Source organism: Pseudomonas sp. FSL W5-0299 (genome assembly GCF_005930655.1).
GTDB classification, from domain to species: Bacteria; Pseudomonadota; Gammaproteobacteria; order Pseudomonadales; family Pseudomonadaceae; genus Aquipseudomonas; species Aquipseudomonas mandelii.
The window spans coordinates 1-48690 of record NZ_RXHX01000042.1 but is presented as its reverse complement, the minus strand read 5'-3'; the positions used below and the strand labels follow the sequence as shown (position 1 = coordinate 48690).

Annotated in this window: 52 protein-coding genes; 34 read left to right on the top strand and 18 right to left on the bottom strand. The window is 59.5% G+C overall.

What is annotated here, in order from left to right; genetic code table 11:
• Positions 1-229 precede the first annotated feature (229 nt).
• Together FHL16_RS29790 and lldD are read left to right on the top strand one after the other, a co-directional pair.
• A complete protein-coding gene (locus tag FHL16_RS29790; protein ID WP_077750152.1) occupies positions 230-1852 on the top strand; it encodes an MFS transporter in 1623 nt (540 codons plus the stop codon).
• Between the two features lie 197 nt (positions 1853-2049).
• On the top strand, positions 2050-3192 hold the full coding sequence (gene lldD, locus FHL16_RS29785) for an FMN-dependent L-lactate dehydrogenase LldD (protein WP_077750151.1): 1143 nt from the start codon (positions 2050-2052) through the stop codon (positions 3190-3192).
• A gap of 238 nt (positions 3193-3430) precedes the next feature.
• On the opposite strand, the gene FHL16_RS29780 is transcribed toward lldD, so the two are convergent.
• Positions 3431-3799: a DUF427 domain-containing protein gene (locus FHL16_RS29780; protein WP_077750150.1), complete on the bottom strand. Its 369-nt coding sequence runs from the start codon at positions 3797-3799 to the stop codon at positions 3431-3433.
• Between the two features lie 282 nt (positions 3800-4081).
• On the opposite strand from FHL16_RS29780, the gene FHL16_RS29775 reads away from it, so the two are divergent.
• The 5 genes from FHL16_RS29775 (at position 4082) to FHL16_RS29755 (ending at position 8615) form a co-directional block, all read left to right on the top strand.
• Positions 4082-6031, top strand: a complete 1950-nt coding sequence (locus FHL16_RS29775) for a DNA topoisomerase III (protein ID WP_077750149.1) — start codon at positions 4082-4084, stop codon at positions 6029-6031.
• Between the two features lie 116 nt (positions 6032-6147).
• Positions 6148-6777: a glutathione S-transferase family protein gene (locus FHL16_RS29770; protein ID WP_010459566.1), complete on the top strand. Its 630-nt coding sequence runs from the start codon at positions 6148-6150 to the stop codon at positions 6775-6777.
• 50 nt (positions 6778-6827) lie between these two features.
• Entirely contained in the window at positions 6828-7331 is a 504-nt protein-coding gene (locus tag FHL16_RS29765; RefSeq protein ID WP_077750148.1) for a GNAT family N-acetyltransferase, read from the top strand.
• A 518-nt stretch (positions 7332-7849) separates the two neighbouring features.
• On the top strand, positions 7850-8179 hold the full coding sequence (locus tag FHL16_RS29760; RefSeq protein WP_077750147.1) for a hypothetical protein: 330 nt from the start codon (positions 7850-7852) through the stop codon (positions 8177-8179).
• Positions 8180-8312: 133 nt separating this feature from the next.
• A complete protein-coding gene (locus tag FHL16_RS29755) occupies positions 8313-8615 on the top strand; it encodes a hypothetical protein (protein WP_077750146.1) in 303 nt (100 codons plus the stop codon).
• Here FHL16_RS29755 and cynR read toward each other — a convergent pair.
• Positions 8601-9497, bottom strand: coding sequence for a transcriptional regulator CynR (cynR, locus tag FHL16_RS29750; protein ID WP_010459560.1), 897 nt, complete (start codon positions 9495-9497; stop codon positions 8601-8603). The genes FHL16_RS29755 and cynR overlap by 15 nt on opposite strands.
• A 122-nt stretch (positions 9498-9619) precedes the next feature.
• Here cynR and cynS point away from each other — a divergent pair, with 122 nt between their 5' ends.
• The 3 genes from cynS to FHL16_RS29735 all read left to right on the top strand — a co-directional run bounded on the left by cynS (position 9620) and on the right by FHL16_RS29735 (position 11103).
• Positions 9620-10087 (top strand): cyanase, encoded by a 468-nt coding sequence (gene cynS / locus FHL16_RS29745; protein WP_077750145.1) that lies wholly within the window; start codon positions 9620-9622, stop codon positions 10085-10087.
• An 85-nt stretch (positions 10088-10172) separates the two neighbouring features.
• The gene (locus FHL16_RS29740; RefSeq protein ID WP_077750144.1) at positions 10173-10409 is read left to right on the top strand and encodes a DUF2790 domain-containing protein; all 237 of its coding nucleotides are present in this window, start codon (positions 10173-10175) and stop codon (positions 10407-10409) included.
• Positions 10410-10443: 34 nt separating this feature from the next.
• Positions 10444-11103, top strand: coding sequence for a carbonic anhydrase (locus FHL16_RS29735; protein ID WP_077750143.1), 660 nt, complete (start codon positions 10444-10446; stop codon positions 11101-11103).
• 96 nt (positions 11104-11199) lie between these two features.
• Here FHL16_RS29735 and FHL16_RS29730 read toward each other — a convergent pair whose 3' ends face one another.
• From FHL16_RS29730 to glsB, 4 genes are all read right to left on the bottom strand, one after another.
• A complete protein-coding gene (locus tag FHL16_RS29730) occupies positions 11200-11823 on the bottom strand; it encodes a DJ-1/PfpI family protein (RefSeq protein ID WP_077750142.1) in 624 nt (207 codons plus the stop codon).
• A 152-nt stretch (positions 11824-11975) separates the two neighbouring features.
• Complete coding sequence (locus tag FHL16_RS29725; RefSeq protein WP_077750141.1) at positions 11976-12323, bottom strand: BON domain-containing protein; 348 nt, start codon at positions 12321-12323, stop codon at positions 11976-11978.
• 74 nt (positions 12324-12397) lie between these two features.
• A complete protein-coding gene (locus tag FHL16_RS29720) occupies positions 12398-13900 on the bottom strand; it encodes an aldehyde dehydrogenase family protein (protein WP_077750140.1) in 1503 nt (500 codons plus the stop codon).
• Positions 13901-13984: 84 nt separating this feature from the next.
• Positions 13985-14893 (bottom strand): glutaminase B, encoded by a 909-nt coding sequence (gene glsB, locus FHL16_RS29715; RefSeq protein WP_010459549.1) that lies wholly within the window; start codon positions 14891-14893, stop codon positions 13985-13987.
• A 392-nt stretch (positions 14894-15285) separates the two neighbouring features.
• Here glsB and FHL16_RS29710 point away from each other — a divergent pair, with 392 nt between their 5' ends.
• The 4 genes from FHL16_RS29710 to FHL16_RS29695 are packed head-to-tail and all read left to right on the top strand — an operon-like array spanning position 15286 to position 17475.
• A complete protein-coding gene (locus FHL16_RS29710) occupies positions 15286-15489 on the top strand; it encodes an HvfA family oxazolone/thioamide-modified RiPP metallophore (protein WP_077750139.1) in 204 nt (67 codons plus the stop codon).
• 57 nt (positions 15490-15546) lie between these two features.
• Positions 15547-16062, top strand: a complete 516-nt coding sequence (locus FHL16_RS29705; RefSeq protein ID WP_077750138.1) for an HvfX family Cu-binding RiPP maturation protein — start codon at positions 15547-15549, stop codon at positions 16060-16062.
• Between the two features lie 53 nt (positions 16063-16115).
• Positions 16116-16739 (top strand): glutathione S-transferase family protein, encoded by a 624-nt coding sequence (locus FHL16_RS29700; RefSeq protein ID WP_010459543.1) that lies wholly within the window; start codon positions 16116-16118, stop codon positions 16737-16739.
• Positions 16740-16776: 37 nt separating this feature from the next.
• Positions 16777-17475 (top strand): dienelactone hydrolase family protein, encoded by a 699-nt coding sequence (locus FHL16_RS29695; RefSeq protein ID WP_010459541.1) that lies wholly within the window; start codon positions 16777-16779, stop codon positions 17473-17475.
• 166 nt (positions 17476-17641) lie between these two features.
• Here the strand turns inward: FHL16_RS29695 and FHL16_RS29690 are convergent, their stop codons facing one another.
• The 3 genes from FHL16_RS29690 to FHL16_RS29680 all read right to left on the bottom strand — a co-directional run bounded on the left by FHL16_RS29690 (position 17642) and on the right by FHL16_RS29680 (position 20370).
• On the bottom strand, positions 17642-18616 hold the full coding sequence (locus FHL16_RS29690; protein WP_077750137.1) for a nitrilase-related carbon-nitrogen hydrolase: 975 nt from the start codon (positions 18614-18616) through the stop codon (positions 17642-17644).
• An 87-nt stretch (positions 18617-18703) separates the two neighbouring features.
• Positions 18704-19642 carry a GlxA family transcriptional regulator gene (locus FHL16_RS29685; protein WP_077750154.1) on the bottom strand — a complete coding sequence of 313 codons (939 nt, stop codon included), beginning with the start codon at positions 19640-19642 and terminating at the stop codon, positions 18704-18706.
• Positions 19643-19749: 107 nt separating this feature from the next.
• Positions 19750-20370 (bottom strand): cell wall hydrolase, encoded by a 621-nt coding sequence (locus FHL16_RS29680; RefSeq protein WP_077750136.1) that lies wholly within the window; start codon positions 20368-20370, stop codon positions 19750-19752.
• 166 nt (positions 20371-20536) lie between these two features.
• Between FHL16_RS29680 and FHL16_RS29675 the strand changes: the two genes are divergently transcribed.
• Complete coding sequence (locus FHL16_RS29675; RefSeq protein ID WP_010459535.1) at positions 20537-21388, top strand: CAP domain-containing protein; 852 nt, start codon at positions 20537-20539, stop codon at positions 21386-21388.
• A gap of 31 nt (positions 21389-21419) precedes the next feature.
• Here the strand turns inward: FHL16_RS29675 and FHL16_RS29670 are convergent, their stop codons facing one another.
• Positions 21420-21656 carry a hypothetical protein gene (locus tag FHL16_RS29670; protein WP_077750135.1) on the bottom strand — a complete coding sequence of 79 codons (237 nt, stop codon included), beginning with the start codon at positions 21654-21656 and terminating at the stop codon, positions 21420-21422.
• 242 nt (positions 21657-21898) lie between these two features.
• Between FHL16_RS29670 and FHL16_RS29665 the strand changes: the two genes are divergently transcribed.
• Positions 21899-23662: an L-lactate permease gene (locus tag FHL16_RS29665; protein ID WP_077750134.1), complete on the top strand. Its 1764-nt coding sequence runs from the start codon at positions 21899-21901 to the stop codon at positions 23660-23662.
• 59 nt (positions 23663-23721) lie between these two features.
• Here FHL16_RS29665 and FHL16_RS29660 read toward each other — a convergent pair whose 3' ends face one another.
• Complete coding sequence (locus tag FHL16_RS29660) at positions 23722-24600, bottom strand: LysR substrate-binding domain-containing protein (protein ID WP_077750133.1); 879 nt, start codon at positions 24598-24600, stop codon at positions 23722-23724.
• Positions 24601-24701: 101 nt separating this feature from the next.
• Here FHL16_RS29660 and FHL16_RS29655 point away from each other — a divergent pair, with 101 nt between their 5' ends.
• Together FHL16_RS29655 and FHL16_RS29650 are read left to right on the top strand one after the other, a co-directional pair.
• Positions 24702-25115, top strand: coding sequence for an ester cyclase (locus FHL16_RS29655; RefSeq protein ID WP_077750132.1), 414 nt, complete (start codon positions 24702-24704; stop codon positions 25113-25115).
• A gap of 175 nt (positions 25116-25290) precedes the next feature.
• Positions 25291-25554, top strand: coding sequence for a DUF2790 domain-containing protein (locus FHL16_RS29650; protein ID WP_010459529.1), 264 nt, complete (start codon positions 25291-25293; stop codon positions 25552-25554).
• 953 nt (positions 25555-26507) lie between these two features.
• Here the strand turns inward: FHL16_RS29650 and FHL16_RS29645 are convergent.
• Positions 26508-26867, bottom strand: a complete 360-nt coding sequence (locus FHL16_RS29645) for a DUF6124 family protein (RefSeq protein ID WP_010459527.1) — start codon at positions 26865-26867, stop codon at positions 26508-26510.
• Positions 26868-27345: 478 nt separating this feature from the next.
• Positions 27346-28293, bottom strand: a complete 948-nt coding sequence (locus FHL16_RS29640; protein WP_077750130.1) for a DMT family transporter — start codon at positions 28291-28293, stop codon at positions 27346-27348.
• Between the two features lie 143 nt (positions 28294-28436).
• On the opposite strand from FHL16_RS29640, the gene FHL16_RS29635 reads away from it, so the two are divergent.
• Complete coding sequence (locus FHL16_RS29635; protein ID WP_077750129.1) at positions 28437-29282, top strand: LysR family transcriptional regulator; 846 nt, start codon at positions 28437-28439, stop codon at positions 29280-29282.
• Between the two features lie 59 nt (positions 29283-29341).
• Positions 29342-30229 (top strand): YghX family hydrolase, encoded by an 888-nt coding sequence (yghX, locus tag FHL16_RS29630; RefSeq protein ID WP_010459524.1) that lies wholly within the window; start codon positions 29342-29344, stop codon positions 30227-30229.
• Between the two features lie 203 nt (positions 30230-30432).
• Here yghX and FHL16_RS29625 read toward each other — a convergent pair whose 3' ends face one another.
• Positions 30433-31221 (bottom strand): DeoR/GlpR family DNA-binding transcription regulator, encoded by a 789-nt coding sequence (locus tag FHL16_RS29625; RefSeq protein WP_010459523.1) that lies wholly within the window; start codon positions 31219-31221, stop codon positions 30433-30435.
• Between the two features lie 113 nt (positions 31222-31334).
• On the opposite strand from FHL16_RS29625, the gene FHL16_RS29620 reads away from it, so the two are divergent.
• The gene (locus tag FHL16_RS29620; RefSeq protein ID WP_077750128.1) at positions 31335-32216 is read left to right on the top strand and encodes a serine hydrolase domain-containing protein; all 882 of its coding nucleotides are present in this window, start codon (positions 31335-31337) and stop codon (positions 32214-32216) included.
• Positions 32217-32492: 276 nt separating this feature from the next.
• Here FHL16_RS29620 and FHL16_RS29615 read toward each other — a convergent pair whose 3' ends face one another.
• Entirely contained in the window at positions 32493-33161 is a 669-nt protein-coding gene (locus FHL16_RS29615) for an ATPase (protein ID WP_077750127.1), read from the bottom strand.
• A gap of 331 nt (positions 33162-33492) precedes the next feature.
• Here FHL16_RS29615 and FHL16_RS29610 point away from each other — a divergent pair, with 331 nt between their 5' ends.
• The 4 genes from FHL16_RS29610 to FHL16_RS29595 all read left to right on the top strand — a co-directional run bounded on the left by FHL16_RS29610 (position 33493) and on the right by FHL16_RS29595 (position 37204).
• Positions 33493-35169 carry an MFS transporter gene (locus tag FHL16_RS29610; RefSeq protein ID WP_077750126.1) on the top strand — a complete coding sequence of 559 codons (1677 nt, stop codon included), beginning with the start codon at positions 33493-33495 and terminating at the stop codon, positions 35167-35169.
• Between the two features lie 173 nt (positions 35170-35342).
• Positions 35343-35768, top strand: coding sequence for a hypothetical protein (locus FHL16_RS29605; RefSeq protein ID WP_077750125.1), 426 nt, complete (start codon positions 35343-35345; stop codon positions 35766-35768).
• A gap of 189 nt (positions 35769-35957) precedes the next feature.
• Positions 35958-36206: a hypothetical protein gene (locus tag FHL16_RS29600; protein ID WP_010459515.1), complete on the top strand. Its 249-nt coding sequence runs from the start codon at positions 35958-35960 to the stop codon at positions 36204-36206.
• Positions 36207-36460: 254 nt separating this feature from the next.
• Positions 36461-37204 (top strand): hypothetical protein, encoded by a 744-nt coding sequence (locus FHL16_RS29595; protein ID WP_077750124.1) that lies wholly within the window; start codon positions 36461-36463, stop codon positions 37202-37204.
• A gap of 39 nt (positions 37205-37243) precedes the next feature.
• On the opposite strand, the gene FHL16_RS29590 is transcribed toward FHL16_RS29595, so the two are convergent.
• Complete coding sequence (locus tag FHL16_RS29590) at positions 37244-38050, bottom strand: hypothetical protein (protein ID WP_077750123.1); 807 nt, start codon at positions 38048-38050, stop codon at positions 37244-37246.
• 191 nt (positions 38051-38241) lie between these two features.
• A complete protein-coding gene (locus FHL16_RS29585; protein ID WP_010459510.1) occupies positions 38242-38442 on the bottom strand; it encodes a YbdD/YjiX family protein in 201 nt (66 codons plus the stop codon).
• Positions 38443-38772: 330 nt separating this feature from the next.
• Between FHL16_RS29585 and FHL16_RS29580 the strand changes: the two genes are divergently transcribed.
• Positions 38773-39378: an SCO family protein gene (locus tag FHL16_RS29580; protein ID WP_010459508.1), complete on the top strand. Its 606-nt coding sequence runs from the start codon at positions 38773-38775 to the stop codon at positions 39376-39378.
• Entirely contained in the window at positions 39378-39866 is a 489-nt protein-coding gene (locus tag FHL16_RS29575; protein ID WP_010459506.1) for a copper chaperone PCu(A)C, read from the top strand. The genes FHL16_RS29580 and FHL16_RS29575 overlap by 1 nt, the downstream gene beginning before the upstream one ends.
• 29 nt (positions 39867-39895) lie before the next feature.
• Here FHL16_RS29575 and FHL16_RS29570 read toward each other — a convergent pair whose 3' ends face one another.
• Positions 39896-40879 (bottom strand): GlxA family transcriptional regulator, encoded by a 984-nt coding sequence (locus FHL16_RS29570; RefSeq protein ID WP_077750153.1) that lies wholly within the window; start codon positions 40877-40879, stop codon positions 39896-39898.
• A gap of 269 nt (positions 40880-41148) precedes the next feature.
• Here FHL16_RS29570 and FHL16_RS29565 point away from each other — a divergent pair, with 269 nt between their 5' ends.
• From FHL16_RS29565 to FHL16_RS29535, 7 genes are all read left to right on the top strand, one after another.
• Positions 41149-42459, top strand: a complete 1311-nt coding sequence (locus FHL16_RS29565) for a flavin-containing monooxygenase (protein WP_077750122.1) — start codon at positions 41149-41151, stop codon at positions 42457-42459.
• 24 nt (positions 42460-42483) lie between these two features.
• A complete protein-coding gene (locus FHL16_RS29560; protein ID WP_010459500.1) occupies positions 42484-42900 on the top strand; it encodes a RidA family protein in 417 nt (138 codons plus the stop codon).
• Positions 42901-43067: 167 nt separating this feature from the next.
• Positions 43068-43745, top strand: a complete 678-nt coding sequence (locus FHL16_RS29555; protein WP_010459498.1) for a DUF1028 domain-containing protein — start codon at positions 43068-43070, stop codon at positions 43743-43745.
• Positions 43742-44893 (top strand): acetylornithine deacetylase, encoded by a 1152-nt coding sequence (gene argE / locus FHL16_RS29550; protein WP_077750121.1) that lies wholly within the window; start codon positions 43742-43744, stop codon positions 44891-44893. Before FHL16_RS29555 ends, argE begins: the two co-directional genes overlap by 4 nt.
• A 286-nt stretch (positions 44894-45179) precedes the next feature.
• Complete coding sequence (locus FHL16_RS29545) at positions 45180-46595, top strand: purine-cytosine permease family protein (protein ID WP_010459493.1); 1416 nt, start codon at positions 45180-45182, stop codon at positions 46593-46595.
• Positions 46596-46770: 175 nt separating this feature from the next.
• A complete protein-coding gene (locus FHL16_RS29540; RefSeq protein WP_010459492.1) occupies positions 46771-46989 on the top strand; it encodes a PLD nuclease N-terminal domain-containing protein in 219 nt (72 codons plus the stop codon).
• A 188-nt stretch (positions 46990-47177) separates the two neighbouring features.
• Positions 47178-48194: an AbrB family transcriptional regulator gene (locus tag FHL16_RS29535; RefSeq protein ID WP_077750120.1), complete on the top strand. Its 1017-nt coding sequence runs from the start codon at positions 47178-47180 to the stop codon at positions 48192-48194.
• The last annotated feature ends 496 nt before the right edge of the window (positions 48195-48690 follow it).

Below are 48690 nucleotides of genomic sequence, written 5' to 3'. Positions count from 1 at the left end.
CTCCTACAAAGATCGACGTACACCCGGCTTTATGGAGCAACCCACTGTAGGAGCGAGGCTTGCCCGCGAAGAACGATGACGCGGTGTGTCAGGTCTGACGCCATCGCGAGCAAGCTTCGCTCCTACAAAGATCGACGTACACCCGGCTTTATGGATAAACGCGGCGCCCGCCCACAAGGCTGGCGCCGACAGTGGAACAACAAAAACAATCACTGTGAGGGATACCGATATGTCAGAACATGTTCAGCCCCTGGATGCCACGCTCAGCGTCGACACCAGCCCCGACACCCGCAAAGTCATCTTCGCGTCGTCACTCGGGACGGTGTTCGAGTGGTACGACTTTTTCCTCTACGGCGCCCTCGCGGCGGTGATCAGCAAGCAGTTTTTCGCCGGGGTCAACGACACCACGGCGTTTATCTTTGCGCTGATGGCCTTCGCCGCCGGTTTCATCGTGCGACCCTTCGGCGCGTTGGTGTTCGGACGGCTGGGGGACATGATCGGGCGTAAATACACGTTCCTCGCGACCATCGTCCTCATGGGCCTGGCGACCTTCTGTGTCGGGCTGTTGCCGACTTATGCGAGCATCGGCATCGCCGCACCAATCATCCTCGTGGTGTTGCGCATGCTTCAGGGCCTGGCCCTGGGCGGTGAGTACGGCGGCGCTGCCACTTACGTCGCCGAACACGCGCCGATGGGCAAGCGCGGTTTCCACACCAGCTGGATTCAGTCCACCGCCACCCTCGGCCTGTTGCTGTCGCTGCTGGTGGTGCTTGGCTGCCGTTATTTCACCGGCGACCAGTTTGAAGTCTGGGGCTGGCGTATTCCGTTTCTGTTTTCCATCGTGCTGCTGGGCATCTCGACCTGGATTCGCTTGAGTCTTCACGAGTCGCCGGCCTTCGTGAAAATGAAAGAGGAAGGCAAACTCTGCAAGTCGCCGCTGCGCGATTCCTTCGGTAAATGGGAAAACCTCAAAGTCGTACTGATCGCCCTGTTCAGCATCAACGCCGGGCAAGCGGTGACCTTCTACGCCGCACAGTTCTATGTGCTGTTTTTCCTCACGCAGTTCCTGAAGATGGACCCGGCGTTGGCCAACAGTCTGCTGATTGTCAGCGTGATTATCGGCGCGCCGTTCTTCATCTTTTTTGGCTGGCTGTCGGACAAGGTCGGGCGCAAACCGGTGCTGATGATCGGCCTGTTACTGGCGACTGCGTTGTACTTCCCGATCTTCAAGTCCATCGCCCACTACGCCAACCCGGCCATCGACCAGGCCAGCCGTCAGGCACCGATTACCGTACTGGCCGACCCGGCCACCTGCACCTTCCAGTTCGACCCGGTGGGCAAGGCGAAATTTGACAGCCCGTGCGACAAGGTCAAAACCTTCCTGGTGAAGCAGGGCCTGCCCTACACGAGCGAAGCCGCACCGGCCGGCAGCGACGTGCAGGTCAGCGTCGGTGACGTGAAACTGGATGGCTTCGACGAAGCAGCCCTGCGCGGTGCGGTGACCTTGGCGGGGTATCCGTCACAAGCCGATACGCAACAGGTCAACAAGCCCATGATCGTGGGACTGATGGTGGTGCTGATCATCATTTCCGCCATGTGTTACGGCCCGTTGGCAGCGCTGATGGTCGAACTGTTCCCGACCCGTATCCGCTACACCTCGATGTCCCTGCCGTACCACATTGGTAACGGCTGGTTTGGCGGCTTCCTGCCGACCGTGTCGTTTGCCTTGGTGGTGTATACCGGGGACATCTTCTACGGGCTGTGGTACCCGGTGGTGATTACCGCGGTGAGCCTGGTGGTGGGGATGATCTGTCTGCGTGAGACCAAAAACGTGGATCTGGACACTAACTGAGTCCACCACAATCCCCTGTGGCGAGGGAGCTTGCTCCCGCTGGCCTGCGTAGCAGGCCCAAACCAGCCGCCTCGGTGTGTCAGAACAATCGAGTCGGCTGGATTGGGTGGCTTCGCCACCCAGCGGGAGCAAGCTCTCTCGCCACAGGTTAAGCTCAACGATCTCTACAGCCCCGACACTCACCAGACCGAGGCCCCATGATCATTTCATCCGCATCCGACTACCGCGAGGCAGCACGTCGCAAACTCCCGCGTTTTCTGTTCGATTACATCGATGGCGGGGCGTATGCCGAGCATACGCTGCGGGCCAACAGCGCCGACCTGGCGGGCATCAGCCTGCGTCAGCGGATTCTGAAAAACGTCGAAACCCTGAGCCTGGAAACCACCCTCTTCGATCAGCCCCTATCAATGCCCGTCATATTGGCGCCGGTCGGCCTGACGGGCATGTTCGCCCGCCGGGGTGAGGTGCAGGCGGTCAGAGCGGCGGAGAAAAAAGGTATTCCGCTGTGCCTTTCAACCGTATCGGTGTGTTCGATCGAGGAAGTCGTGGCGCAGAGCCAGCAAGCCATCTGGTTTCAGCTGTACGTGCTCAAAGACCGGGGTTTCATGAAAAACGCCCTGGAGCGAGCGAAGGCCGCCGGGGTGAAAAACCTGGTGTTTACTGTCGACATGCCGACCCCGGGGGCCCGCTACCGGGATGCGCATTCGGGCATGTCCGGGCCTTTTGCGTCATCGCGACGCATGCTTCAGGCCATGACACGCCCCGACTGGGCGTTCAACGTTGGGGTCATGGGCCGCCCGCACGACCTGGGCAACATCTCGAAGTACCTGGGCAAAGCCGTCACGCTTGAAGACTACATGGGCTGGCTGGCCAATAACTTCGACCCGTCGATCAGCTGGAGTGATCTGGAGTGGATTCGTGATTTCTGGAAAGGCCCGATGATCATCAAAGGCATCCTCGACCCGCAGGATGCCAGGGATGCGGTCAGCTTCGGCGCGGATGGCATTGTGGTGTCGAACCATGGGGGGCGGCAGCTCGACGGCGTCCTTTCTACCGCCCAGGCATTGCCGCCGATCATGCAAGCGGTGGGCAATGACCTGACGGTGCTGGTCGACTCGGGTATTCGCTCGGGGCTGGATGTGGTGCGGATGCTGGCCATGGGCGCCAAAGGTGTATTGCTGGGGCGATCCATGGCTTATGCGCTGGCGGCCGATGGTCAACGCGGGGTGGAGAACATGCTGGATATTTTCGCCAAGGAAATGCGCGTGGCCATGACCCTGACCGGGGTCACTTCGATTGGTCAGATTGATGAATCGACGTTGGTGGGGGCTGTTCGCTGAAATGAAAACGCTCGGTTAATGTGGGCATTTGCTCACCTGATCACCTCTTCAGCCAATCAAAAACCTGTGGCGAGGGAGCTTGCTCCCGCTTGAGTGCGCAGCACTCACAAAAATCGGTAGCGTTGCCCTGTTTTTGGGGCCGCTACGCAGCCCAGCGGGAGCAAGCTCCCTCGCCACAAAAGCAGGTAGCCCTGAAAAATCGCGCGTGAGTGAGCAGCATTGCCGTCAATGCCGAACCTCACTCAACGTCTTTGAGCACCTCAAACGTAACCTGATCGGGATAGAACGCCACATACCCGCGAATCTGATCGACCGACACTTTGGGGTCTTCATAGCGCCACACCGCGTTGGCGCCCTCATGCCCCGGGATTTGCAGGCTGTAATACGTGGCGTCGCCCTTGTACGGGCAATAGGTCGTGTGGTCGGTGCGGGCGAAATACTGTTCGTCGATGTCCTCCCAGGGCACGTAGTACACCGGAGGATAATTGGCCTCCAGCAGCACCCGTGCGCGCGAGGAAGCGGCCACTTGAATACCGTGAAATTTCACCAACAGACAGCCCGGCTGCATGGCGATGGTGATGACAGGACTGGGACCGGTGCTTTTCATGGAATACGTGCCTCATGAAGGTGATGGACCTGTGGGAGCGTGCGGTACGGTGATCCGGCTTGCCCGCGATGGGTCGCGCAGCGGCCCCGAAACCTGAGACTGCGAATGTCAGGTATAACCCAAATTTCGTCAGCACGACGGCCCCGCAGCCGAACGGGCCGTTTTGACTGGCGCAAACAAACGCAACAGCTTTGCTGTACATCCATACAGATAATGATTGATCCCTTGCTCATCACCCGCCATTCTGTGCGCCTCTTGCACACTTGATGAACGATGGTGGTTATGCAGCTGTACCTCTGTGAAAAACCTTCCCAGGCCAAAGACATCGCGGCAGTGCTCGGCGCCAAGCGTCGGGGCGACGGTTGCTGGCTGGGAACGGACGTCACGGTGACCTGGTGCATCGGCCATCTGCTGGAAACCGCGCCGCCGGACGCCTACGACGCGCGCTACAAGCGTTGGGTGCTGGCGGATCTGCCGATCATTCCGGAAAAATGGAAGATGACGGTCAAACCGCGCACGGCCAGCCAGTACAAGGCCGTCAAACGCCTGCTCGGCGAGGCGGATGAACTGGTGATTGCCACTGACGCCGACCGTGAGGGCGAGATGATTGCCCGGGAACTGGTCGAGCATTGCCGCTATCGCGGGCCGATCCGGCGCCTGTGGCTGTCGGCACTGGACGATGCGTCGATACGCAAGGCGCTGGCGGCGCTCAAACCGGGAGCCGAAACTTTCAGCCTTTATCATTCGGCGCTGGGACGTTCCCGGGCCGACTGGTTGATCGGGATGAACATGAGCCGCTTGTTCACGTTGCTGGGGCGTCAGTCCGGTTATCAGGGCGTGTTGCCGGTGGGCCGGGTGCAGACACCGACCTTGCGGCTGGTGGTGGATCGTGACCGCAGCATTGCCGATTTCGTACCGGTGGCCTATTGGGCCATCGACGTGCAGCTGTTGCATGACGGCACGGCGTTCATCGCCCAGTGGCGCGCGGCATCCGACGTCTGTGACGATCAGGATCGTTGCCTGAATCAGCCGCTGGCCCAGCAAGCGGCTGCGGCCATCAGCAGCGCGGCGAGTGCCCGGGTGATCAAGTTGCGCACCGAGCGAATGCGTGAAGTCGCGCCGTTGCCGTTCGACCTGGGCACGTTGCAGGAAGTCTGTTCGAAGAAGCTCGGGCTCGGCGCCCAGGAAACCCTCGACATCGCCCAGGCGCTCTACGAAACCCACAAAGTCATCACCTACCCGCGCAGCGATTGCGGTTTCCTGCCGCTGAGCCAGCACAGTGAAGCCCCGGGCATTCTCGCCGCGCTCCGGCAGGCCGATCCGTCCCTGAACGCCTTGAACGATCACCTGGAGCCACAGCGCCGTTCACGGGCCTGGAACGACGCCAAGGTCACGGCTCACCACGGCATCATCCCGACGGCGGCGGCCAAGCATCTCGATCGACTGGTGGGCAAGCAACGGGCGGTCTACACCCTGATCCGCGCGCGCTATCTGGCGCAGTTCCTGCCCAACCATGAATACGACCGCACCCAGGCCGACTTCGACTGCGCCGGTGAGGCCTTGCGCGCCGTCGGCAAGCAGATCGTCGAGCCCGGCTGGAAACGCGCCCTGCCCGAGGCGCTCGCCCCGGCCAAGGGTCGCGAGGCACCTGCACCGCAAACACTCCCGGCATTGGCCGAAGGGCGTGACTGCGCGGTGGCCGACGTGAAGCTCAAGGACCTCTGGACGCAACCGCCCAAGCCATTCACCGAAGGCGACCTGATCAAAGCGATGAAGAACGTCGCCAAACTGGTGGAAGACCCGCTGCTCAAACAGAAGCTCAAGGACACCACCGGCATTGGCACCGAGGCGACACGCGCCTCGATCATCCAGGGCCTGCTCGACCGTGGTTACCTGATCAAGAACGGCAAGGCCCTGGCCGCGACCCCGGCGGCCTTCAGCCTGATCGATGCGGTGCCGCGCGCCATCGCCGACCCCGGCACCACGGCCATCTGGGAACAAGCGCTGGACATGGTGCAAAGCGGCGAGATGAGCCTGGAAGAATTCGTCACCAAACAGGCCGCGTGGATGAGCAAACAGGTCGCCCGTTGCGCCGGCCTGAGCCTGACCATCAGTGGGCCGGCGAGCCCGGCCGGTCGTGGCGCCACTCCGTGGAAAAACAAACGAAAGCCCGCCAAGCGCAAGCCGTCGACAGGCGCCAAACGCGCGGCGAAACCGGCCAGTAAAGCTTGAGGGCACTTCGAACGGACCGTAATGGTCTAGTGTTCTTCAAGCCCGGCGATGGCCCCATTTTCTGAAACGGCATCGCAGCCTCGTTTCAATCGACAGCTGCTACAGGAATCTTGTTTATGATTATCGTGCACCACCTCAACAACTCCCGCTCCCAGCGGATTCTCTGGTTGCTGGAAGAACTGGCCATTCCTTATGAGCTGAAACGCTATCAGCGCGACCCGAAAACCAATCTGGCACCGCCGGAACTGAAAGCGATCAACGCCCTGGGCAAATCGCCGGTCATCGAAGATGGCGCGCAGAAATTGATCGAGTCCTCTGCGATCATCGATTACCTGATCCGTCGTCATGGCCAGGGGCGCCTGCAACCCGATCCGTCTACCCCCGCCTATGACGAATACGTCCAGTGGCTGCACTTCGCCGAAGGCTCGGCCATGCTGCCGCTGATGTTGAACCTGTACGTCGGGCGCCTGGGTGAGGCCGGTGCGCCGCTGCATCCGCGTATCAACTCGGAAGTGGCCAACTACCTCGGCTACCTCGACACGGCCTTGAGCCAGTCCGATTATTTGCTGGGTGACGAATTCAGCGCCGCCGATATCCAGATGAGCTTTATCGGCGAGATTGCCCGCGCCCAAGGCAAGCTGGGCAACTACCCTCATGTAGCGGCCTGGGTTGATCGCTTCCAGGCACGTCCTGCTTACGCCGCGGCGTTGAAGACGGGTGGGACATACGACTTCGCTCCGCACTAAGTGATCCCGAAAGAGCCACGGACGGCCCTTCGATCTGGAGAAAACCCAGCATGCCCTCGATAGAACTGCATGCCGCACACCGCGACGAACTGGAAACGATTGAAAACCTGATGCAGTTCTACATGCATGACTTCAGCGAGTTTCTACCGCTGAAACTCGGCGAGCACGGTTTTTTCAATATCCAGCCGAAACCTGATTACTGGCGTAACCCAGCAACCCGGCCGTATCTGATCAAGGTGGACGGGGAACTGGCCGGGTTCGTGACCGTGGATGACGATGTCCATGTTGAGGGGGCTGAGTACAACATCGGCTACTTGTTCATCAGCCGACGCTTTCGTGGCCAAGGTGTCGCGAAGTTTGTCGTGTCCACCCTCTTGAGCCGGTTCCCCGGTCAATGGCAGATTTTCCACATCGACGCGAACGTGCCTGCACGGCACTTCTGGGCCAAGGTGATGCCCGAGATCGCAGGCGATGAGTTCACCCTGCATCAACGGTCGGTAGACGGTTATCCCTGCACCTTCTATCGCTTCCAACATCTGTTGCCATCGTCCTGACCCGGGCGTTGCGTCGCTGCTTTTTAATTCCAAAGCGCTTTGTCCGACAATATGTAGTGACTAAAAATAATCACTACATAACGGTTGACGCCTCCGATTTGCCCTTGCATGATGCAGACATCTCCCCGATCGGGAGTACAGCAACATGTTTGAGCAAGCTCGTCTGACCGCCGAGCTGTTTTTCCCGGATACACGCTGCCCACAAGGCAGATTGAAGAAGCTGACCTGGCCCGAACGTCCAGTACAAGGACGAGAAGCGCTGGCGATCAATCCTCATGAAGCTTGTGGCCGACCCTCAAAAGTCGGCGGTGGCCTCCAGGTTTTCGCTGCTTCTCTTCGTTGTGACGCTATTGCGTAGCAGTTATTCAACACGACTACATGCAACAGACGCGAGACCCCGTCAAATCGACGGCTGATCGCTGACGTCCTGGTTTCGGTGCCAGGGATCAACTAACCGATGGGCTACCTGTATTAGCGAATCAACTTTGAAAGATCACCAAATGGTCAAGGGGCATATTATGAATCTGAACAATCAACCTACTATCGATGAACTGGCTTGCATCTTCGCGGCGCAAAAAGACAGCCACGACAGCCACATTCTGTGGATCAGCAAATCGGGCCAGGTTCATATCGATTGCCTGTCGCCACACGCCCATGAAGCGGAGTTCGACCAGAACAACCAGAACCTGCTGGCCCGACTGAAGATGTACCGTCGCGGCCAAGGCTATGTCGGCAAGAAAGCCGCAGCCGACAAGGACTTCATCGGTAATGTTCTGCAAACGCTGAAACAGGCGTGGGCCTCGATGCAGAACCAGAATGAAGTTCGGGTGATTGACCGGTTCTACTGATATCCCCCCCGCTGCTCCTCTATAAAAAAGGCCCCGCTCGTATGATCGAGCGGGGCCTTTTTTTGTTTGTCTCGTGCGCGGCAAATACAGCTATCGTTAAGCGTACTCGCTGCTGTGCCCATGGAGACTTGCGATGAAAAATGCCCTGACAACCCTGCTGTTACTGACAATGGCAAATGTTGCCCACGCAGACAGCATCCCCAACCTTCCTTCATTTGATGTGATTTGCCCCGGCAATATTGCCGTCCATGCAGATCAGGAGGGTCCGGTAACAATCAATGACAAAGATGCCGTTACCAAAGCCATCAACGAGCGCAGTTTTGAAGCCAAGGGTTCGGGCGTCACGATCTTGATCATTCTCGCCGATGACGACTCGGTGACCGTGAGCTCCACGGGCAAAGCCCCCAATGGCATCTGCCAATCACTGGACGACTGACTCCGTCGCCACCGCGCCCAACACCAGATTCATGAACGCCACCGACGCCGCGCTGTGATAGTTGTTCTTGCGTCGAAGCAGCGCCGCCCCGCGTGTAGGCGCGTCCCCCAGCAACGGAATTTTGCGCAGTGCCCGGTCCTGGGTGGCAATCGGTTCGGGAAGAATGGTGGCGATAGCCGTGTGCCGAATCACCTCCAGCAAGGTGCTCACCGAATTCACCTCAATCACCACCTTCGGCGTGATCTGCTCCTGCGCAAAATAGTCATCGATGCGGGTGCGGGTGACGAAGTCCGGGGCCAGCAGCGCAAAATCCAACTGCGCCACCTCTTCAGCGGACAACGCGGCTCGCCGTTCATATAGCGGGTGATCCCGTCCCACCATCACCCCCAGGGTTTCGGTAAACGCCGGGATCGATTCGATGTCGGCGTTTCTCACCTGAGTAAACGCGATGGCGATGTCCAGCGAGTCATCCACCAGCCCCGCCTCGATGTCGTCCATCGACAACTCGAAAATCTGCAGATGGATGTTCGGATACCGCGCCACGTAATCGCGCACCAACGGCCCCACCAGATACGCCATGAACGTTGGCGTCATCGCCAGGCGCAAGGTGCCGCGCGACAAGTCCTTCACATCATGCAGCGCCCGTTTGCCGGCTTCCAGTTCCACCAATACCCGACGTGCACACTCGATGTAGGCCTGGCCCGCATCGGTCGGCTTGACCGTGCGCGACGTTCGGTCGAACAGGCTCACGCCCAGGGTTTCTTCAAGCTGGCGGATTTGCTGGGACAGGGTCGGTTGTGAAACGTGCAGCGCCTCGGCGGCGCGGGTGAAGCCGCCGTGGTCGGCAACCGCCAGCAGGTAACGCAGATGTCGCAGCAGCATGGGGCTCACCATCTATAGGCAGTACTTATGCAACGCATTGTATATCGGTCTTGGACGCTATGGATCAATCGGCAGAAGATTGCTTCACACCCAAGCAACACAACCCCGATAGGAGAAACACCATGCAACAGTCCCACGCTTACAACGACACCAGTCTCGAGCTGACCGCCAAAATCCTCGACGCCAAAGCGCGCAAAAACCTGTCCTTCGCAGACATGGCCGAGGGCACCGGCCTGAGCCTGGCCTACGTCACCGCCGCCCTGCTCGGCCAACACCCGCTGCCAGAAAAAGCGGCCAAAGTGGTTGGCGAAAAACTGAACCTGGACGCCGACGCCGTGGCCCGCCTGCAAATCATCCCGCTGCGCGGCAGCCTCTCAGGCGTTCCAACCGACCCGACCATCTACCGTTTCCACGAGATGATCCAGATCTACGGCACCACGTTGAAAGCCCTGGTTCACGAACAATTCGGCGACGGCATCATCAGCGCGATCAACTTCAAGCTGGACATGAAGAAAGTCGAAGACCCGGAAGGCGGCCACCGCGCAGTCATCACCCTCGACGGCAAGTTCCTGCCCCTGCGTCCTTTCTAAGTTGAACCGGCCCGCACTCCGGTGCGGGCCAGACCCAACACCCCAAACACTTTGTCAGCCATCACACTCGTCTGGAGGATGCCCCATGAAAAAAATGTTGCTGGCTTTTTCGTTGATCGCGGGCGTATCGGCCCAGGTTCAAGCCCAGGACGCAGTCGTTGCCTATCAATACGGCATGAGCCTGGACATCGCCCACGTCGTAGCAATCACCCCGACCGCCGATGTCTGCGGCGTGGTCCCGGTGGAAATGACGTACCAGGATTCCAAAGGCACCACTCACATTCTGCAATTCAGCGAATTCGGAACCGGTTGCTCGAGCTGAGTAGCCCCTGTTCATCACTTATGAGGACGTCACCATGAAAGCGCTCATCGAAGGTTTTTTGAAGTTCCAGAACGAAGCGTTCCCGCAACGCACCGACCTGTTCAAACACCTGGCCACCACCCAGCATCCCGGCACGTTATTCATCACCTGTTCCGACAGCCGCGTGGTCCCCGAACTGCTGACCCAGCAAGAACCCGGAGAACTGTTTGTGATCCGCAACGCCGGCAATATCGTGCCCTCCTACAGCCCACACCCGGGTGGTGTCTCGGCCACGGTCGAATATGCAGTCGCAGTGCTCGGCGTGACTGACATTGTGATCTGTGGCCACTCGGATTGCGGCGCCATGACCGCCATCGCCAAGTGCACATGCATGGATCACCTGCCCGCCGTCAGTGGCTGGTTGCAACACGCTGAATCCGCCAAGGTCATCAACGAATCCCGCCCTCACGCCGATGACGCGGCGAAGGTGAGTTCGATGGTCCGGGAGAACGTCATCGCGCAACTGGCCAACATCCAGACGCATCCGAGCGTGCGCCTGGCCCAGGAAAAAGGTCAGTTGAACCTGCATGGCTGGGTCTACGACATCGAGACCGGTTCGATCGATGCCCTGGAGGCCGGCAGTCGCCGCTTTGTGTCACTGGCCGAACACCCGACCACGTGCGCCGTGTATGGCAAAGCCGTCGAAGCTGCTTGATGGGATGGGTGGCAGAACCTGGAAGGTCGAGCGCGACGAATGCGCTCGACTAAAGCGGTTCCCTGGATGTACGAGGCAAATGAAGGGCGTGCCGGATCAAGGCACTTGCGGCGTTTCATACCACTGGCGAGACGGTGTTGGAAAACGCATTTTCTGCCGGATATCCGCCGCATTTGCAGCACTGGTCAGTTGTTCCAGCAGCACGAAGGCGACTTCCGTTGCCGTGCCGGGGCCGCTTGACGTGATGATGCGGCCATCCACCACCACAGGCCAGTCGACGAAACGGGCGCCGGTTTCAACCAGCTGGTTTTTGCGCTTGCCACCGACCTGGTGATAGGTCGTGGCATCTTTGTCTTTCAGCACCCCGGCAACGCCCAGGCACACCGACGACACGCAGACACTGGCGACGGTTTTACCGGCCGCGACAAAGTGCCGGATGACCGCCAGAAACGGCTCACTCAAGGCCTCTTCGTAGAAGCCCGAGGGTTCGAAACCACCGGGCAATGCCAAAGCGTCGAAGCTGTCGAGATCCACCTCGTTCAATAAATGAGCCGGATTGAACGATAACCCGAAGGTCGTCACGATATTCCGCCGGAGGCCGGCGTTGATCAATTCCACGGGTTGGTCGCCAAGCAGATTGGCCCAACCGAGCACATCGGTGAACGCCGCCATTTCCAGTGGCTCGACACCGTTGGCCAACAACATGAGGACACGTTTCATCGGGTACACCTCTCTGGGGAACGGCCAATCATCCGCCTTTGCTTCCCGCGAGAGAACACCCAAAAAACGCAATCCATTGTTGTTCGAGCTGAAATGCCCACACCAAGGCGCTCCCGGTTCACGGGAGCGCTGCACTCACAAGGTCGCCCTGATCAGTGATCGTCTTTTGCTGACGATGATGGCCGACGCTCGGCGGTTTCTTCGGCGTTGGGGGGAACTGGATTACTGCCTGGCGTGAACACGTGGGTCCGCAAATCCCTGGCATCGATTTCGACGACGCCCGGCACCGAACGGGCCAGAGCAACAGCCTGCTCACACTGTTTATGGGTGTTGACCCGACCGCTCAACGCCACCGTACCCGCAAGGGTTTTGACATGGATCTGCAGGCCGAGGCTGGGTTCGGCCAAAGCCAAGGCGGACTTCACCCGGCCGGTGATCCATGTGTCGTGCACGACCGTTTCCAGATCGTGGGAGTAATGCCGAAAAGAATGAAGTTTCATGACGCAGCCCTCACTCAAGACACAGACGCAAACACACCTTAATTATAGTGCGATCGTTGCCTGTGCCAGGAATGTCAGCGTTTGACCGACAGATCGGTCTGGGTCATGCGACTGCGAATGGTGAACACCCCGTCTCCCGAAAGAATCGCACTGCGGGCAAACAGCCGACCGCTCTCCCAGTTCGAAAGTCCCAGTTCCGGCTTGTTCAGCGCATATTGGCCGTCGACCCAACGGGTAATTCCGTTGCCCACAAACGGCGCGTTGACCGCGTTGTAGAAACGCTCATGCGCGGCCCCGTCTTCGCTGATCAGCGACACGGTGAACTGCGGGCTGTAACGATTGAACAAGGCGATGGCGCTGTCCAGGTCATCGACGATCTTCAGGCTGACTTCCGGCGTCTCTTCCCATTCCCACTCGCGGCCCAACTGCTCCTCGGGCAACGGTTCGGCCAGTGCCTCGGTCTGGTAGCCTTCGGCGCGATACACCTCAACGCTGCCGGTTTGCCATTCAGTCGGCAACCACGACTCGCTGCCTTCAACGATGTGCAGCTTGCAACCCTGGCCCCGGGCGGTGCCCGCCTGCTGGAGGGCGTCGAGAAACAACGGCACCAGCTCAGCGGCGCGGTCGCGCTGGATCAGGCAGACGTTCAAGGTGTTGCAGACTTTGCGGTCCAGTGAATTGCGTACCACGGCGGCAAAGCGCTGGGCATCGGCGTCTTTGTCAGCGATCAGCCAGGCGCCACCAGTGCCGTGCAGACTGACAGCGGTGCCGGCCTGTTGGGCGATGCTGCCCAGTTGGCTGACCGCCCGCCCCGAACCCCGGGCCACGGCCAGCGACAAACGACGGTCGGCGAACATCGCCCAACCGGCGGCGTGATTGACGCTTTCCACCAACGACACCGCGCCGTTCGGCAAACCGGCGTCGCTGAGTGCCGGGTTCAATGCGTGAGTGACGATGGCCTGAGCGGTGCCCAACGCATCGCTGCCAATGCGCAGCACGGCGGTGTTGCCGGTGCGCAACACACCGGCGGCGTCGGCGAACACATTCGGCCGGCCTTCGAACACAAACGCGACGATGCCCAGCGGCGACACCACTTGCTCGACCTTCCAGCCGTCGTGCTCGACGCAACTGATGACCTTGCCGCGAGTCGCCGACGCATCGCGCCAGGCCCGCAGGCCGGCGATCATGTCGCGGCGCATGCGTTCATCGGCGAGCAGTCGCGTGGTGGAACGCCCGCGGGCCTTGGCGCGCTCGATGTCGGCCAGGTTGGCGGCTTCGATCAAGGCCCAGCACTCGGGGGTTTCCAGGCGTTGGGCAAACAGATCGAAGAACGCACTGATCGCCTGATCCGGGACGCTGGACAGCGCACCGAACGCCGCTTCGGCGCGCTCGATGGCGACGGCGGCCGCTTGCTGGTCAACCACCGGGATCAGCAACAACTCGCCACTGACCTGCTCGACCAGTAAATGGTCCCCGGGCTGAAAGCGCGCGGCCAGTTCGGGGCTGACGACAGTGACACGATTACCGGCAAAAGGGATCGGCGTGCCAGCGACTAGACGTTCGAGCGCAAGAGACATGAAGCGGTTTCACCATGCTGTGGGCGGCTGGAAAATGTATAGGAAAATCCAGGGAGCGTCATTAATCGCTCAGGCCCGAATGCCTCAGAACACCGACCAGCCAATCCGCTGGCTCAACAATTCCAGCGCCGCCATGCCGGCCAGCGAGTTGCCGGCGGCATTCAGTTCCGGTGACCAGACGCACACCGTGAACTGCCCCGGCACCACCGCGACGATTCCCCCGCCCACACCGCTTTTGCCCGGCAAGCCGACGCGGTAGGCGAAGTTGCCGGCTTCGTCGTACAGCCCGCTGGTGGCCATGATCGAGTTGACCTGCTGGGTCTGGCGCGCGGTAAGGATCTGTTCGCCACTATGTTTGCAGAACCCGTCGTTGGCCAGGAAGCAGAACGCCCGGGCCAGGTCCACGCAATTCATGCGCACCGCGCAATGGCTGAAGTAGCTGCGCAACACGGCCTCGACGTCGTTGTGAAAATTGCCGAACGACTGCATCAGGTAGGCCATGGCCGCGTTGCGCGCGCGGTGCTGGTATTCGGATTCGGCGACCTTGCCGTCCACCATCACCTGCGGATTGCCGGACAAGCGACGGACGAAGTCGCGCATCGACAACGCTGGCGCGGCAAAGCGTGACTGGTTGATGTCGCAGATCACCAGTGCACCGGCATTGATAAAGGGATTGCGCGGGCGGCCGCGCTCGAATTCCAGCTGCACCAGCGAGTTGAACGGCTGCCCGGAAGGCTCGTGACCGAGGCGTTCCCAGATCGCCTCGCCGGAGTGATCGATGGCCTGCACCAGGCTGAACACCTTGGAAATACTCTGCACCGAAAACGGTGTATCGGCATCGCCCGCGCAATACAGCTCGCCATCGTTGCCATACACGGCAATGCCCAACTGATTGGCCGGCACCGTGCCGAGGGCGGGAATGTAGTCAGCCACCTTGCCCTGACCGATCAGCGGCCGGACGGCGTCAAGGATCTCGTTCAACAGCGCTTGCATGCCGGGTTCCGAAGTCTCGCCCCGTGGGATTGCGGGGACACGGAGGCTAGACGCTGTTTGTGAGCGCCGGATCACAGATGACCCGACCACAATCTCAACTTCACCCGTCCCCCTGTAGGAGCGAGCCTGCTCGCGATAGCTGCCTGTCAGTCGACATTGATGGTGTCTGACACACCGCTATCGCGAGCAGGCTCGCTCCCACAGGGGGTTTGCACAGGCTCAAGGTGTCGGGGCCGTGTATCGGAGTGTGTACAGACGCCCTTGCGACACACCCCATCCATAAAACCCCGCACCAAAGACACATCGCAGATACACCCGCTTGATGAACTGTGCGTGTCGATTGGCCAAGCCGATCAAAGCGCTCAACTCACTCAACGCTACGGAGTATCACCATGTTCAAGCTCTCGACTTCTTCCCTGACCCTCGGCCTGATCATCGCCGGTGGCCTGGCCCTGTCCAACGCGGCTTCGGCCTCCGAATCCGAAGCGTTCAGCATGAAACAACTGGCCCACGGCTACAGCCAAGCCCAGGCCGATACCGCGGAAAAACCGGCTGAAGGCAAATGTGGCGAAGGCAAGTGCGGCGCTGGCGAATAACCCTGTTTCGCGGGGCAACCGCTGCCCCGCCTTCCTGACTGAACGGAGATCACGCTCATGAACACCTCACTTTCATCGGCCGTGAAAGGCCTGCACCTAAACCTTGATCGTGCCGGCAGCTGGCTCGCGCCTTTGACGCTGCGGCTGTTCATTGCCTGGGAATTCTTCGAGTCGGGCCTGGAAAAATGGAACGGCGAGAACTGGTTCGCCGACATCCAGGACGCCTTCCCGTTTCCGTTCAACCACGTGCCGGCCACGCTGAACTGGGAACTGTCGATGTGGGCGGAGCTGATTTGCGCCCTGGCCATCCTGGTCGGCTTCGGAACGCGGGTGTCGGCCATCATTCTGATCGTCGTCACGATTGTCGCGACCGCTGCCGTTCACTGGCCGGCCGATTGGTCTACATTGAGTGAGCTTGCCCAGGGTTACGCCATCAGCAACAAGGGTCACGGCAACTTCAAGCTGCCGCTGATCTACCTCGCCGCCATGATGCCGTTGTTGCTCTCGGGTGCCGGCAAGCTCAGCCTGGATGCACTGTTGGCTCGATTCTTCTGGCGTCGCACTCAGCATTGACCGACCAGAGTCTCGGGCGCGTCCTCCACTCCCTTGAAAACGGAGCAATCGCCATGAGCCTCACTCTCTACGGTTTTGACGGCAGTACCTATGTGCGCACAGTGAAAATGCTGCTTGCGGAAAAAGACGCGGACTTCGACCAGGTGCAGGTCAATGTGATCAAAGGCGAGCCGCATCTGCCGGAACATTTGGTGCGGCACCCTTTTGGCAAGGTGCCCGTCATCGACCATGACGGCTTCCGGGTCATCGAAACCGGCGCGATCATCGCCTACCTGGACGAAGTCCTGCCCGGGCCGTCCATCACACCGGATAACGCCCACGACCGCGCTCGCACTCACATGGCCCAGGGCATCTACGATGCCTATGGCTATGGCAATCTGGTGCAAGTGTTCGGCTACCATCTTTTTCCTGACTTCATTGGCGGTCAGAATGAAGAGGCGCGCCGCAAAGGGATCGAACATTCGAAACGGGTGTTGCGCGAGCTGATGAAAATAAAAGGCACCGATCCATATATCGCCGGTCTTGAACCCAGTATCGGTGACTTTTACCTCGCACCGGGCTGCGCCTACATCGCGATGACGCCGGATGCGCCACAGGTGTTTTCGGTGGACGGTTTCGACGGATGGTGGAAACGTATGCAGTCTCTGCCAAGCTACAAGGCCACGCAGCCGAAATAAGCCTCAACCTCACTCACTTGCGTAGACAGGAGCCACCATGAGCGTAACCACCCAATGGATCGAGATCGACAGCGACGAAGGCACCTTCGGCGCTTACCTGGCGATTCCGCATACTCGCAAAGGTCCGGGGATCGTGCTGATCCAGGAGATCTTCGGCGTGAATGAACATATCCGCTCGGTCGCGGAGCAATACGCCGCCGATGGTTACCTGGTGATTGCGCCGGACCTGTTCTGGCGCAACGGCCACCGTATCGAACTGGGTTACGACGAAGCGGGCTGGAAACGCGCCGTCGAGCTGATGAACGCCACCGACATCGACAAGGCGCAGGACGACATCAAACTGGCCATCGAAGCGCTCGATGCGCAACCGGGCCTGGACGGAGGCATCGCTTCCATCGGTTATTGCTTCGGCGGCTTGCTGTCCTACCTCACCGCCACTAACGGCCTGGTGGATGTGGCCATCGCCTACTACGGTGGCGGCATCCAGAACCACCTGGACCGCGCCGATGAAATCGAGGTGCCGTTGCTGATGCACTTCGGTGAACAGGACAGCCACATTCCCCTGGAAGCGGTGGAGAAAATCGCCGAGCGTTTCGACAACAACGACAACGTGGAAATCGTCGTGTACCCGGAGGCCGAGCATGGCTTCAACTGCTCGCATCGCGACAGTTACAACCAGCGTGCAGCGGCTGAGGCGCATGGCAATACGTTGATCTTTCTGGGGCAGGAGTTGTAAAGACAAAATGTGAAAAAAAGGGACTTCCATTGCTTCGTGGAAGTCCCTTTTTTGTCTGCCACTGTGATGGCCTCTTCGCGGGCAAGCCTTGCTCCTACAGTTCATGCGCCCATTTTGATATGGCGCATGATCTGTACGCGAAGGGGGCGGAGCGGTCTCAAGCCAATCAGCGGTTGATCTCTTCCACAGCATCGATCACTGGCACCTGCGGATGAGCACCGCGCTCATGCATAGGGGTCGTCGACGTGCGGTCGATCAGCAGGCTGAGTAACTCCGGGCGGCTATAGTGGCCGCGCGAATCCATCATGCGTTTGCGCTTGTCGATAAGGCCCATGTCGAGGTCGACGATCACTTCTCCCTCGCCTTCCTGCAGCGAGCCCAACACCACACCATCCGGGCTGATGATTGCCGTGAAGCAACCACCGGAAATCGGACCGATAGGGCAACCGGTGTCGGCCATGATTTGTGCCTGTTGCTCAGGGTTGAGCCAGGCTGTGGAGTTCACCACAAAGCACGCCGATTCGAGGGCATGCTGGCGAATGTTGACTTCCATTTGCGAGGCAAACAGCGGACCGGCAAACGACCCCGGGTACATCGAGGCATGAATCTGTTCGCCATCGGCCATCAAGGCGTAACGGGCCAGCGGGTTGTAATGTTCCCAGCACGCCAGTTGGCCGATGCGCCCTACCACGCTGTCGACAGCGCGCAGCCCGGAGCCATCGCCCATGCCCCAGATCATCCGCTCGTGATAAGTCGGGGAAATCTTGCGCCGGTGCTGGATCAGCGTGCCATCGGCATCGAACAGCAACTGCGCGTTGTACAGCGTGCCGCCGTCACGTTCGTTGACGCCGATGGACACGACCATGCCGGCCTGTTTGGCAGCGGCGCCGATGGCATCGGTGGCGTCCGAAGGGACCGTAACGGCCTGATCCAGCAGCTTGAGGTGCTCGGCGCCCATTTCGAACGGCGCCTGCACGAAAGAAAAGTACGGATAGTACGGCACGATGGTTTCCGGGAACACGGCGAACTGAACGCCTTGGTCACCGAGTTCAAGAATCTTCTGCACGACTTTATTGACGGTGCCTTCACGGCTGTAGAGCACTGGGCTGATTTGTACGGCGGCAGCTTTGACGAGGGTCATGGTGGTGATCTCACTGAGGGAAACGGCTTCAACGAGATCTAGATTACGGCAGTCATATTTTGTCTTAAATGTCGAATACACCACCTTTCAGGACATGATCCGATTGGCGCGCTGGATCACTTGCGGCGGCTGCCCGAACGCCCGGATAAACGCCCGACGCATACGCTCGCGATCGCCAAAACCGGTGTCGCTGGCCACCACATCGATGGAGTGCCGACCGGTTTCCATCATCAGCCGGGCGGCTTCCACCCGCAGGTTTTCGATGGCTTTGGCCGGGGATTGACCGGTTTCGGCATGGAAAACCCTGCTGAACTGCCGTGGGCTGAGATTGGCTGCGCTGGCCAGCTCTTCGACCGACAGTGTTGATTTGAGGTTGTGTTTGGCATAGGTCAACGCGGCCTGGATGCGATCGGTCTTGGGCTCGAGTTCGAGCATCACCGAAAACTGCGACTGCCCTCCCGCACGACGGTGATAAACCACCAATTGCCGGGCCACCACACGTGCGACATGGGCGCCCAGATCCTTTTCCACCAGCGCCAGTGCCAGGTCCACGCAAGCGCTCATGCCCGCTGCGGTCCAGATATTGCCGTCATTGATGAAGATGCGGTCTTCTTCGACCTTCACTTTCGGGTACGCCTGCTGCAAGGCCGACGCATGACACCAGTGAGTCGTGGCCCGCCGACCATCCAGTAAACCCGCCTCCGCCAGCACAATCGCGCCGGTGCAGATCGAGCCCAGGCGTCGGGTGGTCAGGCTGGCGTTGCGCAAAAACTTAACCATGCCCGGTGATGTCGGCCGGATCAGGTTGTCCCCCATCACCAGCAGCGTATCGAAGGAACGCTCGTCAAACGCGCGGGTTTCCACGCCAAAACCGGCCGACGTCATTACAGAGCCGCCCTGCTCCGACAGCAGCGCAATGCTGTACACCGGCTCGTCGGCCGCCATATTGGCCAACTCGAAGGTAGCGCACATGGCCAGGCCCAGCACCTGGAAACCGGGGTAAACGATGAGTCCGATGTTGTGCATGGCGGCTGTCCGATTACGTGGCATGACGTGTTTCAAGCCATCGTAGTAGAACCCTGCCTCCTTCGAAATGGAACCAGTCGTTGGTCAAATAAGGATATGGCCTGGACCTACTTCGCCGAACCATCATGCGGTTTATAAAACCGGAACATCCCGATTTCAGCGGTTTTGATGTACTCCTTGGCCCAGTCCGGTTTCACCGTGCGGTCATGAAAATACATCGCGCCACCGGTGCGATCCGGGAGCTGCTTGTTCAGCGCCTTGCGCGCGATTTCCTTGGCCAGGGCATATTGCGTCTCTTCCTGGACCGTGTCCGGGCGCCCGTCGCACCACCACGAAAACTGGCAGCTCTTGGTCTCGGAGCCTTGCTTGACCACCGCACACACGGTGTCGGGGAAACCAGCGTGGCCGAGGCGGTTCATCACCACGTTGGCGACGGCGGCCATGTCGTCGGTGTCCTTGCCTTTGGCCTCCCAGTAGATGGAGCGGGCCATGCAGGTTATTGCATCGTCCAGCGGAGACTTGCCGGCGGGATCGACGGCCTGGACTTCGGATTGGGTGATCGCCTCGGATTTAGGCACCGGTACATCGGCGCTCTTGTCCGCGGCTTTTTGCTCAAGCACCTGAGCCTTGTCTTCAGCCACTTCTTTTTTTTGCTGCTGGTCGTCGGCAATAACCTGGCCTGCGACAAGGGTAACCACGAGAAACGCAACGGACCATTTGAAGGACATGATGGAGACACTCTGTTTGGCGTCAAGGGAAGCGCCCGTTTGGCGACTTGGCTTCAGTGTAGTAGCCAAATCATGTCAACCGCCGGACAACAAAGCGCAAAAAGGCATTGCGCGGCATGGGGTGGAATCGCGCATCATGGGCGCAGTCAATTCAAGGGAGATTTCCATGCGCGTCCTGTCATCCGCTCTGCGTTTTGCCGTGTTGCCACTGGGGTTGGTGTTCGCCGCCACTGCTGTGGCCAGCGAAGAAACGCAATTGGTCGAGTCGATCAACGTTTACCGCAGCCAGGTACAGCGTTGCGCCGGTCAGGCGTCATCGGTGTTGCCGCCGCTGACGAGCGATTCGCGCCTGAACCTGTCGCCCAGCGGAGCTGTCGACTTGCAGCAGGCCATGGCTCAAGCGTCGTACCCGATGACCAACGTGCAAGCGATTATGTTGTCCGGACCGCGTGATGCACAGTCCGCCATGACGGCGATCAAGGAGAGCTTCTGCCAGGTCGTGCTGAACCCGCAATTCATCGACGTCGGTGTCAGCCACCAGGGACGCGACTGGCGCATTGTGCTCGCGCGACCGCAATTGACCGCGCGCATGGGTGACGCCGCGGCTGAGGGCCAGAAGTTGCTGGGCTTGCTCAATACCGCCCGCGCCCAGCCGCGCCAGTGCGGCGGCCAACCGTTTGCCGCGACCACGCCGCTGGCCTGGAATGCGACGTTGGCGGCCGCGGCCGAAGCGCATACCCGGGCCATGGCGAATAACAATTTCTTCGACCACAAGGACCAGGACGGTCGCACACCGGGGGATCGCGCTGAACTGGCGGGATACACCTATCAGGAAATCGGCGAGAACATCGCTGCCGGGCAAGACACCCCGCGCAAGGTCGTCGATGGCTGGCTGGCCAGCCCCGGGCATTGCGCCAACCTGATGAACCCACAGTTCCGCGAACTGGGCGCGGCCTATGCGGTTGATCCAAAGAGTGACGCCGGGATTTACTGGACAGCCATGTTTGGTACGCAATAAAGGCGATGGTCAGAGCGGTGGTTCACCGCTCTTACAACGTGTGCTGGCGGTTACCGATGTCTTTGGCTTTTTCAACTGCCCAGGCCAAAGCGTCCTCCATGTCCAACAGATGCGGACGCGGGTCATTGTCCTCTTCTATGACCGAGCCATCCGGCCGGTAAACACCGATGAACATCTTCAGGGAGCCGTCCCTCAATATCTCGGCTTTCACGTCGATCCTGCATCCGTTGGATAGCGTTTCCTTGTGTTCCTCATGGCGTTCAGTCATCGCTGTCTCCCTCTCGTGGTGAATGGATCGGGCCAGAGCATTGGACGCGCAAGCCCTGGTTCGGGCTCGCGCTGTCATTCTTTCTGAGCGTAGTAGAAGATCGGCCGGGTCAGGACTGGACACTGATGCAAGGTATTAACGCCGACAAACCTCACAGGACAGCGGCGTAATGCCACCTATACTCCATGCCACCAACCCCGTCCGGGGCCTGCACTACCAACAATAAAAAGCAGAGGTGGAACATGGTCTGGCAGCAAATCTACGATCCCTTTGGTAACCCGGTGCTTTCAACCATCATGGCGGCGGTGCCGGTGGTGGTGATGCTGGCATCCCTGGCGTTTTTCCATATCAAGGCACATCTGGCAGCCTTGCTGGCCCTTGGCTCGGCGCTGTTGATTGCCATTTTTGCCTTCGGCATGCCCGCGGACATGGCCGGCTCGGCGGCACTCTACGGCGCCGCCAACGGCCTGCTGCCGATTGGCTGGATTGTCCTCAACATCATCTTCCTGCACCGGCTGACCACCGAAAACGGTTCGTTCAAAGTGCTTCAGGATTCCCTTGCGCGCATCACCGACGATCGACGCCTGCAACTGCTGCTGATCGCCTTCTGCTTCGGCGCCTTCTTTGAAGGGGCTGCCGGGTTCGGCACGCCGGTGGCGGTGACCGGGGCGATTCTGATCGGCTTGGGCTTCTCGCCGCTGGCCGCCTCAGGCCTGGCGCTGATCGCCAACACCGCGCCCGTGGCGTTTGGTGCACTGGGCACGCCCATCATCACCTTGGCCAAGGTCACCGGCCTGGATGAAATGGAGCTGTCGATGATGGTCGGCCGGCAGTTGCCGTTCTTCTCGGTGCTCGTGCCGTTCTGGTTGATCTGGGCCTTTGCCGGCTGGCGCAAAATGCTGGAAATCTGGCCGGCCATTCTGGTAGCCGGGGTCAGTTTCGCCGTGCCGCAGTTTCTGGTGTCCAACTACCACGGGCCGATGCTGGTGGACGTGATCGCCGCGCTGATCTCCATGGCGTGCCTGACCGGTTTCCTCAAGGTCTGGAAACCGGCCACGATCCACACCTCGGCGGCCCTGACTGGGCATGTCGACAACTCGAAGATCGACGAGGAGCATCAGCAAAAACCCGAGGCCAGCGGGACCTTCGCCAGCGATGCCAAACCGGCGGTGATGCGCGCCTGGATGCCGTGGATCATCCTCACCGTGTTTGTGTTCGCCTGGGGCACCCAGGGCTTCAAGAACATGTTCGATACCCGCCCGGCAATCGATCCGGCCACCAACTCGGCCAAGCTCGACCCTCAGGGCAAACCGATGCGCGAAGCCAACCCGATCTTCGCCCCGATCGTGACCTTCACCACCATTCACCAGCAAATCGAAAAGGTGCCGCCCGTGGTGCCCGCGGCAAAAACCGAGGAAGCGGTCTACAAATTCACCTGGTTCACCAGCACCGGCAGCGGCATCCTCCTGGCGGCCATCGTCGGCGGCCTGCTGATGGGTTATTCCATCCCGCAACTGGCCCGCCAATACCTGCGAACGCTGTGGGTGGTGCGTTACTCACTCATCACCATCGTGGCCATGCTTGCGCTCGGTTTCCTCACGCGCTACTCGGGCCTCGACGCCACCATGGGCCTGGCCTTCGCCGCGACCGGCATCTTCTACCCCATGTTCGGCACCCTCCTGGGCTGGCTCGGCGTGGCGTTGACCGGCTCCGACACCGCCTCCAACGTGCTGTTTGGCGGCTTGCAACGAGTGACCGCCGAGCAACTGGGCATCAGCCCGGTGCTGATGGCCGCAGCCAACAGTTCCGGTGGGGTCATGGGCAAAATGGTCGACGCCCAGTCGATCGTGGTCGCGTCCACGGCGACTCGCTGGTACGGGCATGAAGGGGAGATTCTGCGATATGTGTTCTTCCACTCGATTGTGCTGGCGATCTTGGTCGGTGGGTTGGTGACGTTGCAGGCTTATGTGGTGCCGTTCAGCAGTATGGTGGTGGGCGGACACTAGACGTCAAAATGTCCCAGACCCGGGCGAGTCGCCCGGGTCAGGGCTTGAAAACGCGCGGATCAAGTCAGACGGCCGCCCGACATCAACCCCTCGGTCAGCAACGACACCAACGGCTGCACCAGATGCTGAGTCCGAACATCATCACCAATCACCGCCACCTCGGTGCTGGGTAAAGTCGGCAACTTCTGCGACGGTTCCAGTATGCGCATCCCTTCCTGCAAAAATGACGTTCCCAATGCCGTAATCCCCAACCCGCCCGCAACCGCCGCCTGCACCCCCATCAAATTGCTGGCCAGGCACGCGGATGCCCATTCCCGCCCGACCGTGGCCAGGGCTTCGATCATAATGGCGCGGTACGCACAGGGCGGTCGCATCATCACCAACCGCACCGGTTTCGACGATTCGATTTGGTAATCCTTCGCGGCAATCCACACCAGCGGCTCACGCCAGATGACTCGGCCTCGCGTAGTGCCGGAGCTGAATTTTCGCTTGGAAATAACCACGTCCAGTAGCCCGGCTTCGTAGTCGGTGAGCAGGTCGTCGCTCAAGCCTGTGGTGAGTTCGAGTTGAATGTCTGGATACAACTGGGTGAAGCGCGACAGTAGCTTGGGCAGCTGGGTCGGCACGAGGTTTTCCGAGATCCCCAAGCGCAGCAGGGTGACGGTCGCCGGCGCCTTGATGTCCCGCATGAAGGTGTCGAAATGCACCATCATTCGGCGTGCGCCTGCCAGCAGTCGCTCGCCGTCCGGGGTCAGGGTCAGGGCGCGGCTGGTGCGTTCGAAGACACGAAAACCAAGCACCTCCTCCAGCCGGATGATCTTCTGGCTCACTGCCGATTGCGACCGCGCGATCACCTCGGCAGCAGCAGTGAAACTGCCGGTCTCCGCCACGGCGATAAACGCCCGAAGCAGGTCGATCTCAAGGTCGCTGGCGTGCATGATGGATTCGCCTTTCTACTGGATGCCATTAAATTTATGCGTTTGTGTTCTAGATAGCAATTGCCGAACATCGTACTCAATCCAATACGAGGCGTTCGAAAATGGCAGTCAATAAAGCAGTAGATATTGTTGAAAGTTTCTGGCGCGAAGTCTGGCAAGCCAAGAACCCGCAAGCCGCAGCGCGCTTTGTAGCCGAAGACTTTGTGATCACGTCTGGCGGGATGGATATCGTCGGCCGCGATGCCTTTATTCAATGGATCGGTGTCTTTCTGTCGAAGATCGAAGACTTCGAATTCAGCAGTATCGAGACGTTTCAGAACGCCGAAGGCACTCGCGTTGCTTCCCGCTGGAAACTGGCCGGAAAGAACCAGGGCTTTATTGGTGGCCGCACGTGTAACAGCCCCTTTGAAATGCTCGGCACTGCGGTCTGGGAAGTTCGACCGGACGGCCTGCTGGCGCACAACTGGGTCGAGCGTAATGCGCTGGAAGTTCATCGCGATTTGATCGGGCTCTGAGTAGCCAAGTTGAAGTGCAACATGAAACCCGCAACTTTTTTCATATTGCTTCTGCAGATCCTGACTCCCCCACACGGTGCGCGTCCACCTGAAATTGTGATGGATGTCAGAAGTCTTCTGCAAGGGTCGGCGTTGCAGTATCCGCCGACCTATATGAAGTAACCGGAGACACACCATGAATACTCGTACTTTGTTCGCCAGTGCTGCTGTTGCCCTGGTAGTACTCACCCATAACGCGTTTGCAGACACGCCCAATGTACCCGCCAAGCCTTATCGCTATGGCATGCCGATCCACGTGGCGAAAGTCATTTCCCTTGAGGAGCCTCGTTCCGCCGATTGCGAAGTGGTCAGCGCCAAACTCACTTATCTGGACACCTCCGGAAATGTCGAGGCCTTTACCTACTTCAAAATGGCCCAGGCCTGTGAAGAGCAGAACTGAATGGGGGGCTGTACAACAAAAGCCGGATTGAACGGAAAGCCAATTGACCCGCTGTTGCATTGCATCAGCGGATCTTTTTTTACGACGAATTAATGAAGATCAGGCGCCGGCCACCAACACCTGCAACAAGCCACCCGCACCACCGCCAGCTCTGGACTGGGTCAACAGCAACAAACAATACGCGGCGATGATGCAGCTTGGTGGTGATCAAATAGTCATATGAGTTATCGTACTAACAGGTCATGATCAGGTCGTGTCCATACGGTTCCATCCTCCCTAAAAAAGTCGTCCAATAGAATCCCGACATTAACTTGCTTAATCTCCCAATATTCAAACTCCCTCAGCTCTCCCTTCCAGTGCATAACCACTTTAGTAGCAGTAGCAGATTTAAAACTGCCCTTATGGCTAGTAGGTGTTTGAACATCGATAGGGGTGTCGACGGTAATATTAGTGAACGAATCTTGTGAGTATGGCATTTCAATAGCTCCATCTATTCATAGAGGCTTCATCCTAAATCGACAACTGTTCAATATCACCTGTAAGAAATGACAGTTGTTTATAACTTTTCGACGTAACACCATTGAAATTATATTAGAAGCAGTCGCGACGCACTCTTCTGAGAAACGAGTTAAGTATGCCTAGCTAATAGCTTGAACGCTTCAACTTCCCCCCCCAATCACCAACCACTCCATCGACTACCCATTCCTGGTTGGCAGCATAACCGCTTTCTCACAACGCGCCCCTGTAGGAGCAAAACTTACTTGCGAAGGACGATAACGCGGCGTCCAGACTAATCACATCACGTACAAGCCCAAACGCCAGACAGCTAGCAGAAACACCAAGCACCGAGAAACCTGTGGTGAGAGAGGTTGCTCCCGCTAGACCGCGCAACGGCCCCAAAAAGGCACCGCTGCACAGCCCAACGTCCGCTACTTACTCACAGAAGACAGCACCTACTTAGGCAGATCGATCTTATCCAACACCCGATTCGCCGTGATCTCCGCCACCATGATGCTGTTGGAAATGCCCAGCAAAGCGTAGCGCGATTCCCCCTCTAAATGATCCACCAACTGATGGACCATCACGTCAACCGACGCCAGTATCTCGACCAAATAAACCGCCAGGGTTTCGACCGTAGTCTCAGGGTCTACGGAAAACAGGGTGCTGCGTGTTCGCGGGGTGGCTTTGATGTCGGCGTTCGATGGAAAGTGGTAATCGAGAGCCCGCTCGGCGGCCTCATTGAGCTTCTTTGAATCGGGTTCGTATGGGGAGGCCGGATCGGTGTCAGGCGGATTTGGTGAAGGCTTTATCATTTGCTGAGTGTCCTAATGGTGTGCCATCCCTCCTGCTGCTAAACGAAGAGGGTGGCAACTGCACGCAGGTTAGCAGACCGGGACACTCAGCAATCCGGCGCGCCCAAGGGCGCCCTACGTACAGCTACCATTAAGTACAGGCAATGAAATACCTGCATAACAGATGCACGTTCAGCCGAGATATCCCGGGCTGCTAAACCCGATCACTGATGGGCAGTGACACGAATCAAGTTACCGAGTGACCCCAAGGCGCACAAGCCGGCGGATTCTGGCGCAGCCGTAGGCAACGGCGCAAGGTTTTGTAGCTTTCAGGACGTAACCTTTGGAGGTTTTAAACAAAAAATCTGCGGCGATGTTTATTGACGTGGCGCGTGCTTCCCACACCAGACGAAACCTCGATAATCGACGAAGCATTTGAGCTGCCGAGTTCGAAAAATCATGTAAGCCAAAACGCGATCTGTAGCAGCTGGCGGGGGGATCAGGCGGCCTTATCTGCCAGGCCAGTACGGACCTTCACCACCGAGGGTTGCGTCGTGCTGAACACCAACCCCGAAGCAAACACCACCCCAAGAATCACGCCGCCCGCCCCCAGCAACTGCCACACATTGGGCAGCACACCGAGTATCGAGGACACCAGCATGGTGAACACTGGCGCCAGGTTGAAGAAGATCGACGTGCGCGCCGCACCGATCGCATGAATGCCTTTGAACCACAGCAAGTAGGCAATCAACGAACCACAGACCGCCAAGTAGAAAACCGCTCCATGCACAGACAGCGAAGCCGTACTGATCGAGGCCATCGGGCTTTCATAGATGAAGCCCAACACGATCAGGCCAATGACACCGAACAGCATCGAAAACGTGGTGGTTTCCAGCGGTGTCGAGTCTTTGACGAAGCGTCGGGTGCCGACCATGTTGGCTGCCCAGGCGATGCTGCCGGCCAGAATGATCGCGTCGCCGGTCGCCACTTTCAGCCCGAGCAGCACCTGGATATCCCCGCGCGTGATCACCAGTCCCACGCCCAGCAATCCCAGCACCAGCCCGATGGCGCGGCCGCGATCAATGCGTTCGCCTTCCAGCAGCACCGCGAAGATCATGGTCCACAGCGGCGTGGTCGCCAGGATCAGCGCGCCGTTGATGGGCGTGGTGGTTTGCAGGCCGAAGAAGGTCGCGAGGTTGAACGCGGTAAAGCCCAGCAGGCCCAGACCAATAAACGCGGCAAGATTGTTTTTCACCGTGGTGAGGCGCAACTTGCCCGCCAGGCCGAAAATCAGCAACAGCAACAGGGTAGAAATGGCAAAGCGCTCAATGGACGCGCTGATCGGTGCCATGCTCTTGATGATATAGGCACCGGCATTGAAGTTGGTGCCCCAGAAAAACGTGGCGCCGACGATGCCGGCATACGCGAGAGGCGTTGATTTGGACATGGCTGTTTCCTCGTCAAGTCGTGCGATGAACACGCCGCACACGGCGCGCTTCAGACCTGCTTGTCAGGTGTAGAAGAATTCTTGCAGGCTTGGCGGTGGGGCAAAATTCCCCATTTATTCACCCTTCATGTGAGAAAACGCCCATGTTCGATTGGGAGGATCTTCGCTACTTCATCGTCTTCGCCCACGAGCAGTCGTTGTCGGCGGCGGCGCGCAAGCTCAAGGTCGACCACGCCACCGTGGCGCGGCGCATCAGCGCGCTGGAGAGTTCGCTGAACCTCAAGCTGGTGGACCGGCGCCCTCGTTCCTATGTCATCACCGAGGACGGCGAGCGAATTGCCCAGCTCGGGCAGCGCATGGAAAGCGAGTCCTTCGCGGTGCAACGCTCGGCGCTCGCCGGGCAGGAAAGCTTTACCGGCGAAGTCACCGTCAGTGCCCCGCCCGCCTTGGCCTGCGCGTTGATAGCGCCGCGGATCAAGGCGTTGCGCACCCTGCATCCGCAACTGTCTGTGCAGTTGATCGGCAGTCTGGACAGCGCTTCGTTGTCGCGGCGCGAAGCCGATATTGCCGTGCGCCTGAGCCGCCCCAAGGAGCCGGACCTGGTGGCGCGCAAGGTGGCGACGGTGCAGTTTCACCTGTACGGCTCGGCAGATTACTTGTCCAAGACCGTCCCGGAAGATCTGGCGTTCATCGCTTACGACCAGACCATGGAGCAAACCCCGCAACAGATCTGGCTCAAGCAACAAGCGGGGGATCGGCCGATCCTGCTGCGCAGCAATGATCTGAACATCCAGGCAACCATTGCCCAGGCAGGCGCCGGCGTTGCGGCACTGCCGTACTTCCTTGGCGAGCACTACGGATTGCAAGCGATGGAGACCGTGGGCGCGGGGCTGGCGCGTGAAGTGTGGCTGGTGGTCCACAGCGACATCCGGCACACCCCGTCGGTGCAGGCGGTGATGAGTTTTCTGGCGTCCTGTTTCGAAAACTGAGTCAGTGCGCCAAACGCTGCTTTACTGATTCAGATCCTGAACCAACGGGAAGTGCCCCCATGGAACGTCTCACCGCCAAAGACTTCGCCCCGGAACTGCTGGAGCTCTACGACTACTACGCCCACGGCAAGATCAACCGGCGCGAGTTTCTTGATCGAGCAGCGCTGTTCACCCTGGGCGGTTTGACAGCCAGCGCCCTCCTCGCCTCCCTGAGCCCGAACTACGCCCTCGCCGAGCAGGTTGAATTCACCGACCCGGACATCCTCCCCGAGTACATTTCCTATCCATCACCCAAGGGCCACGGCAATGTCCGCGGCTATCTGGTGCGCCCGGCCAAAGCCACCGGCAAGGTGCCGGCGGTGTTGGTCGTGCATGAAAACCGTGGGCTCAACCCTTACATCGAGGACGTCGCCCGGCGCGTTGCCAAAGCGGGGTTTATTGCCCTCGCACCCGATGGCCTGAGTTCGGTGGGCGGCTATCCGGGCAACGATGAAAAAGGCAAGGAGTTACAAGCGACTGTCGATCCGGAAAAGCTGATGAATGACTTTTTCGCCGCCATTGACTGGTTGATGAAAAATGACAAGACCACGGGGAAGGTCGGCATCACCGGGTTCTGCTATGGCGGTGGCGTCTCCAATGCGGCGGCGGTGGCCTACCCGGAACTGGCGGCGGCCGTGCCCTTTTATGGCCGTCAGCCAAAAGCTGAGGATGTGCCGAAAATCAAGGCGCCGCTGCTGTTGCATTACGGCGAACTGGACAAGGGCATCAATGAAGGATGGCCGGCGTATGAGAAAGCGTTGAAAGCGTCGGGCAAAACTTACGAGGCATTCATTTACGCAGGCTGCAATCACGGTTTTCATAACGATTCCACGCCTCGCTACGATGAAGCCGCCGCGAAGCTCGCGTGGGACAGGACCGTGGCCTGGTTCAACAAATACCTGGTTTAGGCTGCTGTTTGCAGGTGTGGGCTACACCGTTATCAATTGCTTCGATCTTTTAAATCATGAAGCCGAATTTCTTATTTTTAAGCGGCGAGTTCAGGATGGCGCCACTTCTGATTATTCGGGCGAAAGCTTCATGAACATCAATTTTGCGTTTGCGTGCTTGATCGTGGTGTCGTTTGCGATTGCCCTGGGGCATGGCTGATCGCTCAGGCGTGCGCTTGCACCACTTCGATTCCCAGCTTGCGATAGTCGTCGATGTCGCCTGACGCCACGTGACGCTCGGTAATCAGGGTGTGCAAACGTGAGCACGGCACGACGATGTACGGTTCCACCGCACCCAATTTGTCCGCCGTGGTGACGGCGATCACTTGAGAGGCACTGTCAAACAGCGCCTGCTTCACTGGCACCTCATCAAAATGCAGCGAGCTGATGCCGACCTCCGGATGAATCGCACAAACCCCGGTAAACAGCACGTCAGCCTTGATGCCTTGCAACAAGCGCACGGTCTCGTGACCGCTGACCGACATCGTCGCCAGGTTAAGTTGCCCACCCGCCAGAATCACCTTGATGCCTGGGTATTCCGCGAGGGTAATCGCGGTTAACGGCGATGTGGTGATGGCCGTGATGGAAATAGTCGAAGGCAAGGACCGGGCGATCTGCAGCGTGGTACTCCCCGAATCGAACATCACGATCTGACCATCCCGGACGTGTCGCGCGGCAAGTTGCGCGAGGTGCACTTTCACCTCGTCGGTTTCACCTACCCGAGTGAGGAAATCCTTGCCCGTATCCTTGGGCCGAGGCAGCGCGCCACCGTGCACGCGTTGCACCAGGCCGGCGCTGTGCAGCTCCGACAGGTCGCGGCGAATGGTGTCTTCCGAAACGGCGAAATGCTGGCTCAATTCCGAGGCCATGACCTTGCCGTCGCGCTCAAGGATCAGGAGGATTTTTTGCCGGCGCACGGAAGGAAGCTCGGTGGCCGAATGCTGATCTTGCATGTTTATGCCTGAGTTTGCGTGTTTGTGCGAGATTAGCCAAACCGTTGCGTAAACACAATCGCGGTTTTGTTTTCTGGCAAACTCCCCGGCGTCTCCCCCAGAGCAGTCAGCCCATGCCCTTAGCCCTTGTCTCAAACGGTTCGCTCCTCACGCCTGAGCAGCCCGACGTAACCGTGCCCTGGTGGAGTTTCACCAAGACGGTTCTCGCCGCCGCAGCGTTGTCGCTGGTGCGTGATGGATTGATCGGTCTGGATGAGGGAGTGCCTGAAGGCCCGTTCACGTTGCGTCAACTGCTGCGGCATGAAGCCGGATTGGCGGATTACAGTGAACTCGCCGATTACCACACCGCCGTCGCGCGCCATGAGACACCGTGGTCAGCCGCTGAAATGCTGCAGCGTCTTGATGCGACCAGGTTACGTTATGCACCCGGAGACGGCTGGCGATACTCGAACGTCGGCTACTTGTTCATCGCCAGGCTCATTGCGCGCGTCACCGGGCTGAGACTTGAAGAAGCGCTGACGCAACGCGTGTTTGCCCCGCTCGGTTTATCGCGCATCCGCCTCGCCACGACCCGCGCCGATCTGGCGTACGTCAACATGGGAGCGGCTTCGACTTATGACCCGGGCTGGGTTTATCACGGTTTGCTGGTCGGCCCGCTTGTTGAAGCGGCCCTGTGTCTGGATCGTCTATTGGACGGGCATCTGTTGCCGCAATCACTGCTGCGGGAGATGCAAACGGTACGCACGCTGGGCGGACCGATCGCTGGGCGTCCCTGGGTTGCTCCGGGATACGGCCTCGGTCTGATGCAGGGCATGGTGGAAAGTGGCCTGACCTTGAGTGGTCACACGGGAGTCGGACCGGGCAGCATCATTGCGGTTTACCGCTGCATTGATGGAAACAGCACGGCGAGTTGCGCGGTTTTTGATGAAAGCGGCAACGAAGGGGCTGTGGAGGCCGAGGTCGTGCGCCACCTGATATGCGCGGCACTTGAATAAACCTGAAAATCACCTGACCGCCCATCCTCAAAAAAGGAGCGTTGAGACCTCGATGCGTCGAACTCACCAATATCCTGTGGCGAGAGAGCTTCCTCCCGCTGGGGTGCGGAGCGGCCCCAAAATCCGCAACCCGGATCATTCAGATAAACCGCGTGCACTGGATTTACGACGGCTGCGCAGCCGAACGGGAGCAAGCTCCCTCGCCACAGGTACAGAAGCGGTCACACCTCAATGTGTGGAATTCACAAGTAAGTTATTGATCACGTTGAATGTGCATCAGTAACTGGCGACTTGCGCCCCATTACCAGACATCACCAACGCCTTCAACGACGCATCAAACTGCTTCAACGCATTCACCTGCACCACATTTTGCTGGTCAATCTGCGCGGCAATCTCCGGGGCAGCTTTGCCATGCACCCACACCGAAGGCATCTGCTGCTCACGTGAGCCTTCAGCCTTGCCGATGTATTGCAGGTTCGAGTCGTAGAACTTGGCGAGGAATCGCGCTTCGACCTGGTTGTTGCGCTTGGACACCAGACGGTTGTAGGTGTCGAGCATCACCACCACATCGGGATGGGCTTGCACCAGGGCGTCGAGATTGTCGTAGACGGTCACCGAAGCAAATTGTTTTTGCAGCGACCCCATCAGCCAGTTGATCGCCCGCTTCGGATCGGAGCTGTTGACGAAGGCGCTGCTGATGCGCGAATCCAGCGCCGGGTTCTTCGCCCCATTCAGCGCGACCGAATGGTACTGCTCAAGGTATTCGATCGTGTTGAGGGTGTTTTCGCTGTAGAGCACGCCCACCGATTGAGTGTGCTGCAAGCTCGCCGGGCTGTCGCCCATCGGCAGGAAATGGCAGGACGGGTCGGCCGCGTAGGCCGGCACGGTGGCGGCAACACTGCCGGTCAATACGGCGACAAGGGCCAGCAAGGTAGAGATTCTCATCGCGCAGGTTCCTTCAGAGGCGACTTTGGTATGACGCTATCCTCCTCTCATGACAAAAAAACAGAACTTGCATTCCTTGATGGTGATTATTGATTAAACGAATGGTTGCGTACCGAGGCGTCAGGCGTGACTCCGTGGGGTGAGAAGTGACGTCGAGTGGATATCTGCGTGAAGCCGATTATGCTTCAAGAACCTTGCAGCGATGCGAGGCGGTCAACCTGTGTGCATGCTTCGTGCAATCCGTAATCCGACGACATCAGCCCAAGGGCCTGGGTGCGGCAAAGAGGTAACAAGGTACTCCGGCCTATAACAAGAACGACGGAGAAGACTCATGGCCGCAATCGACAACACCTCCACGGGCAGCGCGCCCCAACGCGGTATAACCAAGGAGGAGCGCAAGGTCATCTTTGCCTCGTCACTGGGCACCGTGTTCGAGTGGTACGACTTCTACCTTTACGGCTCCCTGGCCGCGATCATCGCCAAGCATTTCTTTGCCGGGGTCAATGAGACAACGTCCTTCATCTTCGCGCTGCTCGCGTTCGCTGCGGGTTTCGCGGTGCGTCCCTTCGGCGCCATCGTGTTCGGGCGCCTGGGTGACATGATCGGGCGCAAGCACACGTTCCTCATCACCATTGTGATCATGGGTGTCTCCACCGCCGTCGTCGGTTTTCTGCCCGGCTACGCGACCATTGGCGTGGCGGCGCCGATCATCCTGATCACCTTGCGCCTGTTGCAAGGCCTGGCGCTGGGCGGTGAGTACGGTGGCGCGGCGACCTACGTCGCGGAGCATGCGCCGAAAGGCAAACGCGGTTATTTCACCTCATGGATTCAAACCACCGCGACCCTGGGCCTGTTCCTTTCGCTGCTGGTGATCCTTGCTTGCCGGACGATCCTGGGCAACGAAGCTTTCGAGGCCTGGGGCTGGCGGATTCCGTTCCTGCTGTCGATCCTGCTGCTGATTGTGTCGGTGTACATCCGCTTGCAGCTCAGCGAATCACCGGTATTCGTGAAAATGAAGGCAGAGGGCAAGTCTTCCAAGGCGCCGCTGACCGAATCCTTCGCCCGCTGGGATAACCTGAAAATCGTGATCATGGCCCTGCTCGGCGGTACGGCCGGCCAAGCCGTCGTCTGGTACACCGGGCAGTTTTACGCGCTGTTCTTCCTGCTGCAGACACTGAAGATCGAGCCGCAGACCGCCAACCTGCTGATTGCTGGCTCGCTGCTGATCGGCACGCCGTTCTTCGTCATTTTCGGCAGCCTGTCCGATCGCATCGGCCGCAAGGGCATCATCATGGCCGGCTGCATTCTCGCGGCGCTGACCTACTTCCCGATCTTTAACGCGTTGACCCAATACGGTAACCCCGACGTGTTCGTCGCGCAGGAGAAGAACCCGGTCACGGTGATCGCCGATCCCGACCAGTGCTCATTCCAGTTCGACCCGGTGGGCAAGGCCAAATTCACCAGTTCCTGCGACCTCGCCAAGACCGTGCTGGCGAAACGGGCCATTCCCTACAAGAACGAAAAGGCTGAACCGGGCACGGTCGCGCAGGTGCGCATCGGCGACAAAGTGCTTCAGAGTTTCGAGGGCACCGGTATGCCGGCCGCCGACTTCAAGGCCAAGAACGACGCGTTCACCGCCACTCTCGGCACCGCCCTCAAAGAAGCCGGTTACCCCGAGAAAGCCGACCCGGCCAAGACCAACTACCCGATGGTGCTGTTGCTTCTGACCATCCTCGTGATCTACGTGACCATGGTCTACGGCCCGATTGCCGCCTGGCTGGTGGAACTGTTCCCGGCGCGCATCCGCTACACCTCGATGTCGCTGCCCTACCACATCGGCAACGGCTGGTTCGGCGGCTTCCTGCCGACGGTGGCGTTCGCCATGGTCGCGGCCACGGGTGATATCTACTACGGCCTCTGGTACCCGATTGTCATCGCCTTGATGACCGCCGTCCTGGGCATATTCTTCATGCCGGAAACCAAGGATCGGGAGATTCATCACACATAAAAACGGACACCTGCCCTCTCGTGAGCGAGAGGGCAGCCCTTTTAACTGCGCGCTGATGGATTAAATGCCGTCGCGGCTCAAAAACGAATTGAACCCCACGCCTCATCGTGTTTTCGAAACTCCATAAGCGCCGATCTTTGATCACGAGCAGCGCCATTGGAGAGGAATTCCCGATGAACCGTAGACTGCTGTTTCTGCTCGCCAGCCTGAGCCCCACGCTGGTATTCGCTGAAGGCTGTGACGTCCTGACCCGATCCCAAAGCCCATCCGTTCCGGTGGTCGAGTCCCATAGTTGCTATGAGTACGAAGGCATGCCGGTAAATGCCATCGATTGGTCATGCAGCAACGAGAGCAAGGACATGCTCACCAGCACCAAGAAAAAAGTCGACCAGTGCGACGACCATTATCAGGCCTCCTGCATCGCGACCCTGACCCAGGAATCCCTGGCCAACCCTCACTCCACCAGCAAGGACAAGAACAGCAAGTCGCTGAACATCCCCGACAACGCCCAGGTCACCACGTATTACTACGGTGCGGAACACTTGGCCCAATCGAAGACTGATTGCGAATCGGGCGGTGGACACTGGAAAGCGAAATGATGCCACTGGCTGATACGTCGCCGTTACATCGCGCGATTCGCTGTATCCGCGGTGTTACCTTACCGACCGTGTTGTCACTTCTGCGGTGCCCGGCGGGCCAATAGAGTATTGGCTTCGGTGTGTTGGCCGGGTCGAGAACGTCTTGACCCGACTGTCCGCCGATCCCCCCATCACGGAAGAGGTGACACCATGAGTTTCGTAACCGTTGAAAAAAACCAGAGCAGCGCCCCGTCGGAAGCCGATATGAAAAAGGCCATGACTGAATCTGGCGGCAAACCCGGGGAAGTCACCGGGACCAACGCGGCCCGGAAGCTGACTTACACCGGCACGGTCAATCACACCGTATATGAGAACAAGCTGATCGAGATTGCCAAGGGCAAACGAACCAGCTGGAACTTCGTCTGGGCCGACGCGAAGGTGAGTAGCCCGACGGCATGAAGCTACGGTGGGGCGGTCGCACGGCCGCTCCGCTGTTTCAACTCACAGATTCCCTTGATACAACCCGGTTACGCAGGCTGTTACCTTGCTGGTTTAACCGCCCTCCCCGCTGTAACGCCAAGACACTTCGCCGCCCTGAATCCTGCGCCTACTGTGAAGCCGTCAATGTGTTTAGAGGGTGCTGCCCGATCACTTGTCGGATTCGCTGCCCGCTGCCCATTGATTGCCCAACACAACCAAGGAAGAGGAAAGCCATGAGTAAGTCGAGCGCTGTAAGCAAGCAAGCTCTGCAACTTCACAATGATGTGCAAGAGGCCCTCAAGTCGTTCCAGAGCATTGCCCCCACGGCTCTGAAAACGTCGGACTACTGCAAGGTGTTGACGTCAACCCTGGCAGCCACGCAAAAGTCCGTCACGATCGAGATCGCAGCCGATGACCTGACCCTTCTCAAGCAGTCAGGCTACAAGCTGTGCTTCGCCAAGAAAGTCGGCAACGAAGCCTATAACGTTGTCTGGCAGTCCTATGACAAGTACCTGAGCAACAACGGCTTCAGCTGGACCCCGCAATACCAACTGTTCGGGTCCAATACTTTTCAGGCTGACGTGACGGTGAAGGTGTCGACCAACATCGTCACGATCGGCCTGGGGCAACAATCGATACTTAGCCCGGAAGGCTTGCTGGGCCAGGCGGTAACCGGCGGCCCAGACATATCCATTACCCTGGATAACGAATACGGCCCGATCCACCCCGGCATCAACCAGTTGTCAGTCGGCATCGACGGCACGCAGGTCAGCACGCCGATCTACGTCGCCACCAAGCAGGTGGTCACCGGCAATATCGTTTTGACCCCTGTCGAGGCCATTCTCGTGTGGTTCGAACAGAACGTGCAGACCAGCACCATGTTCAGCACGTCGCGGTCCAAGGCCATCGAAATCGACCTGACTGTCGTTAACGATGCAACCCGTCGCTACGAAGACGGTGCATGGAAAACCGTGTAATCGTCGCACCGGGGGCAACCTCGCGGTTGCCCCTTCCTCTCAAGAAACATCACCGCTTCCCCGGGCGAAATAGCCCGTCAACGACCGACAGATGGACTCCGCCAGATCTTCCTGGGTCGCGATGCCGTAAGGTTGATTGCGATCGAACTGCTCGGACCAGCGGATCCGCCCCTGTGCGACATCAATCAGGCGCACCGATGCCCGGACTCGGCTCGGTTCCACCCGCACGCTGCCCTCAAGGGAATAGTTACCGCGCCCGGCACGCACAACGTCCAGTGCCTTGACACTGGAGCGTGACACTTTCATCAGCACGTGGTTGCCATGGCTTTGCGTCTGCTCGAACGACTCGAAAAGCCGGCAGCTCAATTCTTCAGACAAGCCCTTGGTGAAGTCATCGCCGTCACGGGTGATGCAGGTAAACGGCTGAATCTGCAAAACAGGATGACGCATCGAGATGGTTTTGGGTCTGATCCGCTGGTAAGCCAGCCGATAACAACCGGCCGGAATGCTCAGGCGTACCGGGTCTTGCTGCCCGAGGGTGGCGTAATGGATCGCGAGTTTGCGCCGCAACCGGCCCACCTGCACGCGCACCACCGGATCGTCTCCGGTGCAGTAAACAGCCGGGTCACGGCGAAACACGGCGATGCCGATGGCATGCTCGGTGAGTGGGATAGTGGAAAACTGAAGATCGTGATCGACCAGGAAACGCAGCAAACTGCCCATGCGCCTGGACTTGGCAAACACCGGACTGGCCAGCAACAGCGCCAGCACCCGCTCTATCTCTTCGTGATCGAGTGGCTCGGGAACGCCCTCGGCACTTGAATGGCCTACGTGCTTGATTACCATTGCCTGCCTCCGTGCAGGTTACCGACAATCGCTCGCCACCCCTGTAGAAGTGGATATTGATACTGAAGTCGTACTCCATGGCCACGCTCAACGCCCGATCCCGTAAAGGCTCGGACGCTGCAACGTCGAAGCTTAGCAGTGGTTACGCAATGGCGAAGATATTGTGCTGATCACGGCGTTTGCCCGGGTAATCAGCAGCAACGCGTGGTGCATTGCTTGCCGCCGTAGCGGGCTTCCTGACGCTCGCGAAGAAACGCCGAATGGCTCATCACCGGTTCTTCGGGGTGTTTGAGCGCCATCTGGGCGACATAGTTGTCGTAATCAGGGACGCCGACCATCAAACGCGCGCTCTGGCTGAGGAAGCGGGCGGCTTGCTGCAGTTTACGGATCATGGCAACGCTCTCATTGTGAGGGGGGACAAGGCCATGAAAGCGCACTTTTGTATCTGGAATGTGTCGACGCTCGACCGGACGTAAATCAGTACCTGTAGGAGCCAGGCTTGCCGGCGAAGGCGCTCTCAAGTACGCCTTCGCCGGCAAGCCTGGCTCCTACAGGTTCCGGCTCTGATCCGTAGTCTTGTGCCGCTTCTGCCCCTGTACCAAAACCACCCCTCGTCCAACAATGAGCGAAACACGGCCACAGTTTGTTAATATCCACGCGCTTTTTTCGTCTGACTCATCAGGCGCTACAGATTTCCCGTCGCAACACAGGAATGCTTTTCCATGAGTACGTTGTTTACCCGCCGCACGGTCCTGCGCGGTATGGGCTTGTTGAGTCTTGGCCTGCTCGCCGGCTGCGATGACAGCTCCAGGCTGTCGTTCAAGTACGGCAAGGACCTCAGCGACAAGATCATGGGGCGTACCTTCAAGCTCAAAGACGCCCAGGGCGAAACGAAGATGCTCACCAGTTATCGCGGCCTGATGCCGATGGTGTTCTTCGGTTTCACCCAATGCCCGGCGGTCTGCCCCACGACCCTGGCCCGTGCGGCACAGGCCAAGAAACTGATGGGCCGAGACGGCGAGAAGCTGCAGGTGATCTTCATCACCCTCGACCCGGAACGCGACACGCCGCAAATGCTCGACGCCTACGTCAAGACGTTCGACCCGAGCTTCGAGGCGCTGCACGGCACGCTGGAAGAAACCGCCGCCACCGCCAAGGAGTTCGGCGTGTTCTTCGAAAAGATCCCGAGCGGTTCGACCTACACCCTTTCCCACACCGCGACCAGCTACGTCTTCGACTCCCGGGGCAACTTGCGCCTGGGGCTGTCCGCGTCCCTTACGGCTCAAGAGTGCGCAGAAGACCTGCTCACCGTCATGGAAGTCTGCTGATGAATTCGATCCACGCCAACACCGCTTTCTCGCGACGCGTCAAACAACTGGTCCTGGGGTGCGCCCTGATCGGCATGGCCTGGCAGGTATCGGCGCAAACCAGAGTGGACGATGCCTGGGTCCGCGCGACCGTTGCCGGCCAGCCATCGACCGGCGCCTTCATGACCCTGCAAGCCGACAGCGACAGCAAGCTGCTCAGCGTGCAATCGCCTGTCGCCAAAACCGTACAGATTCACCAATCCAGCATGAAAGATGATGTGATGAGCATGCGTCAGGTCGAGTCTGTCGAGCTGCCGGCCGGCAAGCCGGTGAGCTTTGATCCCCACGGCTATCACGTGATGCTGATGGACCTGACGGCGCAGGTGAAGGAAGGCGATAAAGTCCCGCTGATCCTGACCGTGGAAAACGCCAAGGGCGAGAAAGAGACGATTAAGGTGGAAGCCGAGGCCCGGGCACTCGGCATGGCTGATCACAGCAAGATGCATTAACGGTCGGGGTTTCTCGGGGCGAGCGGCTCTTATTTGACGAGTCGCTTCTCCTTGGAAGGCCGGTAGCCGAAATACGAGCTGTAGCACTTGCTGAAATGGCTCGGCGACACAAAGCCACACGCCACCAGCACGTCCACCTGGGACAGCTCCGTATGCTGGAGCAGCCGCCGCGCTTCGGTAATTCGCAGTTCCATGTAATACCGTTGCGGTGTCGTGCCCAGTTGCTCCTTGAACAACCGTTCGAGCTGTCGACGAGAACGACCCGCGTAAACCGCCAATTGCTCCAACTCCAACGGCTCTTCGAGGTTGGCGTCCATCAGCTTCACCACCTCGCGCAATGGCGCGCTCACACAGACATTTTCCGTAGGCTTGATGCGCCGGTAGCGCGACTCCTCGAACGCCAGGATGTCCTCGATCCCCTCGACAAGCGCTTTGCCGTAAAGGCCTTTGATCCAGTCCAGCGCCATGTGGAAAGCCCCGGACGGGCTCGAAGCCGTCAGCCGGTCTCGATCAATGATGTAGGGCTCGCTGCTGACCTGCGTGGCCTTGCAGAAATCCGCCAGCGCCGGGCGATGCTCCGGGTGAATCGCGCAACGGTAACCGTCCAGCAGACCGGCCTTCCCCAAAAACCATGCACCATTCCACAGCCCGGCCAGGCTGACGCCCTGGTCCGACGCCGTGCGCAACAGACTGATCAAGCCTTCGCTGGCCTTGAGTTCTGTCCGGTAGCCACCGCAGATCACCAGCAGGTCCAGCGCTTTGACCGCTGCGCAATCGATACGGGCATCGGGCCGAATGACCAGGCCCAGATCGCTGACGACTTCGCCATCGTTCAAACCAAAGGTGCGAGAAGAGAACGAGTCGGGTCGTAGTAGATTGGCCGTGACCACCGTATCCAGCGCCTGGGTAAACGCCGGCAGCGAGAAATGTTCGAGCAGCAGAAAGCCTGCGCGGACCGTTTGCCGGGTCCCATCAGGGTGTTCATTGAGATAGCGAAGGTTTTTGCCCTTCATGCCTCCGCTGAATTGGCGTCGTTCGATCAATGCTCGATCCACTCCATTACATTACCCAACCGGTTGTATGGTGCGCTGATAAAGCGCCATGTTAACCCGTGGAGCCTCTTCGGCGTATCCACCCGAGCGCCAGACGGCGCTCTGCCTCAGTTATTTATACTCAAATGCCAGCTTAATAATATTTTACCGATACCAGGGTCATCCCTAGTCTTGAGCCCAAGAAATGGCGGGTCGTTCGCGACCTCACTCCAACTTCGAAGGGTATTGAGATGACCACCGAAAAAATAAAAACAGATACGCTGATTGTTGGCGCCGGTCAGGCTGGCGTGGCCATGAGTGAACACTTGAGCAAACTCGGGGTGCCGCACCTGGTGCTGGAGCGCAGCCGCATTGCCGAGCGTTGGCGCACCGGGCGATGGGATTCGCTGGTGGCCAATGGTCCGGCGTGGCATGACCGGTTCCCGGGTCTTGATTTCGACGACCTCAGCCCCGACGAATTTGCCCCGAAAGAACGCGTCGCCGATTACTTCGAAGCCTACGCCAGGAAATTCAACGCGCCGATCCGCACCGGCGTCGACGTGCTGAAAGTCGAGCGCAATGTCGGTCGCCCGGGCTTCACCATTGAAACCTCTGAAGGCGTGATCGAGGCCAACCGCGTGGTGGCCGCCACCGGGCCTTTCCAGCGGCCGGTCATTCCGCCGATTGCGCCGAAAGATCAGCCTTTCATGCAGATCCACTCGGCCGACTACCGCAACCCGGCGCAACTGCCTGAAGGCGCGGTGCTGGTGGTCGGCGCGGGTTCGTCCGGCGTGCAGATTGCCGATGAATTGCAGCGTGCGGGGAAGAAGGTTTACCTCTCCGTCGGCGCCCACGACCGCCCTCCTCGCGCTTACCGCAACCGTGATTTCTGCTGGTGGCTGGGTGTGCTGGGCGAGTGGGATCAGGCGGCGATGAAACCGGGACGGGAGCACGTGACCATCGCGGTCAGCGGTGCCCATGGCGGGCGCACGGTGGACTTCCGTGGACTCGCCCATCGCGGCATGACGCTCGTGGGGCTGACTCAATCGTTCAACGGTAGCGTAGCGACGTTCCAGCCGAATCTGGCGGACAACCTGGCGCGTGGCGATGAGAACTACCTGGCGCTGCTAAATGCCGCCGACGCTTATATCGAACGCAACGGCCTGGACCTGCCGGAAGAACCTGAAGCCCGCCACGTGTTCCCGGATCCCGAATGCGTGACCCACCCGATTCTTGAACTCGACCTGACCAGGGCCGGCGTGACTTCGATCATCTGGGCCACCGGTTTTGCCACGGATTACAGCTGGCTCAAGGTCGATGCCTTCGACGACAACGGCAAGCCCCAGCATCAGCGCGGCGTGTCGAGCGAGGCTGGCGTGTATTTCCTTGGCCTGCCGTGGCAGTCCCGTCGCGGCTCGTCGTTCATCTGGGGTGTCTGGCATGACGCCAAGTACGTGGCAGATCACATCGCCATCCAGCGCTCTTACCTCGACTACCACGATGCGGCGCAACGCGAGGCTGAACAGGCCCCGGCCGCCCTCAAAACCACAGTCAGTGCCTAAGCCTTTTTCTGTCAGGAGCTAAAAATGTCCACGCCAACCCATACCCGTATTCGCATGTTCAACACCAAGGAAACCTACCCGAACCAGAGCCTGGACAATGACCTGTGCCAGGCGGTCCGGGCAGGCAATACCGTTTATGTTCGCGGCCAGGTCGGGACGGATTTCGAGGGCCGGCTGGTGGGTCTGGGTGACCCGCGTGCGCAGGCCGAGCAGGCCATGCGCAACGTCAAACAGTTGCTGGAAGAGGCTGGCAGCGACCTCACCCACATTGTGAAAACCACGACTTATCTGATTGACCCGCGGTATCGCGAGCCGGTGTATCAGGAAGTGGGCAAGTGGCTCAAAGGCGTGTTTCCGATTTCGACCGGGCTGGTGGTGTCGGCGCTGGGGCAGCCGCAGTGGCTGATGGAGATTGATGTGATTGCGGTGATTCCTGAGTAAGTCGTTAGACCGAGTCGCGGCCTTCGCGAGCAGGCTCGCTCCCACAGGAAAGTCTTCAGTGGCCGCGGATTTGTGTACGACACAGATCCAACTGTGGGAGCGAGCCTGCTCGCGAAGAGGCCCGCCCAGACACCACCTTCTCCAAGGCAAACCAAGGAGCTAAACCCATGACTTTCTCCATCGCCGCCCGATGCCCCGAAACCGGCCAGTTCGGCATTGCGATCAGTTCCTCCAGCATCGCCGTCGGCGCCCGTTGCCCCTGGCTGTTGCCGGGTGTCGGCGCTGTCTCCACACAAAACATCACCTTGCCGTCGTTAGGCCCGGAAGTGCTCGCGCTGATGGAACAAGGCCTGGCGCCGGCCGAGGCGCTGGACAAAGTCCTGACCCGCAACGGTTACAGCCAATACCGTCAGATTACCGCCATCGACCACCTCGGCCAGACCGCGCATTTCAGCGGCGCGCAAACCCTGGGCAACCACAACGCCGTGTCCGGTGAACAATGCGTCGCCGCCGGCAACATGCTTGCCGACCGTTCGGTCATCGAGGCCATGGTCCAAGCGTTCGAACACGGCGAAGGACAACTCGCCGACCGCTTGCTCGCTGCCATGAAAGCGGCCATCGCCGCCGGTGGCGAAGCCGGGCCGGTGCATTCGGCGGCGATGGTGGTGGTCGGCGAACTGACCTGGCCGATCATCAACCTGCGGGTCGATTGGGCGGACGAAAATCCCATCGGCCAGCTGGAAAAACTCTGGGACGCTTATCGCCCGCAAGTTCAGGACTACATCGACCGCGCCCTCGCCCCCGACAAGTCCCCCGGCTACGGCGTCGCCGGAGACGACCGATGAGCAGCAGCCGTGATTTGCTGGAAACCCTAGTGGCGTTCGACACCACCAGCCGCGAATCCAACCTGCACCTGATCGAGTTCATCCGCGACTACCTCGAGGGTTTCGATGTGCCTTGCGAGCTGATCTACAACGAGCAACGCAGCAAGGCCAATCTGTTCGCGACCATTGGCCCGGCGGATCGGCCGGGCATCGTGCTGTCGGGGCACACCGACGTGGTGCCCGTCGACGGCCAGCCGTGGACTGTTGCGCCGTTTGAACTCACCGAGCGCGACGGCAAACTGTTCGGGCGCGGCACGGCGGACATGAAAGGCTACATCGCTTGTGTTCTCGCCCTCGTTCCGTCGCTGGTGAACGCCCGGTTGCGGCTGCCGGTGCACATCGCGCTTTCATACGATGAAGAGGTCGGCTGCCTCGGCGTGCGTTCGTTGCTGGCGGAGTTGGAACAGCGACCGGTCAAACCGATGCTGTGCATTATCGGCGAGCCGACCGAACTCAAGCCGGTGCTCGGGCATAAAGGCAAACTGGCGATGCGCTGCGATGTCCACGGTGAAGCGTGCCACTCCGCCTACGCGCCGCTGGGGGTCAATGCCATCGAATACGCCGCCGAACTGATCGGTGAGCTGGGGCGGATCGGCAACCGACTCAAAGCCCCCGAGCATCACGATGCGCGGTTCGATCCGCCGTTCAGCACCGTGCAAACCGGGGTGATTTGCGGTGGCAAGGCCTTGAACATCGTCCCCGCCGATTGCCGCTTCGACTTCGAAATCCGCGCGTTGCCCTCGTATGATCCGAGTGAAGTTGCACAGGCGTTGAAGGCCTTTGCCGAGCAACAGGTGTTGCCGCGCATGCGTGCCGTGAGTGAACAGAGCGAGATTCGATTCAGCCAGTTGTCGGCGTATCCGGGATTGGCGACTGATGCACACAGCGAAGCGGCCGAGTTGATCGCCAGTTTCTGTGGCTCCCGAGCGTTCGGCACCGTGGCCTTCGGCACCGAGGGCGGCCTGTTCGATGCCGCCGGCATTCCCACCGTCGTCTGCGGCCCCGGCAGCATGGACCAGGGCCATAAACCCGACGAATTCGTCAGCCTCGAACAACTCACTGCCTGCGACGCCATGTTGCAACGGATGCTGCTATCGATCACTGAATAACAAAGATTCCGAACACCCAAAAAACCCCTGTGGGAGCTAGCCTGCCAGCGATAGCGATCTGACAGCCAAATCAATGTTGACTGTCAAATCGCTATCGCTGGCGGGCTAGCTCCCACAGGGTTTTGCGGTGACCAAACGACCTACTTTTTTTAACGTCTATACCCACAATCTTACTAATTTATCTATCCGCCCCCACCGCACATCATCACTCCAACAAGAAAAGCGTCGCCCCAGTGCGGCGCTCACCGAAGTACGTCCACGTACTCAAATTGCCTTGGAGTCCGTCATGGTTACCACCGCAACAACCGCCGCCCCGCTCATCGAAAAACACACCATCGGTTACGTGCCGCCCGAAGATCGCCACGGCAAGACCCGTGACCTGTTCACCCTCTGGTTCGGCGGCAACATCGCCCCGCTGCCCATCGTCACCGGCGCCCTCGGCGTGCAGATGTTCCACCTCAACCTGGTGTGGGGCATCGTCGCCATCCTCGTTGGCCACCTGGTCGGCGGCGTGCTGATGGCGCTGCACTCGGCGCAAGGCCCGCAGATGGGCATTCCGCAAATGATCCAGAGCCGCGCCCAGTTCGGCTCCCTCGGCGCCCTGCTGGTGGTGCTGATCGCCGGCATCATGTACATCGGCTTCTTCGCTTCCAACATCGTTCTTGCCGGCAAATCCCTGCACGGCGTGGTGGACAGCGTGCCGGTGCCGGTCGGCATCGTCATCGGCGCCCTCGGTTCCGGCATCATCGGCATCATCGGCTACCGGTTCATCCACGTACTCAACCGCATCGGCACCTGGGTGCTGGGCGCCGGCATCGTGCTTGGTTTCGGCTACATCTTCACCCACGTGCAGACCGCCGATTTCCTCACCCGTGGCAGCTTCAACATCTCCGGCTGGCTGGCCACCGTCTCCCTCGCCGCGCTCTGGCAAATCGCCTTCGCCCCCTACGTCTCCGACTACTCGCGCTACCTGCCGGCGAGCGTGCCGGTGGCTGCTACGTTCTGGACCACGTACCTGGGCACCGTTCTCGGCTCCAGCCTCTCGTTCATCTTCGGCGCCGTCGCCGTCCTCGCCACGCCCGTAGGCATGGACACCATGGACGCGGTCAAACTCGCCACCGGCTCCATCGGCCCGTTGATGCTCGTGCTGTTCCTGCTCAGCGTCATCAGCCACAACGCCCTCAACCTCTACGGCGCCGTGCTGTCGGTCATCACCCTGGTGCAGACCTTCGCCTACCGCTGGATCCCGACCGCCAAAAGCCGCGCCGTCCTCTCCCTCATCATCCTCGCCGCGTGCTGCTTCGCCGCCGTCGGCGCCTCCGCCAACTTCATCGGTCACTTCGTCGATATGGTACTGGTGCTGCTCGTGGTGCTGGTGCCGTGGACCGCGATCAACCTGATCGATTTCTACGCGATTCACAAAGGTCAGTACGACATCGATTCGATCTTCAAGGTCGATGGCGGGATCTATGGACGCTACAACCCGCAGGCGTTGCTGGCGTATGCAATCGGGATCGCGGTGCAGATTCCGTTCATGAACACGCCGCTGTACGTTGGGCCCATCTCCGAACACATCAACGGCGCTGACCTGTCCTGGCTGGTCGGCCTGCTCATCACCTCACCGCTCTACTACTGGCTGGCCAACCGCGACAGCGCCTACAAACGCCGCCTCTCCACCGGAAAACTCGCCAACTCGATCTAATGAACCCCCGCAATCCCTGCAGGAGCGAGCCTGCTCGCGATGAGGCCCTGACAGTCAAAACAGATTTGACTGACAGATCACCCTCGCGAGCAACCCAGCGCAAGCCTCCACCAAAATTTAATGAACCCTGCCCACCACGACTCACCTAACAGAAGGACTATCTGGAGGGTGACTCATGCAAATCGAAACAATCTGGATCGTGCTGACAGCCGTTCTGTTGCTGGTCGAGCTATGGGCAATCAACCGAGTGCGCAAAGCCGAAGGCAAATCGACCAACAAACTCTTGTGGATCGTGGTGATCGTGTTTGTGCCGCTGATTGGGGTGGTGGCGTGGGCATTGGCTGGACCGAAACACACCGACCACAACCCGCATTCACCCCAGGCCCGGCAATGAAGTCGGGAGGGTTCGCGATAACCCGCTTCTGATCGACAGGGGCGAGCCACGGACGGCCGCTCGCCATACCCGGTAACTCACACTGACAACACTGAGACGCACGTACTTGACGCCTCACGCCATTAAGTGGGAAAACGTGCACGGCCCAAATGGAAGCGTTGGCGCACTTCAAAAATCAAGGAAGACTCATGAAAACCCTGGTGTGTTTGCTGATCGCCACCGGCGTCGGCACCGTGTTGCAATACGCCGGTATCCCCCACGGCCTGTTGTTGGGCTCGATACTCGCGAGCGCGTTGATCGCCAGCAATCTGCGATTTTCCCCCACCCTGCCCTTCGGCCTTGGCTATGTGCAAATCGTGCTGGGGATTGCGACCGGCCTGATGTTTACCTCGTGGGACAACCACACCGTGGCGGCCATGTTGCCCAGCCTCGGCTTCATGCTGCTGTGCCTGATGGTCCAGAGTTCCGTGGCCGGTTTCTGGTTGTTCAGAGTCTCGGGCTGGAACCTCAAGGACTCGCTGTTATCCGTGTACCCCGGCGCACTCGCCGCCGTCTTCGACTTGATCGAGTCTGAACGCGCGTCCAGCAAAGTGATCGTCGTGCACTTGGTCCGCCTGTTGTCGATCACCTTGCTGGTCAGTTTTTGCATTCCCGGGCATGTCGACGTGGCGCTGGCCCAGAGCAGCCCGCTGGACGCGAGTACGGCGCTGACCCTGCTGTCCCTGATCGCCTTGTGCCTGCTGCTCGGCCGCGTGCTGCTGAGCGTCGGCGTGCCAGCGCCGTTCATGCTCACCGCTATCGTGCTCACCGCCGCCTGCATCAAGCTGGGCTACCTCCAGACATTCCACCTGCCGCAGTGGAGCGTCGACTCCGCCTCCGTGCTGATCGGCGTGCTGATTGGCTCGAAATTCAAGGACATCACCTTCGCCGAGCTGGTCCGCCATGGCCGCGCCGGGCTGCTCGCCGTCGGCCTCATGTTGCTGATCGCCGCCGCGTTTGCCGGTGTAGCCGGGCAGTTGCTGGGCAGCGATCCGCTGTCGTTGTGGCTGGCGTACATGCCGGGGGCCATTGAAACCATTGCCATCGTCGCGTTCAGTGGCGGGCTGAATGTGGTGTTTATCCTGACGCATCATTTGGTGCGAATGATCGTGCTGCACTTTGCCCCGGCGCTGATCGTGCAGGCGCGGCGCTGGCGGGCGGAGTGATTGCCGAACACAAATCGCAAACACCTCCCGATGTGGAGGCGTTTTGCTTTGTGCTGCCGGGAGGACGGGACTAAACGGGAGAGATCGTGGCCAGGGCACCAATCAAAATGGTTAACACCAGAAATCCACCGAGGAAAATTGCCATCTTGCCCATGGGGCCTCCTACATTATGAGTTTACGGTGCAGTGACTGCGCGACTGCGGACCGTGCTGTCATTGTGAGCGTGAGGGTGGGTGCATGACAGAGGCAGATGGCGAAGGAAAATGCGGATCAGATGCTGGACGTGTAGCCGCTGCCGAGCAGCGCGAGGCCTGTGGGAACGAGCCTGCTCGCGATAGCGGATTTACATTCAACAGAAATGTTGGCTGACCCACCGCCATCGCGAGCAGGCTCACTCCTACAGGGAGCAGCGGCGATAACAATACCTGTGGGACGACCCCATCCAATGTGGGAGCGAGCCTGCTCGCGATAGCGGATTTACATTCAACAGAAATGT

Bases quoted from the DNA above. Each gene is read 5' to 3' on its own strand.
- FHL16_RS29790 (WP_077750152.1), top strand. From the start codon at position 230: ATGTCAGAACATGTTCAGCCCCTGGATGCCACGCTCAGCGTCGACACC.
- lldD (WP_077750151.1), top strand. From the start codon at position 2,050: ATGATCATTTCATCCGCATCCGACTACCGCGAGGCAGCACGTCGCAAA.
- FHL16_RS29780 (WP_077750150.1), bottom strand. From the start codon at position 3,799: ATGAAAAGCACCGGTCCCAGTCCTGTCATCACCATCGCCATGCAGCCG.
- FHL16_RS29775 (WP_077750149.1), top strand. From the start codon at position 4,082: ATGCAGCTGTACCTCTGTGAAAAACCTTCCCAGGCCAAAGACATCGCG.
- FHL16_RS29770 (WP_010459566.1), top strand. From the start codon at position 6,148: ATGATTATCGTGCACCACCTCAACAACTCCCGCTCCCAGCGGATTCTC.
- FHL16_RS29765 (WP_077750148.1), top strand. From the start codon at position 6,828: ATGCCCTCGATAGAACTGCATGCCGCACACCGCGACGAACTGGAAACG.
- FHL16_RS29760 (WP_077750147.1), top strand. From the start codon at position 7,850: ATGAATCTGAACAATCAACCTACTATCGATGAACTGGCTTGCATCTTC.
- FHL16_RS29755 (WP_077750146.1), top strand. From the start codon at position 8,313: ATGAAAAATGCCCTGACAACCCTGCTGTTACTGACAATGGCAAATGTT.
- cynR (WP_010459560.1), bottom strand. From the start codon at position 9,497: ATGCTGCTGCGACATCTGCGTTACCTGCTGGCGGTTGCCGACCACGGC.
- cynS (WP_077750145.1), top strand. From the start codon at position 9,620: ATGCAACAGTCCCACGCTTACAACGACACCAGTCTCGAGCTGACCGCC.
- FHL16_RS29740 (WP_077750144.1), top strand. From the start codon at position 10,173: ATGAAAAAAATGTTGCTGGCTTTTTCGTTGATCGCGGGCGTATCGGCC.
- FHL16_RS29735 (WP_077750143.1), top strand. From the start codon at position 10,444: ATGAAAGCGCTCATCGAAGGTTTTTTGAAGTTCCAGAACGAAGCGTTC.
- FHL16_RS29730 (WP_077750142.1), bottom strand. From the start codon at position 11,823: ATGAAACGTGTCCTCATGTTGTTGGCCAACGGTGTCGAGCCACTGGAA.
- FHL16_RS29725 (WP_077750141.1), bottom strand. From the start codon at position 12,323: ATGAAACTTCATTCTTTTCGGCATTACTCCCACGATCTGGAAACGGTC.
- FHL16_RS29720 (WP_077750140.1), bottom strand. From the start codon at position 13,900: ATGTCTCTTGCGCTCGAACGTCTAGTCGCTGGCACGCCGATCCCTTTT.
- glsB (WP_010459549.1), bottom strand. From the start codon at position 14,893: ATGCAAGCGCTGTTGAACGAGATCCTTGACGCCGTCCGGCCGCTGATC.
- FHL16_RS29710 (WP_077750139.1), top strand. From the start codon at position 15,286: ATGTTCAAGCTCTCGACTTCTTCCCTGACCCTCGGCCTGATCATCGCC.
- FHL16_RS29705 (WP_077750138.1), top strand. From the start codon at position 15,547: ATGAACACCTCACTTTCATCGGCCGTGAAAGGCCTGCACCTAAACCTT.
- FHL16_RS29700 (WP_010459543.1), top strand. From the start codon at position 16,116: ATGAGCCTCACTCTCTACGGTTTTGACGGCAGTACCTATGTGCGCACA.
- FHL16_RS29695 (WP_010459541.1), top strand. From the start codon at position 16,777: ATGAGCGTAACCACCCAATGGATCGAGATCGACAGCGACGAAGGCACC.
- FHL16_RS29690 (WP_077750137.1), bottom strand. From the start codon at position 18,616: ATGACCCTCGTCAAAGCTGCCGCCGTACAAATCAGCCCAGTGCTCTAC.
- FHL16_RS29685 (WP_077750154.1), bottom strand. From the start codon at position 19,642: ATGCACAACATCGGACTCATCGTTTACCCCGGTTTCCAGGTGCTGGGC.
- FHL16_RS29680 (WP_077750136.1), bottom strand. From the start codon at position 20,370: ATGTCCTTCAAATGGTCCGTTGCGTTTCTCGTGGTTACCCTTGTCGCA.
- FHL16_RS29675 (WP_010459535.1), top strand. From the start codon at position 20,537: ATGCGCGTCCTGTCATCCGCTCTGCGTTTTGCCGTGTTGCCACTGGGG.
- FHL16_RS29670 (WP_077750135.1), bottom strand. From the start codon at position 21,656: ATGACTGAACGCCATGAGGAACACAAGGAAACGCTATCCAACGGATGC.
- FHL16_RS29665 (WP_077750134.1), top strand. From the start codon at position 21,899: ATGGTCTGGCAGCAAATCTACGATCCCTTTGGTAACCCGGTGCTTTCA.
- FHL16_RS29660 (WP_077750133.1), bottom strand. From the start codon at position 24,600: ATGCACGCCAGCGACCTTGAGATCGACCTGCTTCGGGCGTTTATCGCC.
- FHL16_RS29655 (WP_077750132.1), top strand. From the start codon at position 24,702: ATGGCAGTCAATAAAGCAGTAGATATTGTTGAAAGTTTCTGGCGCGAA.
- FHL16_RS29650 (WP_010459529.1), top strand. From the start codon at position 25,291: ATGAATACTCGTACTTTGTTCGCCAGTGCTGCTGTTGCCCTGGTAGTA.
- FHL16_RS29645 (WP_010459527.1), bottom strand. From the start codon at position 26,867: ATGATAAAGCCTTCACCAAATCCGCCTGACACCGATCCGGCCTCCCCA.
- FHL16_RS29640 (WP_077750130.1), bottom strand. From the start codon at position 28,293: ATGTCCAAATCAACGCCTCTCGCGTATGCCGGCATCGTCGGCGCCACG.
- FHL16_RS29635 (WP_077750129.1), top strand. From the start codon at position 28,437: ATGTTCGATTGGGAGGATCTTCGCTACTTCATCGTCTTCGCCCACGAG.
- yghX (WP_010459524.1), top strand. From the start codon at position 29,342: ATGGAACGTCTCACCGCCAAAGACTTCGCCCCGGAACTGCTGGAGCTC.
- FHL16_RS29625 (WP_010459523.1), bottom strand. From the start codon at position 31,221: ATGCAAGATCAGCATTCGGCCACCGAGCTTCCTTCCGTGCGCCGGCAA.
- FHL16_RS29620 (WP_077750128.1), top strand. From the start codon at position 31,335: ATGCCCTTAGCCCTTGTCTCAAACGGTTCGCTCCTCACGCCTGAGCAG.
- FHL16_RS29615 (WP_077750127.1), bottom strand. From the start codon at position 33,161: ATGAGAATCTCTACCTTGCTGGCCCTTGTCGCCGTATTGACCGGCAGT.
- FHL16_RS29610 (WP_077750126.1), top strand. From the start codon at position 33,493: ATGGCCGCAATCGACAACACCTCCACGGGCAGCGCGCCCCAACGCGGT.
- FHL16_RS29605 (WP_077750125.1), top strand. From the start codon at position 35,343: ATGAACCGTAGACTGCTGTTTCTGCTCGCCAGCCTGAGCCCCACGCTG.
- FHL16_RS29600 (WP_010459515.1), top strand. From the start codon at position 35,958: ATGAGTTTCGTAACCGTTGAAAAAAACCAGAGCAGCGCCCCGTCGGAA.
- FHL16_RS29595 (WP_077750124.1), top strand. From the start codon at position 36,461: ATGAGTAAGTCGAGCGCTGTAAGCAAGCAAGCTCTGCAACTTCACAAT.
- FHL16_RS29590 (WP_077750123.1), bottom strand. From the start codon at position 38,050: ATGGTAATCAAGCACGTAGGCCATTCAAGTGCCGAGGGCGTTCCCGAG.
- FHL16_RS29585 (WP_010459510.1), bottom strand. From the start codon at position 38,442: ATGATCCGTAAACTGCAGCAAGCCGCCCGCTTCCTCAGCCAGAGCGCG.
- FHL16_RS29580 (WP_010459508.1), top strand. From the start codon at position 38,773: ATGAGTACGTTGTTTACCCGCCGCACGGTCCTGCGCGGTATGGGCTTG.
- FHL16_RS29575 (WP_010459506.1), top strand. From the start codon at position 39,378: ATGAATTCGATCCACGCCAACACCGCTTTCTCGCGACGCGTCAAACAA.
- FHL16_RS29570 (WP_077750153.1), bottom strand. From the start codon at position 40,879: ATGAAGGGCAAAAACCTTCGCTATCTCAATGAACACCCTGATGGGACC.
- FHL16_RS29565 (WP_077750122.1), top strand. From the start codon at position 41,149: ATGACCACCGAAAAAATAAAAACAGATACGCTGATTGTTGGCGCCGGT.
- FHL16_RS29560 (WP_010459500.1), top strand. From the start codon at position 42,484: ATGTCCACGCCAACCCATACCCGTATTCGCATGTTCAACACCAAGGAA.
- FHL16_RS29555 (WP_010459498.1), top strand. From the start codon at position 43,068: ATGACTTTCTCCATCGCCGCCCGATGCCCCGAAACCGGCCAGTTCGGC.
- argE (WP_077750121.1), top strand. From the start codon at position 43,742: ATGAGCAGCAGCCGTGATTTGCTGGAAACCCTAGTGGCGTTCGACACC.
- FHL16_RS29545 (WP_010459493.1), top strand. From the start codon at position 45,180: ATGGTTACCACCGCAACAACCGCCGCCCCGCTCATCGAAAAACACACC.
- FHL16_RS29540 (WP_010459492.1), top strand. From the start codon at position 46,771: ATGCAAATCGAAACAATCTGGATCGTGCTGACAGCCGTTCTGTTGCTG.
- FHL16_RS29535 (WP_077750120.1), top strand. From the start codon at position 47,178: ATGAAAACCCTGGTGTGTTTGCTGATCGCCACCGGCGTCGGCACCGTG.